At 61.2% G+C, this 56,464-nt stretch carries 55 protein-coding genes, 1 tRNA gene and 2 pseudogenes (1 of these 58 cut by a window edge); 20 read left to right on the top strand and 38 right to left on the bottom strand.

The annotated features are described in order from the left end of the window. Window positions 1–272, bottom strand: the 5' portion of a protein-coding gene (locus tag BLV25_RS09540; RefSeq protein WP_021075334.1) for a sulfurtransferase. Its footprint begins 595 nt before the window's first position; 272 of the gene's 867 nt are visible here — the first part of the coding sequence; its start codon is at window positions 270–272; its stop codon lies off the left edge, out of view. 241 nt (window positions 273–513) lie between these two features. On the opposite strand from BLV25_RS09540, the gene BLV25_RS09535 reads away from it, so the two are divergent. Together BLV25_RS09535 and BLV25_RS09530 are read left to right on the top strand one after the other, a co-directional pair. Further along, the gene (locus BLV25_RS09535; RefSeq protein ID WP_092732638.1) at window positions 514–1,404 is read left to right on the top strand and encodes a sulfurtransferase; all 891 of its coding nucleotides are present in this window, start codon (window positions 514–516) and stop codon (window positions 1,402–1,404) included. Window positions 1,405–1,569: 165 nt separating this feature from the next. Then, window positions 1,570–2,646, top strand: coding sequence for an NAD(P)/FAD-dependent oxidoreductase (locus BLV25_RS09530; RefSeq protein ID WP_021075336.1), 1,077 nt, complete (start codon window positions 1,570–1,572; stop codon window positions 2,644–2,646). A gap of 88 nt (window positions 2,647–2,734) precedes the next feature. On the opposite strand, the gene menD is transcribed toward BLV25_RS09530, so the two are convergent. Beyond that, window positions 2,735–4,594 (bottom strand): 2-succinyl-5-enolpyruvyl-6-hydroxy-3-cyclohexene-1-carboxylic-acid synthase, encoded by a 1,860-nt coding sequence (menD, locus tag BLV25_RS09525; protein WP_092732636.1) that lies wholly within the window; start codon window positions 4,592–4,594, stop codon window positions 2,735–2,737. Window positions 4,595–4,724: 130 nt separating this feature from the next. Between menD and BLV25_RS09520 the strand changes: the two genes are divergently transcribed. Next, on the top strand, window positions 4,725–5,414 hold the full coding sequence (locus tag BLV25_RS09520; protein WP_092733000.1) for a nucleotide exchange factor GrpE: 690 nt from the start codon (window positions 4,725–4,727) through the stop codon (window positions 5,412–5,414). Between the two features lie 84 nt (window positions 5,415–5,498). Here the strand turns inward: BLV25_RS09520 and surE are convergent, their stop codons facing one another. After that, window positions 5,499–6,356: a 5'/3'-nucleotidase SurE gene (gene surE, locus BLV25_RS09515; RefSeq protein WP_092732633.1), complete on the bottom strand. Its 858-nt coding sequence runs from the start codon at window positions 6,354–6,356 to the stop codon at window positions 5,499–5,501. 77 nt (window positions 6,357–6,433) lie between these two features. After that, window positions 6,434–6,898 (bottom strand): type IV pilin, encoded by a 465-nt coding sequence (locus BLV25_RS09510; RefSeq protein WP_092732630.1) that lies wholly within the window; start codon window positions 6,896–6,898, stop codon window positions 6,434–6,436. Window positions 6,899–7,208: 310 nt separating this feature from the next. On the opposite strand from BLV25_RS09510, the gene BLV25_RS09505 reads away from it, so the two are divergent. Then, entirely contained in the window at window positions 7,209–7,439 is a 231-nt protein-coding gene (locus BLV25_RS09505; RefSeq protein WP_092732627.1) for a hypothetical protein, read from the top strand. A gap of 114 nt (window positions 7,440–7,553) precedes the next feature. Here BLV25_RS09505 and BLV25_RS09500 read toward each other — a convergent pair whose 3' ends face one another. The 4 genes from BLV25_RS09500 to BLV25_RS09485 form a co-directional block, all read right to left on the bottom strand. After that, window positions 7,554–7,997 (bottom strand): type IV pilin, encoded by a 444-nt coding sequence (locus BLV25_RS09500; protein WP_092732624.1) that lies wholly within the window; start codon window positions 7,995–7,997, stop codon window positions 7,554–7,556. A 6-nt stretch (window positions 7,998–8,003) separates the two neighbouring features. After that, the gene (locus tag BLV25_RS09495) at window positions 8,004–8,456 is read right to left on the bottom strand and encodes a type IV pilin (protein WP_092732621.1); all 453 of its coding nucleotides are present in this window, start codon (window positions 8,454–8,456) and stop codon (window positions 8,004–8,006) included. A gap of 253 nt (window positions 8,457–8,709) precedes the next feature. Beyond that, on the bottom strand, window positions 8,710–9,291 hold the full coding sequence (locus BLV25_RS09490; protein ID WP_092732618.1) for an NAD(P)/FAD-dependent oxidoreductase: 582 nt from the start codon (window positions 9,289–9,291) through the stop codon (window positions 8,710–8,712). A gap of 125 nt (window positions 9,292–9,416) precedes the next feature. Continuing rightward, window positions 9,417–10,991 (bottom strand): MATE family efflux transporter, encoded by a 1,575-nt coding sequence (locus BLV25_RS09485; RefSeq protein WP_092732997.1) that lies wholly within the window; start codon window positions 10,989–10,991, stop codon window positions 9,417–9,419. 595 nt (window positions 10,992–11,586) lie between these two features. Here BLV25_RS09485 and BLV25_RS09480 point away from each other — a divergent pair. From BLV25_RS09480 to BLV25_RS09460, 4 genes are all read left to right on the top strand, one after another. Then, window positions 11,587–12,183 (top strand): TetR family transcriptional regulator C-terminal domain-containing protein, encoded by a 597-nt coding sequence (locus tag BLV25_RS09480; protein ID WP_092732615.1) that lies wholly within the window; start codon window positions 11,587–11,589, stop codon window positions 12,181–12,183. A gap of 250 nt (window positions 12,184–12,433) precedes the next feature. Next, window positions 12,434–13,894 carry a sulfatase gene (locus BLV25_RS09470; RefSeq protein ID WP_092732609.1) on the top strand — a complete coding sequence of 487 codons (1,461 nt, stop codon included), beginning with the start codon at window positions 12,434–12,436 and terminating at the stop codon, window positions 13,892–13,894. After that, a complete protein-coding gene (locus BLV25_RS09465; RefSeq protein WP_021074167.1) occupies window positions 13,895–14,320 on the top strand; it encodes a GtrA family protein in 426 nt (141 codons plus the stop codon). A 169-nt stretch (window positions 14,321–14,489) separates the two neighbouring features. Then, window positions 14,490–15,068, top strand: coding sequence for a YqaA family protein (locus BLV25_RS09460; RefSeq protein WP_092732606.1), 579 nt, complete (start codon window positions 14,490–14,492; stop codon window positions 15,066–15,068). 21 nt (window positions 15,069–15,089) lie between these two features. On the opposite strand, the gene BLV25_RS09455 is transcribed toward BLV25_RS09460, so the two are convergent. Further along, window positions 15,090–15,698: an RAD55 family ATPase gene (locus BLV25_RS09455; RefSeq protein WP_021074165.1), complete on the bottom strand. Its 609-nt coding sequence runs from the start codon at window positions 15,696–15,698 to the stop codon at window positions 15,090–15,092. 257 nt (window positions 15,699–15,955) lie between these two features. Next, on the bottom strand, window positions 15,956–16,804 hold the full coding sequence (locus tag BLV25_RS09450) for a geranylgeranylglycerol-phosphate geranylgeranyltransferase (RefSeq protein ID WP_092732603.1): 849 nt from the start codon (window positions 16,802–16,804) through the stop codon (window positions 15,956–15,958). A 108-nt stretch (window positions 16,805–16,912) separates the two neighbouring features. Between BLV25_RS09450 and BLV25_RS09445 the strand changes: the two genes are divergently transcribed. Further along, window positions 16,913–16,987 (top strand) — tRNA-Arg (locus tag BLV25_RS09445). Between the two features lie 506 nt (window positions 16,988–17,493). Here the strand turns inward: BLV25_RS09445 and BLV25_RS09440 are convergent. Next, the gene (locus BLV25_RS09440; protein ID WP_176819470.1) at window positions 17,494–18,165 is read right to left on the bottom strand and encodes a helix-turn-helix domain-containing protein; all 672 of its coding nucleotides are present in this window, start codon (window positions 18,163–18,165) and stop codon (window positions 17,494–17,496) included. 107 nt (window positions 18,166–18,272) lie between these two features. Between BLV25_RS09440 and BLV25_RS09435 the strand changes: the two genes are divergently transcribed. The 4 genes and pseudogenes from BLV25_RS09435 to BLV25_RS09425 form a co-directional block, all read left to right on the top strand. After that, window positions 18,273–19,652 (top strand): response regulator, encoded by a 1,380-nt coding sequence (locus tag BLV25_RS09435; RefSeq protein ID WP_092732597.1) that lies wholly within the window; start codon window positions 18,273–18,275, stop codon window positions 19,650–19,652. Next, window positions 19,649–19,879: a HalOD1 output domain-containing protein gene (locus tag BLV25_RS18145; protein ID WP_176819469.1), complete on the top strand. Its 231-nt coding sequence runs from the start codon at window positions 19,649–19,651 to the stop codon at window positions 19,877–19,879. The genes BLV25_RS09435 and BLV25_RS18145 overlap by 4 nt, the downstream gene beginning before the upstream one ends. Window positions 19,880–19,909: 30 nt before the next feature. Continuing rightward, window positions 19,910–20,917, top strand: coding sequence for an ATP-binding protein (locus tag BLV25_RS09430; protein WP_092732594.1), 1,008 nt, complete (start codon window positions 19,910–19,912; stop codon window positions 20,915–20,917). A 459-nt stretch (window positions 20,918–21,376) separates the two neighbouring features. Further along, window positions 21,377–21,613 (top strand): annotated as a pseudogene (locus tag BLV25_RS09425) (sensor histidine kinase); the annotation flags it as partial. A gap of 473 nt (window positions 21,614–22,086) precedes the next feature. On the opposite strand, the gene BLV25_RS09420 reads toward BLV25_RS09425, so the two are convergent. From BLV25_RS09420 to BLV25_RS09395, 5 genes are all read right to left on the bottom strand, one after another. Continuing rightward, a complete protein-coding gene (locus BLV25_RS09420; RefSeq protein ID WP_081758132.1) occupies window positions 22,087–22,896 on the bottom strand; it encodes a nucleoside phosphorylase in 810 nt (269 codons plus the stop codon). Window positions 22,897–23,284: 388 nt separating this feature from the next. Next, the gene (locus BLV25_RS09410; RefSeq protein WP_092732585.1) at window positions 23,285–23,833 is read right to left on the bottom strand and encodes a hypothetical protein; all 549 of its coding nucleotides are present in this window, start codon (window positions 23,831–23,833) and stop codon (window positions 23,285–23,287) included. A 47-nt stretch (window positions 23,834–23,880) separates the two neighbouring features. After that, window positions 23,881–24,090: a helix-turn-helix transcriptional regulator gene (locus BLV25_RS09405; RefSeq protein WP_021074160.1), complete on the bottom strand. Its 210-nt coding sequence runs from the start codon at window positions 24,088–24,090 to the stop codon at window positions 23,881–23,883. Window positions 24,091–24,095: 5 nt separating this feature from the next. Further along, window positions 24,096–24,524, bottom strand: a complete 429-nt coding sequence (locus BLV25_RS09400; protein WP_021074159.1) for a hypothetical protein — start codon at window positions 24,522–24,524, stop codon at window positions 24,096–24,098. Between the two features lie 57 nt (window positions 24,525–24,581). After that, window positions 24,582–25,445, bottom strand: a complete 864-nt coding sequence (locus tag BLV25_RS09395) for a hypothetical protein (RefSeq protein ID WP_039401583.1) — start codon at window positions 25,443–25,445, stop codon at window positions 24,582–24,584. A gap of 226 nt (window positions 25,446–25,671) precedes the next feature. Here BLV25_RS09395 and BLV25_RS09390 point away from each other — a divergent pair, with 226 nt between their 5' ends. Continuing rightward, a complete protein-coding gene (locus BLV25_RS09390; protein WP_092732582.1) occupies window positions 25,672–26,133 on the top strand; it encodes a cupredoxin domain-containing protein in 462 nt (153 codons plus the stop codon). A gap of 220 nt (window positions 26,134–26,353) precedes the next feature. On the opposite strand, the gene BLV25_RS09385 is transcribed toward BLV25_RS09390, so the two are convergent. The 3 genes from BLV25_RS09385 to BLV25_RS09380 form a co-directional block, all read right to left on the bottom strand. After that, window positions 26,354–27,982, bottom strand: a complete 1,629-nt coding sequence (locus BLV25_RS09385) for a sensor histidine kinase (RefSeq protein WP_092732579.1) — start codon at window positions 27,980–27,982, stop codon at window positions 26,354–26,356. 733 nt (window positions 27,983–28,715) lie between these two features. Continuing rightward, window positions 28,716–28,856, bottom strand: a complete 141-nt coding sequence (locus BLV25_RS17385) for a hypothetical protein (RefSeq protein ID WP_176819468.1) — start codon at window positions 28,854–28,856, stop codon at window positions 28,716–28,718. A 13-nt stretch (window positions 28,857–28,869) separates the two neighbouring features. Then, on the bottom strand, window positions 28,870–30,231 hold the full coding sequence (locus tag BLV25_RS09380) for an NAD-dependent succinate-semialdehyde dehydrogenase (protein WP_092732576.1): 1,362 nt from the start codon (window positions 30,229–30,231) through the stop codon (window positions 28,870–28,872). Between the two features lie 425 nt (window positions 30,232–30,656). Between BLV25_RS09380 and BLV25_RS09375 the strand changes: the two genes are divergently transcribed. After that, window positions 30,657–33,278 (top strand): PD-(D/E)XK nuclease family protein, encoded by a 2,622-nt coding sequence (locus tag BLV25_RS09375; protein WP_092732573.1) that lies wholly within the window; start codon window positions 30,657–30,659, stop codon window positions 33,276–33,278. A 34-nt stretch (window positions 33,279–33,312) separates the two neighbouring features. Then, window positions 33,313–36,219 (top strand): UvrD-helicase domain-containing protein, encoded by a 2,907-nt coding sequence (locus tag BLV25_RS09370; RefSeq protein WP_092732570.1) that lies wholly within the window; start codon window positions 33,313–33,315, stop codon window positions 36,217–36,219. A 127-nt stretch (window positions 36,220–36,346) separates the two neighbouring features. Here BLV25_RS09370 and BLV25_RS09365 read toward each other — a convergent pair whose 3' ends face one another. From BLV25_RS09365 to BLV25_RS09295, 15 genes are all read right to left on the bottom strand, one after another. Beyond that, on the bottom strand, window positions 36,347–37,738 hold the full coding sequence (locus BLV25_RS09365) for a hypothetical protein (protein WP_092732567.1): 1,392 nt from the start codon (window positions 37,736–37,738) through the stop codon (window positions 36,347–36,349). Between the two features lie 556 nt (window positions 37,739–38,294). Continuing rightward, window positions 38,295–39,470, bottom strand: coding sequence for a trans-sulfuration enzyme family protein (locus BLV25_RS09360; protein WP_092732564.1), 1,176 nt, complete (start codon window positions 39,468–39,470; stop codon window positions 38,295–38,297). Continuing rightward, window positions 39,454–40,620 (bottom strand): acyl-CoA dehydrogenase family protein, encoded by a 1,167-nt coding sequence (locus BLV25_RS09355; protein ID WP_092732561.1) that lies wholly within the window; start codon window positions 40,618–40,620, stop codon window positions 39,454–39,456. Before BLV25_RS09355 ends, BLV25_RS09360 begins: the two co-directional genes overlap by 17 nt. Before the next feature lie 15 nt (window positions 40,621–40,635). Next, window positions 40,636–41,019, bottom strand: a complete 384-nt coding sequence (locus BLV25_RS09350; protein WP_092732558.1) for a winged helix-turn-helix transcriptional regulator — start codon at window positions 41,017–41,019, stop codon at window positions 40,636–40,638. 2 nt (window positions 41,020–41,021) lie between these two features. After that, complete coding sequence (locus BLV25_RS09345) at window positions 41,022–41,606, bottom strand: NADPH-dependent FMN reductase (protein WP_092732555.1); 585 nt, start codon at window positions 41,604–41,606, stop codon at window positions 41,022–41,024. A 76-nt stretch (window positions 41,607–41,682) separates the two neighbouring features. Continuing rightward, a complete protein-coding gene (locus tag BLV25_RS09340) occupies window positions 41,683–42,609 on the bottom strand; it encodes a winged helix-turn-helix domain-containing protein (protein WP_092732552.1) in 927 nt (308 codons plus the stop codon). Window positions 42,610–42,911: 302 nt separating this feature from the next. Beyond that, window positions 42,912–43,328: a DoxX family protein gene (locus BLV25_RS09335; RefSeq protein WP_092732549.1), complete on the bottom strand. Its 417-nt coding sequence runs from the start codon at window positions 43,326–43,328 to the stop codon at window positions 42,912–42,914. Window positions 43,329–43,505: 177 nt separating this feature from the next. Continuing rightward, window positions 43,506–43,826 carry an AzlD family protein gene (locus BLV25_RS09330; RefSeq protein ID WP_092732546.1) on the bottom strand — a complete coding sequence of 107 codons (321 nt, stop codon included), beginning with the start codon at window positions 43,824–43,826 and terminating at the stop codon, window positions 43,506–43,508. Continuing rightward, window positions 43,816–44,574, bottom strand: a complete 759-nt coding sequence (locus BLV25_RS09325) for an AzlC family ABC transporter permease (RefSeq protein WP_256335694.1) — start codon at window positions 44,572–44,574, stop codon at window positions 43,816–43,818. The genes BLV25_RS09330 and BLV25_RS09325 overlap by 11 nt, the downstream gene beginning before the upstream one ends. Window positions 44,575–44,598: 24 nt before the next feature. Then, window positions 44,599–45,729, bottom strand: coding sequence for a citrate synthase/methylcitrate synthase (locus BLV25_RS09320; RefSeq protein ID WP_092732543.1), 1,131 nt, complete (start codon window positions 45,727–45,729; stop codon window positions 44,599–44,601). Between the two features lie 2 nt (window positions 45,730–45,731). Beyond that, window positions 45,732–46,700 carry a glutathione S-transferase family protein gene (locus BLV25_RS09315; protein ID WP_092732540.1) on the bottom strand — a complete coding sequence of 323 codons (969 nt, stop codon included), beginning with the start codon at window positions 46,698–46,700 and terminating at the stop codon, window positions 45,732–45,734. Beyond that, window positions 46,700–47,551, bottom strand: a complete 852-nt coding sequence (locus BLV25_RS09310; protein WP_092732537.1) for a DsbA family oxidoreductase — start codon at window positions 47,549–47,551, stop codon at window positions 46,700–46,702. The genes BLV25_RS09315 and BLV25_RS09310 overlap by 1 nt, the downstream gene beginning before the upstream one ends. A gap of 259 nt (window positions 47,552–47,810) precedes the next feature. Continuing rightward, window positions 47,811–48,050 (bottom strand): DUF7563 family protein, encoded by a 240-nt coding sequence (locus tag BLV25_RS18230; RefSeq protein ID WP_092732535.1) that lies wholly within the window; start codon window positions 48,048–48,050, stop codon window positions 47,811–47,813. Window positions 48,051–48,136: 86 nt separating this feature from the next. Continuing rightward, window positions 48,137–48,568: a DUF6653 family protein gene (locus tag BLV25_RS18100; protein WP_321166987.1), complete on the bottom strand. Its 432-nt coding sequence runs from the start codon at window positions 48,566–48,568 to the stop codon at window positions 48,137–48,139. Between the two features lie 74 nt (window positions 48,569–48,642). Further along, window positions 48,643–49,500 (bottom strand): CPBP family intramembrane glutamic endopeptidase, encoded by an 858-nt coding sequence (locus BLV25_RS09295; RefSeq protein ID WP_092732532.1) that lies wholly within the window; start codon window positions 49,498–49,500, stop codon window positions 48,643–48,645. Window positions 49,501–49,663: 163 nt separating this feature from the next. Between BLV25_RS09295 and BLV25_RS09290 the strand changes: the two genes are divergently transcribed. Both BLV25_RS09290 and BLV25_RS09280 read left to right on the top strand, forming a co-directional pair. After that, window positions 49,664–50,353, top strand: a complete 690-nt coding sequence (locus BLV25_RS09290; RefSeq protein WP_092732529.1) for a YqjF family protein — start codon at window positions 49,664–49,666, stop codon at window positions 50,351–50,353. A gap of 1,073 nt (window positions 50,354–51,426) precedes the next feature. Next, window positions 51,427–52,830: an LLM class flavin-dependent oxidoreductase gene (locus tag BLV25_RS09280; RefSeq protein WP_021074147.1), complete on the top strand. Its 1,404-nt coding sequence runs from the start codon at window positions 51,427–51,429 to the stop codon at window positions 52,828–52,830. Between the two features lie 430 nt (window positions 52,831–53,260). Here BLV25_RS09280 and BLV25_RS09275 read toward each other — a convergent pair whose 3' ends face one another. Next, window positions 53,261–53,578 carry a DUF7521 family protein gene (locus BLV25_RS09275; RefSeq protein ID WP_021074146.1) on the bottom strand — a complete coding sequence of 106 codons (318 nt, stop codon included), beginning with the start codon at window positions 53,576–53,578 and terminating at the stop codon, window positions 53,261–53,263. Continuing rightward, window positions 53,575–53,928, bottom strand: a complete 354-nt coding sequence (locus BLV25_RS09270; protein WP_021074145.1) for an ArsR/SmtB family transcription factor — start codon at window positions 53,926–53,928, stop codon at window positions 53,575–53,577. Before BLV25_RS09270 ends, BLV25_RS09275 begins: the two co-directional genes overlap by 4 nt. Window positions 53,929–54,026: 98 nt before the next feature. On the opposite strand from BLV25_RS09270, the gene BLV25_RS09265 reads away from it, so the two are divergent. Next, a complete protein-coding gene (locus BLV25_RS09265; RefSeq protein WP_021074144.1) occupies window positions 54,027–54,215 on the top strand; it encodes a hypothetical protein in 189 nt (62 codons plus the stop codon). Window positions 54,216–54,618: 403 nt separating this feature from the next. Here BLV25_RS09265 and BLV25_RS09260 read toward each other — a convergent pair whose 3' ends face one another. Next, entirely contained in the window at window positions 54,619–54,990 is a 372-nt protein-coding gene (locus tag BLV25_RS09260; protein ID WP_021074143.1) for a hypothetical protein, read from the bottom strand. A gap of 314 nt (window positions 54,991–55,304) precedes the next feature. Here BLV25_RS09260 and BLV25_RS09255 point away from each other — a divergent pair, with 314 nt between their 5' ends. Further along, window positions 55,305–56,123 carry a DUF6159 family protein gene (locus BLV25_RS09255; RefSeq protein WP_176819467.1) on the top strand — a complete coding sequence of 273 codons (819 nt, stop codon included), beginning with the start codon at window positions 55,305–55,307 and terminating at the stop codon, window positions 56,121–56,123. A 3-nt stretch (window positions 56,124–56,126) separates the two neighbouring features. On the opposite strand, the pseudogene BLV25_RS09250 reads toward BLV25_RS09255, so the two are convergent. Then, a pseudogene (locus BLV25_RS09250) lies at window positions 56,127–56,464 on the bottom strand (DDE-type integrase/transposase/recombinase); the annotation flags it as partial.

Here is a 56,464-nt window from a genome sequence, read left to right as displayed (position 1 = left end):
AGCACGACCGTGGAGTCGTCGCTGATCCCGTGGTCGCCAAGCAGCGCCTCGAAGTCCTCCTTCTCGAGGATGTCCCGCTGCGTCTGGTCCTGAAGCTGGCTCTCCCAGTTGAAGCCGATCGCCCCAGGCGCGTGCGCCTCGTCGTAGGCCTCGGTGTCGACGTCGACCTCGACGAGTCGCAGGTCGGAGTCGGCGCTTTCGAACTCGTCCAACCGGGCTTCCACCCAGTCGGCGGAGACGAGCACGTCGTTCGCGTAATCGGAATCTCCCATAGCAGTCCACCATTGGGCCTCATCCTATAAGGTACCCAACACCACGGACATACCCGCCTCTCGTTCGGATCGGTGGCAATACTTTCCGTCTCCGTCCTCGCTTCCGGCGTCGCTGACCGTCATAACCGCAGCCGATCGCGGCGTCACGACGTTTCCAGGCATTGGTTGCCGGCATCGAAAACCGGCGGCGGCATCGCGACCAGCCCGCGGAATCAACTACCCGGAGCGAGAAGGACCGCCGATGACCGAGACAAACGGTTCTGGCGGCGGCCCCGGCGCGGCCGATTCCGGCGCCGAATCGAGCGACGTCGCGGATTCGGCGGCCGGGATCGTCGTCCCGATCGCCCGGCTGGCCGACCGGCTCGACGACCCGACCGTTCGCGTCGTCGACGTCCGCGACGCCTGGGAGTACGACGCGATGGGCCACGTGCCCGGCGCGGTGAACGTTCCCTTCGACACGTTCCGCGATCGGGAGGGGCCGGACGCCGGCACGCTGCCGGGTGCTGCGGCGTTCGCGGACCTCCTCGGCGAGGTCGGGATCGACCGGTCCGACACGATCGTCGCCTACGACGACACGAACGGCGTCTTCGCGGCCCGGTTCCTGGTGACCGCGCTCGTCTACGGGTTCGAGGACGTCCACCTGCTCGACGGCGACTTCAGCGCCTGGAAACGAGCCGACTCGGCGCCCCCGGACCCGGTCGAGAACGAGCCGGTCGCGCCCGACCCGGTGGCGGTCGAACCGATGCGCGTCGAGGGGCCCGACTCGCCGATCATTGGCTACGACGACGTCGTTTCGCTCCTCGAGTCGCCCGGGGACGACGTCGTCTTCGTCGACACGCGGGACGCCGACGAGTACGCGGCGGGCCACCTTCCGGGCGCCGCCAGGTTCGACTGGACGGAGGCGGTCGACCCCGACACGCGCGGGTTCCGATCGAAGTCGGAGCTCCGCGACCGGTTCGCCGAGCGCGGGATCACGCCGGATCGGCCGGTCGTGCTCTACTGTAACACCGCACGGCGGCTCTCCCACACCTACGTCGCGCTCCGGTGGATCGGCTTCGAGGACGTCCACATCTACGAGGGGAGCCTGACCGACTGGCGGGAGCGGGGCGGCGACCTCGTCGCGGAGGACTGATCGCGACCTCGTCGAGGGGAACTGATCACGATCCCGTCGAGGAGAACTGATCGCGACCTCGTCGAGGAAGACGGAGCGAGGACTCGTGCGTCGGGAGTCGGCTTCCGAGGCCCCGAACGACCCCACAGCGCAACCTACATACGCCCCGATCGACTACGATCCGGTATGAGCGAGGACGCAGTCGATCACCGACGGCTCATCATCGCCGGGACCGGGATCGCCGGTCTCACCGCCGGAATCTACGCCGCGCGGGCGAACAACGACCCCCTCATTCTCGAGGGCGACGAGCCGGGCGGGCAGCTCACGCTGACGACCGACGTGGAGAACTATCCGGGCTTCCCGGAGGGGATCTCCGGGCCCGACCTGATCAACAACATGAAGGAACAGGCCCGGAAGTTCGGCGCCGAGACGAAGAACGGCGTCGTCGAGTCGGTCGATGACTCGGACCGGCCCTTCCGCGTGACGCTGACGAACGGCGACGTCTACACCTGCGACGCCTTCATCGCCGCGTCGGGGGCTTCCGCCCGGACGCTCGGGATCCCCGGCGAGGACGAGCTGATGGGCTACGGCCTCTCGACGTGTGCCACCTGCGACGGCGCCTTCTTCCGCGGGGAGGACATGCTCGTGGTCGGCGGCGGCGACGCCGCGATGGAGGAGGCGAACTTCCTGACGAAGTTCGCCGACACCGTCTACATCGCCCACCGACGCGAGGAGTTCCGCGCCGAGGACGTGTGGATCGACCGCGTGATGGAGAAGGTCGACGACGGCGAGATCGAGATCCTCCGGAACACCGAGGTCACCGAGCTCCACGGCACGCCCGAGGCGGGCATCGACCACGTCACCCTGGTCGAACACCCCGACGGCCACCCCACGGAGAAGCTGACGGACCCCGCGACCGCCGACGAGGTCGAGGAGTACGACTTCGACGTCGGCGCCGTGTTCTTCGCCATCGGCCACACCCCGAACACCGACTACCTCGAGGACACCGGCGTCGAGCTCGACGACGCGGGCTACCTGCAGACCGCGGACGGCGCGGGCGGCGGCCAGACCCAAACCGGCGTCGAGGGGCTGTTCGGCGCCGGCGACGTCGTCGACTTCCACTACCAGCAGGCGGTCACCGCGGCCGGGATGGGCAGCAAGGCGGCCATCGACGCCGACGAGTACCTCACGGAGCTGGAGCGCGCCGGCGAGCTCACCGACGTGGAGACGGCCGACGCCGAGGCTGCAACCGCCGACGACTGAGGCGGCATCCGCTGACGGTCGGAGTCGCCGCCGACTCGGCCGTCCTTTTATATACTCCGCCAGTGAGGCCCATCGGCCCGTTATATATTCACTCCTCGATCGCCGACAGCGCCGCGGCCGTCGCCTTCTCACCGAGTCGCTCACGAACCCGATGGCTCGACTCGGCGTCGACGCGCACCTCGATCAGGGTGCTCCCGTCCCCGGCCAACGACTCCCGGTAGGCCGCCGCGATGCTCTCGCTCGCGTTCTCCCCGTCGCGGGCGTCCACCGACACGTGCTCCAGGTCGTACTGCTCCGCGAGCGTTTCGAACTCGATCCCGTGGGGAGTTTTAAACCACTCCGTGAACTCGGGGTCGTACTCCTCGATCGGCAGCTCGTGGAAGATCCCGCCGCCGTCGTTGTTGACCGCGACGATCGTCGCGTCGACGTCACACCGGTCGAGCGCGAGCAGTCCGTTCGAGTCGTGATGGAGGGCGAGGTCGCCGACGAGGAGCGTGAGGTCGTCCGTCGTCGCCGACCCGGCCCCGAGCGCGCTCGAGACGATCCCGTCGATCCCGGAGACGCCGCGGTTTCCGCAGACGGTGAGGCTCGCGGCCCCCGGGCGGCCGAACCGGTCGAGATCCCGAACCGGCATCGAGTTGGAGACGAACAGCGTCGCGGGGTCGGGAAGCTCCGGAAGCAGCGTCTCGATCACCCGCCCCTCGTGGAACGCGTCCGCAGCCGACAGGGCCGAGAACGCCGCCGCATCGGCACGCTCCCACTGATCGGTGAAGGCGTCGCCGTCGGAGTCCTCGGCTCCACCGAAGTCACCGGACCCGCCGGACGGACTCGACCCACCGGCCAGTCCGCCACGGCCGGCCGCGCCGACGAGCCGCGAGAGGTCGCCGCAGAGGCGGTTCGGCTCGGCGACGACGAGGTCGGTCGCGGCGAACTCGGCCTCCCGCCAGCGGCCGACCGGGTCGACGACGTACTGGTCGGCGCCCGTCTCGGTGAGGTACTTGCGCAGCGACTTCGAGGTCGGCGCGGCGCCGAGCCGGAGGACGACCTCGGGATCGCGCCACTCGGGAGTCGAGTCCCCCGCGAGATCCGCCGACAGGTACGCGTCGTAGCCCCCGATCACGGGCGCGACCCGGGTGTGGCCGCCGAACCGGAGCCCCGAGAGGGGGTCCGCGAGGATCGGGTGGCCGGTGGCGTGCGACAGCGCCGTGACCGCCTCGGCGTCGAGCCCCGGCGGATCGGCCGGGCCGGCGACGATCAGGCCGCGGTCGGTCGCGAGCGCGTCGGCGAGCGCGCGCAGGTCGCGGTCGTCGAGTCGGGTCGCGCCGCCGGTCGTCGCGACGTAGGGGCCCTCGCGCCCGGCCTCGGCGGCCGGGTCGAGGTCCGCCGGCACGTCGCCCGGGACCGGGGTCGGCTCGAGGGGCTTCGCGAACGGGACGTTGAGGTGGACGGGCCCGGGGTCGGTTCCCTCCGCGGCCGCGATCGCCCGGGCGACGGTGGTCCGCACCGAGGCGAGCGCCCGGTCGGTCGCGGCGGGCTCCGGGAGGTCCTTATAATACCGGACGGCGTCGCCGTAGAGCTTCTCCTGGTCGGCGGTCTGATTGGCCCCGGAATCGCGCAGCTCCGGCGGTCGGTCGGCGGTGAGCGCCAACAGCGGGACGCGCCCCTGGTCGGCCTCCATCACCGTCGGGTGGTAGTTCGCGGCGGCAGTGCCGGAGGTACACACAAGCGGCGTCACCTCGCCGGTGCGACGCGCGCGGCCGAGCGCGAAGAAGGCCGCGGAGCGCTCGTCGAGCTGGGAGAAGACGTGGACGTCCTCGTGACGGGCGAAGGCCAACGTCAGCGGCGTCGAGCGACTGCCCGGGGAGGCGACGGCCGCCGAGACGCCGGCGCTCGCCAGCTCGTCGACGATCGCCGTCGCCCACAGCGTGTTCCGGTTCGGCGCGGTCATACCGCCCGGTTCGGTCCCGGCCGATTATAAACCGGCGAAAGCGACCGGCGCGACGCGGCGCCGGTTCGTCGCCGAGCCGCGTTCGACCGTTTCTGCAAGCCTTATGCCCGCCGACGGCCTCGGATCGGGTATGAGCGAGGACGACGCCGAAGCGATCGAGTTCGAGGACGGACGTTCCGGTTCCGAGACCGACGCCGACGCGTCCGGGGGCGAGACGGCCGATGCCGCGGATCGGTCCGCGGACGCCGGAACCCGGGACGAAGTCGACGCTGACGCCGAGCCGACGCTTGCCGACCGGGTCGCCGACCTCGACGCCGAGGGCGCGGCGGAGCTCGCCGAGGCGGTCGCGGAGCTCGAGGAGCGTGTTGCCGAGCTCGAGGCCAAGACCGACGAGCAGGCCGCGGAGATCGAGGATCTCACCGACCGGCTCAAGCGCAAGCAGGCCGACTTCCAGAACTACAAACAGCGCGCGAAGCGGAAACAGGAGTCCATCAAGGAGCGCGCCGCCGAGGACCTGATCGAGCGGATCCTCCCCGTTCGGGACAACCTCCAGCGCGCGCTCGAGCAGGAGGAGGGCGCCGACATCCGGCCGGGCGTCGAGTCCACCCTCGAGGAGTTCGACCGGGTGCTCGAGGACGAGAACGTCGAGCCCATCGAGCCGGACCCGGGCACCGAGGTCGACCCAACCCGCCATCAGGTGATGCTCCGGGTCGACAGCGACCAGCCCGCGGGCACGATCGCCGAGGTGTTCCAGCCCGGTTACGAGCTCGGCGAGTCGGTGATCCGCGAGGCGCAGGTCACCGTCAGCGACGAGGAGTAGGTTCGCGACGCGGGGGGATCCGCGACGGGAAAGAACGTCGTAGGTTCGTCCCGTTGTCGTCGATCGATCGCCCTTTTCTCGGACTCAGTCGCCGCCGGCGCCGGATCCGGCGTCGGCGATCGGTTCGGGGTCGTTTTCGGAGCCGTAGGCGGTCGCGAGCCCGTCGAGCGCCTCGTGGTGCTCGGAGGCGTGCGGGACCGACAGCGGTGAGACCGACACGCGGCCCTCGACGATCGCCCGGCGGTCGGTTCCCTCGGGGTCGGGAACGTCGCCGGTCCGCATCCGGTCCCAGATCCGGTCGTGGAGCGTGATATCGCCGGTTTCGGCGTCCCACTCGGCGTCCATCTCGTAGAGCGTCGAGGGTTCGGTGACGGCGATCGTGGCGTGCTCGGTCGGCGGCGGGCCGGACTCGCCGTCCGCCATCGGGGCGTTCACGTTGAGGTAGTCGGCGTGGTCGAAGACGCCGGCGTCGACCGCGTTGTCCACGAGGTAGCGCGTCACGCGGGCGGCGTGTGCGAAGTGCTCCGGGTCGGGCTCGAGCTCCCACCAGTCGTCGCCGCCCGGCACGTACATCGAGGTCGCGATCGCGGGGACATCGAAGAAGGCGGCCTCGACGGCGGCCGAGACGGTCCCGGACCGGCCGAGGACGTACTCGCCGAGGTTCGCGCCCTTGTTGCAGCCCGAGACGACGGCGTCGGCGTCGTGGACGAGCTCGCCGAGGCCGGCGACGACGCAGTCGGCCGGCGTGCCCTCGACGGCGTAGCCGAGCTCGTGGTCGTGGACGACCACGTCCTGGGAGATCGAGCGGCCGACGGCGCTCTGGTCGGCGGCGGGGGCCACGGCGACGACGTCGTAGGCCGGCTCGAGGGCGTCGTACAGCGCGCGAAACCCGACGGTGTCGATCCCGTCGTCGTTCGTGAGAAGGATGCGGTCGACGCTCATACCGAGTGCAGGGTCGGGTACTTAAAAAGCGCTCCGGCACCGTGCCGGATCGAAGCCGGGAGGGCCGCAGAGGGGACCTAGTTGTTCGGCGCGGTTCGCGAGGCCAGCTGTGCCGAGGAGTCGCCGTTTGCGGACTCCCAGTTCACGGAGACGGTTTCGCCGGCCCAATTACTGTCTGCATTGACGATGTCAATGCTGCTTCCGGCAGAGATTGACTCGCCCCAGTCGACAGTATTGCCTGCAGTAGCACCTCCAGCAGGATCAAGGTCGTCGCCTCCAGTCGCGGCAATGGTCACCGTATCGCTGGTCCCGTCAATTGTGTCACCGCCGGCGTGGCTGATCGTCACACCGTTCGAAGCGTCGAAGTCCATATTGAAGCTCGCGGTGGGCTGGTTGTTCTGCAGGTCGTCGCCCATTCCCAGGACGAACGTGCCGATGACCGCCGCGAGGATGACGGTGATCGCCACCATCAGAATCACGCCGATCACGGGGCTGACAGCTCGGTCCTCGGTAAACAGGGTCTTAAGATCGTTCAGGTTCATAGTTTGATTGCAGTCCTGGGATGGTCGGACCATACCGTTCGGCCCCCTCCTCCCAGCGGCTGACAACTGAATATCGGCGTCGTAAGTATATAAATGAATGCTTCAAAATATCGAATTTGATACTTTCGCCCGTTTTTCCTCCGAAATTCGAGGGTTATGATAGCACGATGCTCAAAGTCGATCTTCGATCGAGACCGTCCCACATCCGGGCGGCCTGAATGGACTGGGCTCGACGGTCATTCAATATCCGAACAATACCGTGGGAACGGATCTCACAACGTTGAAGTCGCTCGCCCGGAATCGGCGAACGATGTCCGATAGGTCCCCTCCCCCGAACTCACGACGATGGCTTCCCGTCATCGCCCTCCTCTCGGTACTGATCATCGGCTACGCGCTGATCATCGCCGGCCAGATCCTCCTGGGGTTGATCCCGGTGCTCGGACTCGTCCTCCTGTACCTCGTGTGGCGGTTCGTCGTCGCCGTCGAGGAGATCGCGGACGCACATCAACGACTCGCCGCGCATCAAGAACGACAGGAGTGAGGAGAGCGACGCCGACGAATCGACGTGTGTAGCAATAGACGCCGTCTCGTCGCTCATTCAAAAGAGATTACGAGACGGACGACGATTGCCTAAAAAGAACCGTCGGGGTAGTGCTTATGGCGTCGGCGCAGTTTGTGAACCGAGCGTCGCGGAGGAGCTGCCATCGGCGGACTCCCAGTTCACCGCGACCGTTTCGCCGTTCCAAGTCCCGCCGCTGATCGAGACGGTTTTCGACGATCCGGCAGATATCTCTGCGTTCCAGTCGACCGGTTCGTTATTGAGATCGTTGTCACCGCCGCTCGTCGTGATCGTGACGGAGTCGCTCGTGCCGTCGACCGGGTCACCACCGGCGTGACTGATCGTCACCGATCCGGAATTGCCGGCGTTGAAGTTGAAGTCGAAGCTCGCGGTCGGCTGGTTGTTCTGCAGGTCATCGCCCATTCCGAGAACGAACGTACCGATGACTGCCGCCAGGATCACCGTGATCGCTACCATCAGGATCACGCCGATGACCGGCGAGACGGCGCGGTCGTCCTCGAGGAATTTTTTCAGATTCATTATTGATTAGGAGTTGTCAGGCGCCTGCTGTGCTCCCAGCTGAGCGGACGAGGTTCCATCGGCCGACTCCCAGTTCACGCTGACCGTTTGGCCGGTCCATGCTTGACTACCATCAACACTCGCAGCTGAGTTGAATTGTTTAGAATCCCCAGCAGTGATGGGTGTACTCCAGGATCCGCCATCACTTAGCCCATCACCGGTCGCGGTTACCGTCACGGAATCGTCACCCGAGATCGTATCGCCGCCGGCGTGACTGATCGTCACTGTTCCGCCTGCCTCGAAGTCCATATTGAAGCTCGCGGTCGGTTGGTTGTTCTGCAGGTCGTCGCCCATACCCAGCACGAACGTGCCGATCACCGCGGCGAGGATGACGGTGATCGCCACCATCAGAATCACGCCGATAACGGGTGAGACCGCTCGATCCTCCGTAAACAGGGCCTTGAGATCGTTCAAGTTCATAATTGTGTGCCCAGGCCGGATCGCGACGTGATCGGTCCCCACCCGGCAACTGACGCTTGAACGGAAGCAGCACTACTATATAAAATATGGCTTCAAATTATCTAAATTGATACTCAGATGACGAGAACGCGAGATCGAGATCGGTCGATCGGGTTCGAGCTGGGGACAAGCGACTCCGCGTAGTTCTGGACGATGCGTCAAGCGGTGGACGGGGCGTTGTGGACGAGGGGTCCGCCGTCGGCAGGTCGCCGCGTTACTCCTCGACGAGCGAGCCGAAGAGCTCGTCCGCGTCGGCCGGCACGTCGAAGTCGTGGTAGTGCTCGCCCTTCTCCTCGCTGAGGATGTTGAGGGCGGCGGCCGCGCCGTCGCCGGCGGAGATGACCGCCTGCCACTCCTCGGCGCGGACCATCGCGCCGGTCGCGTAGGCGTTCTCGACCGAGGTCTCCATCGTCACGTCGACGTCGACGACGTCCCCGTCGAAGTCACAGCCGAGCGACTCGGCCAGATCGCGGTTCGCGCCGGTCGCCAGCACCACGTAGTCGGCCTCGTGGCTCTCGCCGCCGGCGTCGACGACGAAGCCGTCGCCGTCCGCCGAGACGTCCGTCACCTCGGTCCCCTGGTGGCGCTCGACGCCGAAGTCGGCGACCTGATCGCGGAGCGTCTCGATGTAGACCGACCCGTCGATCGAGCCGATGCCGGGGTAGTTGAACAGGTGTGCCTTGTGCATCCAGGTCCCGTCGGTGTCGAAGACGGCGGCCTCGAGTCCGTTCTTCGCGGCGAACAGCGCCGCGGTCAGTCCGGCCGGTCCGCCGCCGATAACGAGTACGTCTGCCATCGCCGATCGTTGGGCTCGACGGGCCATAAAGCCACGCGAACCGGAACGATCGGCTGGGAGAAACCGGAACGACCGGCTGGGAGAACCGACCGGCCAAAGCGTCGTCGTCGCAGCCGGCTGGCGTCTCAGTCGGTCGTCGGCTCCACGTCGGTCGCGGAGTCGATGTCGGTTGCCGGGCTCGTGTCGGTTGCCGAGCTCGTGTCAGCTGCCGAGCCCGTATCGCTCGCCGACCCCACGTCGTCGGTGACGCCCCGGTCGGTGATCGCGCCGTCCCGCCAGGTGCCGCGGCCGAACCAGAGGTACGCGATGATCCCGCCGGCGACGTTCGAGACGGCGAAGGAGACCCACAGTCCGACGGAGCCGATCGCCGCCGCCCCGATCCAGGCGACGGGCAGCCGGATGGCGCCGAGGGTGATCACGGAGACCACCGCCGCGATGAGCGTCTTCCCGGCGCCGCGGAACCCGCCCGTGTAGGCCCGCATCACGCCGATGAACCCGAAGGTGACCGCGGAGTACCGCAGGAACGTCGCGCTCTCCGCGATGACGGCGGGATCGGTCGTGAAGACCGCGGCGATCGGCCGGGCCGCGACCAGCGTGATCGCCCCGACGCCGGTCAACACGTAGAACATCGCCCGCGCGCCGAAGTGGTTCGTCGCCGCCGCCCGGTCGGGCTTGCCGGCGCCGATGTTCTGGCCGGTCATCGTCTCGATCCCCTGCGAGACCGCCAGCGCCGGCAGGAAGACGACCGAGAAGATCCGCGTCCCGATGCCGTACGCCGCCACGACCGTCTCGGGGAACGCCGCGATGACGAACAGCAGCAGGTTGATCGACAGCGACCGCGCGGTTCCCTCGACCGAGGCCGGCACGCCGATGTCGAACACCTTGCGGGCGAACGCGCGGTCGGGAGCCATCTGTCCGAGCCGGATCCGGACGCCGCGAGTGCCGCCGAACATGATCACCAGTCCGACGACCAGCGCGAGCGCACGCGAGAAGACGGTGGCGATCGCCGCCCCCTCGATCCCGGATCCGGCGTATCCGGTCGCCGCGAACAGCCACGCCTGGATCCCCTCGGCGCCGAGCGCCTCGAACAGCGGGTTCCCGGTGAACCCGAAGATGAGGATCGGGTCGAGCAGCACGTTGAGGACGACGGAGCCGGCCATCACGTACATCGGCGTCACGGTGTCGCCGTAGCCGCGCATCAGCGCGACGAAGACCGCGAAGCCGAAGACGAAGACGAGCCCGGCCGAGAAGACGCGCATATACGACTCCACGAGCGGGGCGATCGCGTCGCTCGCGCCCAACAACACGAGGAACTCGTCGACGAACAGGACCCCGACGGCGCCGAGCATCACCGACGCGATCACGGCGTAGCTCATCGTCTGTGAGGCCGCGTACTCGGCCCGGTCGGTCCGGCCGGCGCCGACGTGTTGGGCGACCAGCACGCTCCCGGCCACCGACAGCCCGAGCGCCAGCGAGATGAGCAGGAAGACCATCGGGAACGCGAAGCTGATCGCCGCGAGCGCGGTCGTGTCGAACTGCCCGAGCCAGAAGGTGTCCGCCAGGTTGTAGGCGGTCTGGAAGAGGTTCATCACCACGATCGGCAGCGAGAGGTAAAACAGCGGCCACCCGATCCCGCCCTCGGTGAGGTCCAGGTCGTCGGGGCCCTTGAACAGGGAATCGATGGTCGAACCGATGCCCATCAGCGCCACCCCGCCGGCCGCGTCCCGGTTCGTCGGGACGGCTGCCGATCCGGTCGGCTCCTCGTCGTGCGCTCCGTCGATCGTTCGGTATCGGTATGTCGTATCGTCCCTGTGAACATCGTCACCTCGGTCCCTCCGACTTCGCGATCCGGGCTCGGCCCGCGTCTTGCGGTGCCGGGTCATCCCGAGTTATGCCGAGTATGTCGGGTCTGCCGGTGTATACCGGATAACCGGGTTATGCCGGGCCGATCCGTTTCCGGGTCGTGCCGGTTCGAGCGCTCCCGAGCCGACCCGGCCCGGCCCGGCCCGACCCCGGTCCCGATCCGGCGACGGACGCCGATCGCGCGGGAGGGCTCTCGCGGGTACTATCGTATTTACTGACTAGTCAGTCAAAAGGGTTGTGGAACGACCACTTCGCGGATCGATCCCGGCCGCCGATCGGACGGCGCTCGACCGGAAGGGCGTGTGACCGGCCCCACGCGCCGAGAAGCGGAGTCGAGGCGGTCGCCGACGTCACCTCGACCGGACTGACGAGTCGGTTACGTTTTCGGGAGTGGTCACAACAGTTATACACCCGGAACGAGCGAACGAAGGTATGGCGGAGCCGCCGGATCGACGGACCTCGGAGATCGACGAGGCGATCATGCGCGCCACCTATCGCGCCCTCCACGAGCACGGCTACGCGGGGCTCACGATGCAGCGGATCGCCGACGAGTACGGCAAATCGACGGCCGCGATCCACTACCACTACGATACGAAGGAGGAGTTGCTCGCGGCGTTTCTCGATTTCCTGCTCGAGCGCTTCCGCGAGGCGGTTCACGAGGTCGAGACGACCGATCCGGAACGGCGGCTTCGGCTCCTCCTCGACCAGCTGATCGTCGAACCGGGGGACCACCACGGACTCCTGGTCGCGATGCTCGAGATGCGGAGCCAGGCGCCGTACAACGAGACGTTCCGCGAGCGGTTCCAGCAGAACGACGAGTACATCCGCTACCTGCTTGAGACGGTGATCGGCCACGGGATCGAGGAGGGCGTCTTCGCGGACGTCGACCCGGAACACACCGCACGCACCCTGTTGACCGTGGTCGACGGCGCCCGAACGCGCGCGGTCGTGCTCGACGAGCAGACCGCCCTCGAGACCGCACGAGCGGCCGTCGAGGAGTACGTCGACACGGTCGTTCTCGCTGACTAATCGGTTACTCAGCATCGGCCGCCCCGACGGTCCGGACACGCGCCGATCCGGTGCTCCAGTCGTGATCGACCGCCGTCGTCGGTATCGAAAGTATAAAGGCCGCAATTGACCGTTTAGTTACCAGCGTGGGGGCGCCGGGTCGGGTCCCGTGCGGATCGACGTGCTCCGTGCGGAGCGATTCGGACCCGGTCTCGAACCCCCGCCGCCCCTCGACGGCGCGGATCGAGGACCACACCACCGCCAGCCGAGTATGGGATCGAACACATCGCCATCCAACGTCGTGCTCATCACGGTCGACTCGCTGCGTGCCGACGCGATCGGCCCCTACGACGCGAGTCGCCACACGCCGGTGATGGACTCGCTTGCCGACGACGGGACGGTCTTCGAGCGGGCGTTCGCGACCGGCAACTGGACGCCCTTCTCGTTCCCCTCGATCCTCGCCTCCAGGCCGGTGTTCGCCGACACCGGCCGGATCGGCGTCTCGGGAGTCCCGACCCTCGCGGAGATCCTCTCGGACGCCGACGTCGCGACCGGCGGCTTCAACGCCGCGAACGGCTTTCTCACCTCCCACTGGGACTACGACGACGGGTTCGACGAGTTCGAGCCCTTCGTCGCCAGCGTCGGCTCGAGCATCTACAGCCGGTACCTGGCGACCCATCCCACCGTCGAGGCCTGGATCCAGCTCGCGACCGCGCCGGTCCGCCGGCTCGGGTCGTGGGTCCGCGGCGAGACGGACGACCGGCCGTTCCTCGACACCTCCCGGATGTTCGACGTCGAACACGCCGCCACCGCGTTCATCGAGGACACGGACGCGCCGTTCTTCCTGTGGATCCACTACATGGACACGCACACGCCGTACGTTCCGGCGCCCCGGTACATCCGCGAGGTCTCCGACGGGCTCGTCGGCACCCATCGGATGATCCACGCACACACCCGGACCGGGCTCGGCTGGGAAGTCGGCGACCGGACCCTGCGGGAGCTGCGAACCCTCTATCAGGCCGCGGTGCGGCAGGTCGACGCGAGCATCGGCCGCCTGCTCGAGACGCTCTCCGGGGCCGGGGTCGCCGACGAGACGGCGATCGTCCTCGCGGGCGACCACGGCGAGGAGTTCCAGGAACACGGCCACCTCGCCCACTACCCGAAGCTCTACGACGAGCTCATTCACGTCCCCCTCATCGTCAACGCGCCCGGCACCGCGGGCCGGCGGATCGAGGGGCAGGTCGGCCTCGACGCGATCCCGCCGACCGTGGCCGACCTCTTCGGCGTCGACGCGCCGCCGGCGTGGACCGGCGAGTCGCTGGTCGGTCCGGTCCGGGACGGCGAGGACCCGGCCGACGAGCCGATCGTCTCGGTGACCGTCCGGGGCGAGGAGGTGACGGCCCAGCCCATCCCGCGGTCGCTGGCGGACGGCGACCTGCTCGTCAGCGTGCGCGACCGCGACCGGACCTACATCGAGAACGTCGACACCGGCGCCGTCGAACTGTACGCCCGCCCGACGGACCCGACCCAGCAGACGGACCTGTCCGCGGATCCGAGCGCGGCGGACCGCGAGACGATGGACCGGTTCGCGGCGATCGTCGAGAACCACGCCGCGGTGCTCCGGAAACGCGATGCGGCGCGTGAAGCCGCCGACGGGACGGACGGGGACGGAGACGAGGGCGACGTCGACGAGGACCTCGAGGCACGCCTCTCGGCGCTCGGCTACCGGTAGATGATCCGGTCGTTCATCCGCAACCTCCACAGCGGCCCGGTCGCGCTCCAGCTGCGCCGGTTCGTCATCGTCGGCGCCGTGGCCGCGGGGATCCAGATGGTGCTGCTGTGGGGGTTCGTCGACCTCGCGGGCCTGTATTACCTGCTCGGGGCCACGATCGCCATCGAGATCACGATCATCCTCCAGTACGGCGTCAACAACGCCTGGACCTTCGAGGCGGTGAGCAACACCGGGACCGCCGAGTTCCTGTCGGGGTTGGTGAAGACGAACGTCGTCCGCGGATCGGCGATCCCGATCCAGCTGGGCGTCCTCTTCGGGTTCGTCGAGTGGGCCGGCATCCCGTACCTGATCGCCAACGCGATCGCGATCGGCATCAGCGGGATCTACCGGTTCGTCCTCGACGCCAAGTGGACGTGGGGACAGTGACGCCGTTCCGACACGGATCCTGATCCCAACACGGATCCAGCCATCCGACACGGATCCTGGCCATCCCGACACGGATCCTGACCATCCCGACACGGGCCCTGCCGCTCCGCGTCGAACGCCGGCCGTTCCAACACGGAAGGTTCAATTCGGTGACGAGCGATCCTCGGGTATGGTGGATCTCGCTCCGCTCCTCGCCATCTCGCCGCCCCCGTCGTTCTCGCTGTCCTCGCTGCCGCTCGCGGAGGGTGCCGAGGCGCTCGTCGAATCGGCGACCGGATGGCCGGGACTGGGGATCGTCTTCGTCTACTCGTTTCTGATCGCGTTCGTGCTGCCCGGTCCGAGCGAGGTGGTGCTCGTCGCGCCGATCGACCTCGGCGGGCCGGCCTGGGGGAACCTCGCGGGCATTATGCTCGTCAGCGCGGTCGGCAAGGCCGCCGGCAGCGTCTTCGCGTTCCACCTCGGCCAGGAGGTCAAGCAGTCGGGGCCGATCGTGCGCTGGCTGCGGCGGTCCCGGTGGAACGTCCTCGCGTGGTCGGAGAAACGGTCGGTCCAGCTCGCGAAGCGCTACGGCTACGGCGGCCTGGCGATCGCGCTGTCGGTGCCCTTCTTCCCGGACACGATCTCGATTTACGCCTTCGCGGTGCTGGAGGAGGATTACGTCAAGTTCGCGATCGCGACGTTCCTCGGCAGCCTCGGCCGGCTGCTGGTCACGATCGGGCTCTTCAGCGGCGCCGCGGCGGTTCTTTGAGGGAGCGTGTGACTGCCCCGGTCACTTCCCGAGGCGGATCGTCGGTTCCGCGTCCTCGCTGGTGGTGATGATCCCGTCGAAGAGCTGTTTGAGGGTGTTCATCGTCTGGTCGTCGTGGGCGGTCGAGTCGATACAGAAGAGCCCGAACCCGCCGACGCTCTGGACGCGGCCGGTGAAGACGTGGAGGAACCGGAAGACCGTCTGCAACTCGGCGTACATCAACAGCGTCGACAGCGAGTGGACCATGATCCGGTTGCGCTCGATCCCGCGGTTCCCGTAGAACTCCTCGAGGAACTCCGAGAGCTTGATCCCGATCCCGGTCATGTCGACCGGCGAGGAGGTGTATTTGATCCGGTCGTCGTCGCGGGCGTCGCCGACGCCCTGCTGGCGGGTGACGCAGTCGACGACCGCCACCGGCCGGTCCGCGTAGTCGACGCGCTCGCCGAGCGACTCGAGGACGCGGTCGCCGTTGTCCTTGGTGGTGACGATGATCGCCGAGTCCCCGTCCTCGACGCCGTCGGCGAGGACGTCGAGCGCGAGGCTCCGCTTGCCGGTCAACGCCGGTCCGCTGAGCAGAAGGTTCGTTCCCGGCTCGACCGCCGTCTCGAAGTGGGGGCGGAGGTCATACATCTGTGGTCCTCATCGGTCCCGCACCAACCAGCGACGGTCGATCGAACGACCGGCCGTCCTGCCGGGTATCATCGGGTGTCACAACGATGTGCGGTGCGGATATTATTCTTTTTGATTATCGTGCCCGAGCGGCGATCCGCCGGATCGGCGCCCGGACGTCCGGCCGAGGCATCGGCCCGTGCGCACGACCGGAGGTCATCCGACCGCGGCCACTCGACGTGATCGCTCGACCGGGACCGCACGTCCGATGACCACGATCATCCGACCGGGACCGCACGCCCGGCGATGAACGCGACGACGGCGAGCAGCATCCCGACCTTTATCCGGCGCTGGGCGGCCCCGGGGTCACGGAACGCCTGCACGGCGCTGGCGAGCATCAGCGCGTCCGCGGGAACGATGAGGAGGAGATACGCCGAGCCGAAGGTGCCCCACACGTACGGCCCGGCGCTGGCAAGGACCGCGGCGACCAGGATGACCACCCCGATCCACAGCGCACGCCGTTCCCCGATCGCGATCGGGAGCGTGTTGAGCCCCTCCTCGCGGTCGCCGGCGACGTCCTCGACGTCCTTGACGATCTCCCGGGTGACCGTCGCCACGGCCGCGAGCGCGAACAGGACGCCCGCACCGAGGGGGCGGCCGACCGCGGCGCCGCCGAAGAGGAACGTCGAGCCGGTCAGGAACCCGACGACGACGTTGCCGACCCCGGGAAGCCCCTTGAACAGCTCGGTGTAGGCCACCAGGAGGACCAGGTTGAACACGGCCAACCCGATCGCCGCGGGCGGGAGCGCCAGCGCCGCGACGATGGCTCCCGCGAACAAAAGCAGGCTGAACGCCAGCGCCCCCCGCGCAGCGATCGCACCGCGCGGGATCGGCCGGTCGGGGCGGTTCACGCGGTCGATCTCCCGGTCGAAATAGTCGTTCACCGCGTTTCCGGCGCCCGTCGCCAGCACGGTCGCCACGACCGCCGCCAGAACCACGTCCGCGTCGGCACCCAACACTGCCCCGCCGGCGACGTAGGCGCCGGTCCCCGTCAACACTCCCGCCGAGATCGCGTTCAGCGGTCGCGTGAGTTCGATCGCCCCCCGGACCCGCCGGCGCATCGACATACCCGCACCTCCCGCGAGCGGTCAAAAAGCGTGGCGGTTCGATCGGGCGGCCCGTCCGGCGGTCCGGATCGCGAGACTTAAAGGAGGGAATCGACAAGCGGTGAGCGAGGGCGCTTAGCTCAGTTTGGACAGAGTGCTTGGCTTCGGACCAAGTTGCCGCGGGTTCAAATCCTGCAGCGCCCATACATTTGGAACGGAGTAATCGCCGTACAGCGTGGCAATTATCAGTCGAGCGGGTCTGGGTTTGCTTTCGTTCGATGGGCGATTGGGCGAGTGGATGTCACCGGGATTCGCGTACAGCCAAACTCGTCGAAAATCGGAAAATCAATCGCCAATTGACGGGATTCCCTTTCCGAGTAGGGTGTTTCTGATTCTGTTGAAACCCTAGCTATGACCCAGTGTGCCTCGTTAAGTACAATCAATGTACTTGGGTATTCAAGAAGCAATCTTGTTCGCGGCAAAGGATCGTAACAGACCCGTCTTTGACAACCTCGCTTGATTCGTTACCTCGAATCCAGCCTTCGTGTTACTGTAAGTCGTTCATCGCTTCTGTGGCGATGTCCTGCAGCGCAGCGCGGAGATCCAGATACCCTCTATTGGGTTCAGAATCAATGACCGGGGAGGTATCTTCGTTGTTCTTGTGAATCCTGTCGGGACTCTCCAGTCACATTCCCGAAAAACCCTGAAGATTACGTGTCGAAATGAGCCGCGACGGATTCTGCAAAGTCCGGTACGGACACATTTTGATCCCTATCGAACGCAATCCACACTGTATACTCATCATTAATCCGGACTCTGATAACCGAGAAATCAGCAAAATTCAGGACTTCTGACCAGCAGTCGTCACTTGGTATACTGACATCGTCCATCGAATGATCGAAAATGAGCGTACGTAATGCCTCCTCTAGTTCCTCATCGGAATAACTCGATCGGACTTCCGGGTCAATATAAAAAATAGTCACCTCATCACCGTCGTACAGCCCCACACTCCGCAACCACTCACCGAACTCGTCCTTTGCTAATCCAACAACCGAACGTGTAGCCGGAGAAGACGGCTCTTCAATAGTCCATTCGATACTTCGAATCTGGCGCTTAATTTCGGGCCACGCATCTTCTCCCTTCTCCGTGAGCCCATAATAACGTCCGACAGTCCGCCCTTCAGGAACCCGCAACTCAACCACGCCTTTCTCTTGGAGTTCCGACAACGCTCGGGAGATGTGAGACTGAGAAACGCCGATACTGTCGGCGATGTCCGTCGGTGTAGCGCGGACAGTCCCAGCGAGGTGTTCGAGCGTACGCAACCGATACTTAGAGCTTAAAATATAGGATTCGACGTCCTCAATTCCATCCGTATCGCTCATTTTTGATGATACGGTCAGAAACGGGTTGAAAGTGGTGGGGCATACCAATCTCATACCAAAGTATTATTTTGGAGGCGCAAGGAGACACATAGGCGAGGAACCAAGGTATGAGTGGCACCGCAGATCACGACACAATTCGTGTCCTCCACGCGGACGACGATGAGATGATCTGCGATCTCGTCCAGGACTTCTTGGAACAACTCGACAACCAGATTTCTGTCGTTACAGTAACGAGCCCTGACGCTGGCCTAGAACGGTACGAAGACGAGTCGATTGATTGCGTGGTGAGCGATTATGAAATGCCGGGTACGAATGGGCTTGAATTTCTGAAAGCCATTCGAGAGGAGTATCCGAACCTCCCGTTCATTCTATTCACCGGGAAAGGAAGCGAAGAAATTGCATCCGAGGCCCTCAACGCGGGAGCGGATTCCTACCTGCAAAAGGACGGGACAGAGAGTTATGAGTTACTCGCCAACCGGATTCGCACAGTAGTTGGACGGCGACGCTCCGAACGGAAAGCGAAAATCGCGCAAGACCGACTGCTTGCACTCTACGAGCAGACTGACGGGTTTTACATCGTGGACAATGACTGGACTGTCACGTACTGGAACGAAGTTATGGAACAGCGATCCGGGGTTCCCGCAGATGAGATAATCGGAGAAGTGGTTTGGGATGTCTTCCCCGAAGCGGTCGGGACAGAATTATACACCGCGTATCAAGACGCGATGGAGACGCACGAACAAGCACAGTTTGAGAGGTACTATGAACCCGCTGATTGCTGGATCGAAGTCCACGTCCATCCCGTCGATGAAGGACTCTTTATCCAGTCACGTGATATCACTGACGAGAAAGAACAGGAGCAGGAACTACAGTACCGGAATGAAGTTCTGGAATCCTTTGCCAACACCGTCTCACACGACCTGCGGAACCCGTTGAACGTGGCTGAAGGGCAACTCCAGTTGGCGCAGGAAACCGGGGATTTCGAGCATCTCGAAGAGGTTACGCAGGCCCACAATCGCATGAGAGATCTTATTGATGAATTACTTCACTTTGCCCGCGGGGATGACTTTGAATTGGTGGAGGTCTCTCTCGAAGAGATAGCACAAAAGGCGTGGGCGACTGTTACCTCGGAGGATGTAGATCTCATCGTGGAGGATGATCTGGCGTTCGAAGTGTACGGCAATACGGCAGATCGAGTGTTCGAGAATCTATTCTGGAATGCGATCGACCACGGGGATGCGGAGACAATAAGGGTTGGAGCACTCGAAAATGGGTTCTACGTAGAAGACGACGGAAGTGGGATACCGGAGTCACATCGGGAAAGAGTGTTTGAATCCGGGTTTTCGACTGACGAGGAGAGCCCAGGATATGGGTTATCGATAGTCCAAAAAATCGCAGATCTTCACAACTGGAACATTCGCGTTACGAAGGGAGACAGTGGCGGGGCGCAGTTTGAAATTACAAATCTCGAAATCGAAGAAGGATGACTGGGGGAAACCTACTTCATAAGATCGTGTCGAAGATAGATGATTTTGATGAGCGTGATATCAACGAGTTACCACCGCTGTATGACTCAGTTGATGTAGATGCGTTACAGGCAGTAGTTGAGTCCGGAGTCGAACGGGTCGAGTTCCGGCACGCAGGTTACCATATCGTGATCACCCATAATGAGGTTTCAGTTCGCAATATAATCGAAGATAGGAACGAACAGTAACGAATATTTACAGAAATGGTGCATTGAATAATGACACATATATTACCAACGGCGTTCGAGCGGCTTGAACATATCGTGGTTCTGTTTGCAGAGGATGGAACCCCGAAAGAGTGCAATCCGGCGACCGAACGGTTACTGGGCTACAGCCAAGAACAGTTTCTTCGCAGCTCGTTGGCTGACCTGATCGCACCACGAGCCGAAATCGACGAGGCGCAGGTTTCCGATTACATCAACAGTGCCGCTGGTGGCGAGAACCAGACGTTCGAGTGGCAGATTAAGCGTGCCAATGGGGAACCTCGATGGGTGCAGGTAACTCTCTCCCCCATCTCACTGAACGACGGCCAGTACGTGCTCGGGGAGTTTCAAGATCTGACGGCGTACAAAGCCCGAGGACGGCGCCTGCAGTTGCTCTACCGAGTCCTACGTCACAACCTCCGTAACGATATGAACGTTATCCAAGGACGAGCCGACCAACTCCAGAGGGCAGTCGAAGATGAAGACATCGAACGCCAAGCTGAGATCATCAAAGAAACCGCCATAGAAATCGGGGAGTTAAGCGATTCAGTGGCGGATTTGGAGCGGCTCGTCGAGAAGGATGCCTCGGAACGCCACCGGACGAATGCCGTCAAGATCATCCGGACGGTTGCCGCCAAAGTAGAAGATGAGTATCCAGAGGTAACCATCGAGTTGAGCATCAAGGAGGAGACGTATATCAGCGTTGACGAGGGGTTCCGGCTAGCGCTTGAACACGCTATCGCTAACGCTATCGAACACAACGACGCTGATGATCCCCATATAACCATCAGTCAAGACATCGCTGGGCACGACGTTGTCATCAGGATCGCTGATAACGGCCCTGGCATCCCCGAGATGGAGATTGATGCGCTAGAGAATGGAGCCACGCCCCTCCAGCATGGCAGCGGGCTGGGGCTGTCGATCATCCAGTGGTGTACTCGCTCGCTTGGTGGTAACATCGATATTGCCACTCACGAAGATACCGGGAGTACCGTGTCAATCCAACTCCCAAAAATCGACTGATAGATACGACACCCGCCCCCCTCTATTTCGAATAGAGATTGCGAGAGATTCACGGTTATGGTGTCTCGTCCTTTTCACGACATTCGTTGGACAAGAACAGGATACCAGAACCGATTGATCGTGTGCGGGTAGTCGGGGAACTGAATACGTGGCTGCGGAAGTCCCTCAAATCGTGTGAGGTGTATCGACACTCTCCCTACTGGTATACCTTCCCGGAATTGGATGAGAGCGTTTAAGCGGTGGAAAGCGGCGTATCCACTGTGCTTCGTATACGGAAGTATCCCACATAGGGGTGAAAAGTGGGGGAAGACAGACATCGGTTCGTATGCTCCCCAGTGTCTGATAACCCTATGTGGCGTATGGAAAGAGGCAGTACTGGTGGACTCAGTTCAAAACGATTTCCCGTCTGGAACTAATTATTTTTTAGATGACATTCCAAAATAGGTCGATCTCTATCCGACCGTGACAGTAGGGGCGTTAGCAGATGGCTTCTCTGTAGCGGATGATGGGCCAGGGATTCCCGAGGATGAACAGGAAACAGTGTTTGAAAGTGGGTTTTCGACGTTGGATTCCGGAACCGGGTTTGGTCTTGCGATTGTAAAGGAGATCGTTGAAGCGTATGGGTGAGAAATTCGCGTGACTGAGGCGGAGACTGGAGGGGTACAGTTCGAAATCACTGGCATCGAAGATGAATGATGAGCGCCCTACGCAGCAAGATGATTGGACCTTTGCGGCAGCCTAGTAAAGGTAATAGTTGTTCGTTGGCAGCCCTACTTAGCGGCTGATACGCATATTTCCGTGCGAAACAAACACAGATATCCTGCTGAATTCACTCTTCGTGATCACTAATGAGTGGATATTCATCAATAAATTATCGAATAGACCTCAATTCAAACATCTGAATTCGGCCGCCTCACGCCTGAAAGGTTGATTCGTTCGACAGTCGAACCGAAGCCTGCAGCGCCCATACATTTAGAACGGGATAATCGCCGTACAGCGTGGCAATTATCAGTCGAACGGGTCTGTGTTTGCTTTCGTTTGATGGGCGATTGGGCGAGTGGATGTCACCGGAATTCGCGTACAGCCAAACTCGTCGGAAATCGAAAAATCAATCACCGAATGATGCTATGCCCACCATTACATCGTTCCTGAACTTATCGCTGGATACGTCAATTCAAAGATCTCCAAGCCGTAGCAGACGCGCCGATTACCTCCAGTGCATCCTGACTCCCATCTGCTTCCCCTTTCTCGAAATCCTCCTCTGTCTGCCCCATTTGGTTGGTCACGTGGGCAAAGCAAACGACTGGCTGCTCTCGAACGTTGGCGAACGTGTAGAGTGCTGCTGCCTCCATTTCGACAGCAAGAATCTCGTCTGATCGGGCACGATCGATTGCAGTCTCCGTTTCCCGAAACGGTGCGTCCGTCGTCCACGTTGCTCCCGTGTATACAGGTCGAGACACGGTTTCGCACTCCTCCTCCACCGAAGCACGAAGCTCGTCATCGAGAGTCGCGTAGCGACTCGTCGAATGGTAATGGTGACTCGTTCCTTCGTCGCGGAGCGCACGCTCGATGAGAACGAAGTAGGGCGGATCGTCCTTGGGTACGATCTGTCCCGAGGAGGTGACGCTTATGAGAAACCGGCAGCCTGCGGCGAACAATTGCTCTGCAAGCAGCACGGCGAACGGTGCCCCGACAGCACACCCGACAATTCCGAACTCCTCGCCGTTTCGTTCGAACCGATGGAGGTCAGTGTGATACCCGGGCCACGCTTCATCTGTGTGTGCTTCGCCGGTGGCCGACAACTGACGGACGATATCTCCATCCGGATCGAGGATACAGATTTCCGGGACTGAGCGTTCTGGGAGATCCTTCTGGCGTCGGGCGTTCTCCAGCAGTGATTCCGGCGAAAATACAGAGGACTCGTCGAATTCTTTCGCCTCGAAAAGCGGAGACGAGTCCGGATCAGTCGAATCAGTCATTTATCTCGTGTTCACGGAACCCGGCCAAGGATATTGTGGTCACTCACGCAGAGTCCCGACTACCGCTGAGATCGCAGCTGCCGATGGGTCTGTACTCTCGAAGACTTGCTCGTCGGAGATACTCAAGAAGAACTCCTGAACGAGATCAGCCCCCGACAACTCAGGGAATCCCATCATCGCGTAGCCCGGAAGTCGCCGGTCGGGATGACCGACGAGGAGAGAGCTTGCAATCGTGGATCGCGCTGGTGGTAATCGGTTGAATAACGAACGGGTTCGACTGCTGAGTAGGATCGGGCTCCACAGTACTGCAGCGACGAGTCCGGGTCCGAACACGAGCGAAAGCGTGTCGAACATCGATACCTATTGGATATTCCTACGGGAGAAAGGGCTACCAATACACGGTATACACGCAGGAATCCCCGTGTTCACGCCGGCATTCTGCACCCGTTTCTTCGATGAATACGAGTCGCTCGACCGGCGCGAATCGTTGCATAACGGCACGGATAAGCCCGCGGTCGAATGGGCAGGGATATGGGTTTTTACACTGGATCGTGGCCACTTTATCGTCGAGTTCCGTGACTCGATAGTAGCCGATCTCACCCCCTCGATGATTCCGTTGGTACGCGATGTTGATCGACTGGAGCGCGTCTTCTACTGTTGAGAGTCCCGTTGGCCACTCGGCTGTCTCGGGAATCTGTTCTCCGATCCGGTCCAGTAGGTGTGGTTCCAACTCTGTAGCGAGTACGTCGAATGCGTCCAACCACGCCTGCTGGGAGTACCATTCGCCTGGTTTTGGATCGTCAATGCCGTTGTCCGCGAGTGCATCCCGAACCTGCTGTTTGTAGGTCTCGGAGAAGCGACTCACCCCCTCAAGCGTTGCAAGGATTGTCTGACCGTTTATCTCCACGTCACGGTCTAGGACGTTGTACTGACTCATTTCCGAGAGCTTGTTATATGTTGTCTGTCCCCACTGTTGCCTGAAACTTACGTCTCGTCGTCGTTCTCTTCGGGCTGGAAGATGTCCTCGATGTGGCACTCGAAGTGCGCTGCAAGCTTGAAGGCGAGGTCGAGTGATGGGTCGTATCGGTCGCGCTCGATGGCGTTAATGGTCTGTCGGGTGACGCCGACTGCCTCGGCCAATTCACCTTGACTGAGCCCTGCCGCCTCGCGCCGTCGTGGAAGGTCATTCTCCATGATGATTACCGTCGCTTGACGATTCCGTATGCGACACCCCACAGTAGAAAGAGTCCCGAAGCAAGCAGTATCGCACCGGTCACTTCCGGTGGCGGCTCGATACGTCCCGCAGCTTCAAGCACGTAGATGGCTGGGATGACGGAGAGCCCGAGCACAAACAAGACGCCGAGGGTCAAGCCGCTTGCACGGTTGTACAGTTCGGTGTCACGCTCGTCTTGGAGCGGTACGTCGGTCAGTTTCGGGGCGAGGAACGTGATTCCGCTCCCGATCCACGCGCCCCCACAGTAGATGATCGTACCGAGGACTTCTCGTCCCGTGACTAGTCCGGCGAGCAATCCGACGATCGCTATAGCGAGGATGGCGTACACGACGCGGTAGTACACGCGGCGCGCTTGCCCCGGTTCATCCGGTTCGAGAGCTAGTCCGTCAAACATCCTTTACAGTAAAGGGTCCTTTACATCATAATGAATGTTGTCCTATCGGATCAGTCCTCATATCGATCCGGCGAGGACGAGAAGCCCGAGCGCAACCGCTAATCCCAGCGCCGCGACGACCAAATCAATCGCCCATCGAAGCAACCAGTCTCGTACCCGCGCTCCCTCGGGGCGAATGCCGAACCGGACCGAGAAGTGCCGAACGATCACGACCCAGGTGACGAGGACGAACCCGAACAGAAACGGCCACACCTCGATCCCGAGGCGAACCTGCACGACGTAGACCGGGAGTACGCCGATCAAAATCGGCGTTGTTGCGATCCGGGCCGCAGCACGGAGCGGTCGGCGCTCCGGCGTCGGACGGTCGCCAGGCGTCAGTTCAGGGACTGACACGCCACACGACCGAAAGCCGCCTGCAATTTCGCGTACCTGTCCCCGCGGTATGAGGATCCCTTCCGGCTTCGTGACAGTAGCGGACCGATAGCGGAGTCGAGCGGCAACGATCGGGCCGAGTGGAATCAATTGAAGCGCGTCTACCGTGTCGAGGCCGATCGTCCGTTCGTCAGTACCGGTAGCGGCTGCGAACTGTGTCGTCTCTGGATCGTCGAATTCTGGCCTGATCGTTACTGTGTGCTTCTCGGAATTGAGCCGGTAACGGTTCGTCTTGAATCCCGCACTCGAAAACCACACCATCAACCACAGGCACGCACAGACGATCACGTACGCGATAGCTGCTCGAGAGCCGAAGACGGTCATTGAACCGAGAACCGCAAGCGGAAGCACGATGAAAAAGCCACCCCAGATCACAGGGTGCATCGTGACGATGAATGCCGCCATCCGGTGTGGGAGCCGACGAATGCCGTGTAGGTCCGTCTCCCAACTGAGACCGGAATCTGCTCGCTCGATGTGAGTGGAGGGCATATCGGACCACTATCGGGACGTCGAGTTAGAAGTAGTGGTGCAGTTATTATCTCGCCGTTCTCATAGTGGCCGCCAGATTCCCCTCGTTGATCGACGCTATCTTCCAATTCTCGCTCTGTACTTCACGTCATCGTCGCTATCACAAACCACGAACCCGGAGCCAATCCGGGAAGTACGAGCTCACGGTATGCGAAGGATTCTATGATACCCTCGCTATACGGCTCATATGACGCGGCGACGGCGTTTCCTGACAGCAGTCGCAAGCGGGACCATACCGGGGCTGGCGGGCTGTAACTCGGGAACCTTCGGACCGAGCGAGCGCCAGCTTGACGCTCGACGGACGGAACTACAGGATCGAAACGACGCGGTAGTCGGAATGGTGACTCCCGACAACGCGTTTGAGCCCGCGACAGTGACCATCGGCGTCGGCGAACGGGTTGGCTGGATAAACGACTCCGAGTGGGGCCATACCGTCACGGCCTACGAGGACGGTATCCCTGACGAAGCTGCATTTTTCACGACCGGGGAGTACGACACGGAGCGGGCGGCGCGAGATGCGTGGCCGGACGGTGACCTTGAAGTCGGTGAAACGTACGAACATACCTTCGAGGTTGCCGGCGAGTACGACTACTTTTGTGTCCCGCACGAGGACGAGATGGTCGGCACAGTGATCGTCAAGGACGAGTGATTGTTTGGGGGGTCGTGAACCGGGCCGCACGACGCGAAGACTCCGTAGAAACCCTCAGCGTATGACACAAACGGCGTGCTGAAGAGAGGGCGCGTATCTCGCACAGAATCATGCTCCAATTTGATCAGGGTAGATCGCACAGTACGGGGGACTCACATATCGAGGTGAAGTCCCGACCCACCAAACTCGTGTTAGAAACCGCGTGGAAAATACGGAGGACTTACTCAACAGATTCCACGCCAGAAATCTCAAACCGTGCACCGCCGTCAGTGCCATCGGTGACGCGAATCTCCCACCCATGGGCTTCCACGATCTCCTTCACGATTGCCAGACCAAACCCGGTTCCATCTTCCGCCGTGGAATATCCCGGTTCTAATACTTTTTCGTGGTCCGCTTCCGGAATTCCTGGGCCAGTGTCTTCCACATAGAATCCCCTCTTCCCCGGTAACGTGCCGACTGTGATCGCAACGTCGGAACCCCCGTGCTCGATGGCATTTCGAAAGAGGTTCTCAAATAATTCTCCGAGACGATCACGATCGGCCTCCATGCTCATACCCAAATCTTCCTGAACCGTTAACGTAGCCTCCGCTGAAGCGATCATCTGCCAACAATCGTGGACCACATTGGCAAGTTCCACCGTCTCGGTTTCTCCGATATTCATCCCGGATTTCGCTAACTCCAGCAAGTCTTCGATGAGTTCAAACATCCGATCATGAGCCCTCGCCACTTTGTCTAAGGACTCGTTCTCACCAGTCTCCCGGGCTAGTTCCAGATAGCCTTCAGCAACGCTCAGCGGGTTGCGGAGGTCGTGCGAGACGATGCTGGCAAACCGTTCGAGGCGCTCATTTTGTCGCTCCAACCGGCGGCGGTACTGCTCCTGTTCGCTCACGTCAGTTAACGTGAGCACCCGACCCGTGACGACTTCACCGGTCGAAATAGACGTCGTGGAGACGTGATAATATCGGGGCGAACCTTCGTGATTGATGCGTATCGGATTCGGATCCCCATCAGTGGCCGCCTCCGCGGCCATCGGGAGGACGGCGTCTAAGGACTGTCCGATTCCCTCGTCAAGTTCTGGAAACATGGTTGTTGCCGCCAGGTTGGTGTCTCGAATCGTCCAATCTCGATCGAGGAAGATCGTCGGGGTGTCAGTATCACCGGCGAATTGAATGGCTTCAAACCGCTCGAAATACACAAACAGCGTCCCAACGGAGAAGATCGCCACCCCGAAGGGTTCATACCAGATCGGGAGCAGGGACGATCCCAGTACACCATAAATATTGAAGGCTATCGGAAGGGCGGTGATGCCAACGAGTGCAACCAACGGGCGTGCGCTTGTTCCGGCGTGGTAGAATCGTTCCAACAATATGAAGAAGGAGATACCGATGACGACGTAGGAAATGGCAAGGATGATCCAGTGAAGGATCCCTTGGTGAAGAGCAAGATGGGGGAAGGGCTCAGTGACCCACGTAGTCGTGAAATACAACTGATGTATGGGGTTCGTGACTTTCACTAAAACGATACCCAGGAAGCCACCGACGATGAGGCGAGGATACGGCGCTTGGCGAGGCGATCGCCCGGTATAGGCCGCACTGAAGTACAACCATGCACCGACACACGCGAGGGCGGCGATCAACCCGAAGATGTAGGACGCGACCTTAACCTCGGGAGTCGGTAGCAGAAAGTATCCCAAATATCCGATGGCCCAGAGGCTGCAGGTGAGCAATATCGCAACGAATCCTTCGCGCGTCTCGTCGTGCTTTATCGACCGCGCTCGGGGAATGCTACCGAGACAGAGCAGGGCCGCGACTGTGAACACCGACAGATGTGCGAGATAGAGATAACTCACAAATCGGTCCCGTTATGAGAGCGACAATAGCATATTACATAAACTAACCGACTAATATTCTCTCCAAGTACGTATCTGATTCGGGTTCGCTGTATGCGCTTTGTATCTTGCAGCGCATAAGAAACCTTCCGTTGCAATGGGAGAACAGTCCGTGATTGATGGGCAGACTAACTGAGCAGGTGATGCACAGCGTCATCGTCGAAATAGATAGGCTGGTTCCGCGTCCAAACAAGGCCCGATCCCCTGTAGAGCTGACGAGGAGGACTGTTCTGTTCTAGCACGTAGCGGTGACTCAAGGCAACCTCTATGTCGTTGGAAGCTCGACCGTTGCCCGTAGTGTCCCCAAGTCGGTCCACTATCTTCGGTTCTGGAGTGCTCATTATATTTATCGCAGCTGGGGCTTTGATCATCACTCAATTCCCTGTACTGTCGGTAGCAGGAATAGCCGTTCGAACACCCGTCATAGCCGGTCTCATCGGTGGCATCCTGCTTATGCCATCAATCGTGATTCACTACCGATCCGGAAATGTCCGAGCGTCAATACGATGGGCACTATTCGCGGTTGGTATCCCACTCTCGCTCACACAGCATTCACCTCTCACCTTACTCGGCGTCCTGGCCGTACTCCTCAGCCTTATCCTCGCGTGGGACATCGACCACCCTCTCTTCAAAGCCACTTCCCGGTCAGATTAGCCGACCAACGACCGATACCTCGTGGTCTATGGGTGCCGCATCAGCCGTCGTCCCGTGCGTTCAGCTCCTCGAGGAACCAGCTGGCAGCCGTCCCGATCCGACCGCGGTCGACGGTACGCAATTCGCGGCCGTTCGTGGCGGCCCGGAACGGTTCGTTGTCGACGAGGATGCGGTGGAGCAAAGACGTGAGGGAGCTACTGTACCCAGATCGTCTTCCGGTTCACGAACTCCTTGATGCCCGCCTCCGAGAGCTCGCGGCCGAACCCTGAGACGCCGACGCCGCCGAAGGGAACCCGCGGGTCGGAACCGACGACTCGGTTGACGTAGACACAGCCCGCCTCGATCTCGTGGGCGAGCCGCTCGCCCCGTTCTCGGTCGGTCGTCCAGACGCTTCCGCCGAGTCCGAACCGCGTGTCGTTGGCCCGCGCCATCGCCTCGGACTCGTCGTCAACGCGGAAGACGGCCGCGACGGGGCCGAACAGTTCGTCCCGAGCCGCCGGCGAGTCGTCCGGGACGTCCGTGAGCACCGTCGGCGGGTAGAACGCCCCATCCCGGTCGAGCGGTTCCCCGCCCGTCTCGACGGTCGCGCCCGCCGCCACGCTCCGTTCCACCTGGTCGTGCAGCTCCGCCAGCAACTCGGCGCTGGCTTGCGGTCCGACGTCCGTCTCCGGGTCGGTCGGATCTCCCACCGTCAACGACGCGGCTCCCTCGACGAGCCCCGAGACGAACTCGTCGTAGACGTCGTCGTGGACGATGAAGCGCTTCGCGGCGATGCACGACTGTCCGGAGTTCTGGTTGCGCGCCCGGACGCCCTTCTCGATGGTCGTCTCGAGGTCAGCATCATCGAGGACGACGAACGGATCGCTGCCGCCGAGTTCGAGGACGGACTTCTTGATGCGCTCGCCGGACGCGGCCGCGACCGCGCTCCCTGCGGGGCCGCTGCCCGTGAGCGTGGTGGCCTTCACCCGGTCGTCGTCGATGACGTCCTCGACGAGGTCGGACGAAACGAGAAGCGTCTGGAAGGCGTTCTCGGGGAAGCCGGCGTCCCGGAACACCTCCTCGATGGCCAGCGCACAGCCGGGGACGCTCGAGGCGTGCTTCAGAAGGCCGACGTTGCCCGCGACGAGGTTCGGCGCGGCGAAGCGGAACACCTGCCAGAACGGGAAGTTCCACGGCATCACGGCGAATATCGGCCCGAGCGGCTCGTAGGACGTCTTCACCTCCGTGCCGGCGGGGCTCGGATGGTACTCGTCCTCGAGATACGTGCTCGCGTATTCCGCGTAGTGTTCACACACCCACGCACACTTCTCGATCTCGCTTTCCGCCTGTGTGATCGGCTTTCCCATCTCCCGAGTGATCAACTCGGCGTACTCCGACTGTCGCTCACGGAGGATCTCCGCCGCCGAGACGAGGAGCTCCTCGCGGTCGCGTTGGGGCCGTTTGCGCCACGACTCGAACGTGCTCTCCGCGTGGTCCAGCGCGGTCACGACGTCCGCCTCATCGTCCGTCTCGTACGTCTCAACCGTCTCGCCGGTCGCGGGATTGACGACGTTCATGGACGACGATTTTCCGCAACTCAAGTATGTCTTTCCATCGATACCCGGGAACGTAATTGATTATGGCCCAATGACTCGATATAAATACTACTTCGTAACCTTTTGAAGTTACTCCGATCCGGGTGCCCGCGTCGGCTTCTTCTCGAGTGCGTGTCCACGTTGCGGCATCACGCGTTCCTCGAACGGCGGCATCAGTACGCGCCGTGGGCACAGCCGACCTCCCGCCATTCCCGAGTCGGCAGTTCGTCGAAACGCGTGACGGCGACGCTCAAGCTCTTCGGCGTCGAGATCGTCGGACTGGTGACCGCGACCGACGCGCTGGAGGCCGTGATGGGACAACTCGAGGACCCGCTCGACACGGAGTCGATATCCTGCGGCCGGCCGCTCTCTGAACCTTTAATAGTTCCCGGCCGACTCGTTCCGTCGTGTCATTTCCTCGGGCCAAGCCGGTCGACGACCTCCACGAGGAAGTCGCCGGATACGACCTCGTCGTGGTGCCGGACGCGCCGCTAGCCGGCGCGTTGAACCGTCGCATCGACCGGCCACGTCTCGGGTCGTTCGCGATCACGCCCCGCCGCATCGCGGCGGGTCGACGCGAGGAGGCCGAGGACCGCATCGCCTTCCTCGAACTGGTCAGACGAACCGATCTCGACTGGAAGCGCGGCGCCCACGCCGTCGGGAACATCCTCCAGTGCTGGGAACACCAGGGCCGTCCCGAAGCGATCCTCGAGTACGATGCCTACGTCGACGCCGCCACACGCCAAGCTGTCGAGTACGTCACGGACCTCGACACGACGTCGCGGCGCCTCACTGAGTATCGTATCGACGATGATCAGGACGTCGCAGTCGTCGGCGTCGACCAGCTGACCCGGCTGGAGCGATCGATTCTCCCGGACGACTACGACGCCGTCGACGTGTTCGACGACCGGGAGTTCGACCATCCGCCGTTCCACGTCTTCGACTCCTCGACGGCGATCGTTGACACGGTCGTCGATGCCGTCACCGAGGAGAACGCCGACGACGTCGCCGTCGTGCTCGATCAGGGGAGTGAATTCTCCGCACTCATCGAGTCCGCCCTCGAGGCTGACGGCGTCCCGTTCTACGGTGGTCCCGGGTTCGTCGACCATCCCGACCACCGCACGTTCGTTCAATTGCTTCGTGCTGCGCACGGCGGGACCGACACTCGCGTCGGCGAGATCCGGCCACTCCTCGCACGACTCGACGTCTCGCTCGACGTCGAACACGACGAGAAACGACTGTCCGAGTTCGACGACCGCGAACTCGACTGGGTCGTCGACTTCTGCGACCGCATCGAGGACCGGACCTTCGCCGAGGCACTCGACGGATTCGAGAACAGGACAGACCGCCGGCTCGAGGCGTTCCGGGATGAGCTGGAGACGCTCGGCATCGCCGACACGCGCGCGACCGAGCGTGCCGTGGACCAGTTCGTGTTCTACCTCCGGAGCTACGAGGTTCCCGTCGACCGTGACAACGAGGGCGTGTTACTTGCCGATGCGAAGTCGGCCGCCTACGTCGACCGCCCGGTCGTCTTCCATCTGGGACTCGACGAGGAGTGGACGCACTCGGCGCCGCGACGTCCCTGGGTCGACCAGGACGCCCAGTACACGCGCAACATCCGGCAGTTCCAGCTCCTCCTTCAGAGCGGGGCGACACAATACTACCTCGTGCAGGACGCGACGGGCGGGTCGACGGTGACGCCGTGTCTCTACTTCGAGGAACTGCTCGACGAGGAGTTCGAACGATTCAGCGACCTGGATTCGGAAACGCACACGCGACGGGTCGACCGCCCGGGCGACGATAGCGGGTTCGCGACGGAGCCGGTCGACGCCGCCACCAGCGACGTCTCGACGATCAGCCAGTCGAGCCTCGGCACGTACGTCAATTCCCCCCGCGACCACTTCTTCGGCAGGCTCGTCGACGGTCCCGATACGGACTACTTCACGGAGGGGAACCTCTTCCACGACTTCGCCGAGTTCTACATTCATCACCCGGACTTCGTCGACCAGGACGTCATCGACGACGTCGTGGACTACGTTCTCGAAGAGACGCGACCGTTCGTCCGGTCGGTCGACGAAACGACACGCCGAACGAAGTACCGAGTCGGCCTCGAGACCATCGTCGCCTTCTTCGAGGAGAACACGCCGGTCGACGGCGAGTTCCTCACTACCACGAGTGACTGGGGAAGCAACGTCTTCGCCGAACGCTTCGACAGGCCCGTCGACTCCCCCATCACCGAACGCTGGTTCGAGAACGACGACCTGGGCCTGAAGGGGAAGATCGACCTGATTCACTCCCGATCTCAGCTGGTCGACCACAAGAGCGGCCGGCGCAAGAGCGCCTCCCAGGTCGTCACGAATTCGGCGCTCGACCCGCCCGGCGATTCGCCGAACTTCCAGGCGCTGCTGTACCTCACCCACTGGCGCTCGCAGTATCCCGACCGGCAACTGGAGTTCACGTTCTTCCACTTCCTCGAGACGCTCGACGACGTCGTCACGGGTACGGTCGATCTCGCCGGCGACGACGTCGGCGAGATCGACCTCGACGACACGCTGACGACCGTCTCGTACCACCCGATGCCGTTCGACGAGTACGCCCGCTCGAAGGCGTTCTTCGACGAGCTCGTGGAGGAGGGATCGAACAAGTGCCGGAAGACGCTCTCCCAGGTGGCCTACGAGGACTACGCTACGGTCTTCGACGGGACGGCCCTCCCGGACACGACCGACAGCGACGAGCTCATCGACTCGCCGTTCGGCGAGACGCTGACTGCACGGATGAAGGACTGCGTTGGCGACTACAAGTACGTCGAGACGGGCTGCAAGCAGGCGATGCGCCAGTTGACGCGCGTTCGCGGACGGGCGTTCTTCGAGGACGACCTCGACGCGTTCGAGACGTTCGTCGACGAACGCCTCGAGGAGTTGAACCGCCGGCGCGCCGGCGAGGAGCGCTTCCCCGTTGCGGGACTCGGCGGCGAGCCGAACTACCGCTACGTGGACAACCGCGATCTGCTCCTGGAGGGCGACCGATGAACGGAAACCGGCTGGCGCGTCCGGAGGCCGAGCGATGACCGACCCCGAACCGAACGCCCGACAACGGGAACTCATCGAGAGCACGGACGGGATCCATCTCGTCGACGCCGGCGCCGGAACGGGCAAGACGTTCGCCGTGACGCGCCGCTACGCGAACATCGTCTCGCAGGACGACGTCGAGCCCGAGGACGTCCTGTTGGTGACGTTCACGACCAACGCGGCCGCCGAGATGAAGGAGCGCATCGTCGGCCACTGTCCTTACGGGATGCGCGAACTCGCGGACGCGCCGATCCGGACGTTCCACTCGCTGTGCCACGACCTCCTCGAGGAGCACGGTCACGCCGCGCCGACCCATCTCGGCATCGACGACCGCATCACCGGATCGACGCGCATCGTCGAGGACGAACTCGTCGAGGACGCGCTGTTCGGGGAGTTCATCGACCGATTCAGCGACGACCATCCCGAGTACGACGATCTCTTCCGCGCGCTCTCGAACCCGAGCGAGCTGCTCGGCCTCATCAATCAGCTCGCAGCGAAGGGCGTGTTTCCCGACGCTGATGGCTGGTACCGCGACGGCGAGCGCCACCTCGACGGCGACTTCGAGGCGTTCAAACGACAGTTCGACGAGCTGAACGAGCCGCGGAACGGCGGGCGCAAACAGTCGGTGCTCCGGTCGAAGCTCGGCCGGTACGGGCGGAACAAGACCTACCTGCCCGACGCGCCCGAAAAGTCGGAGATTCGCGGCAACGGCAAGCAGGTGCCCGACGAGCTCGCGCGACGGGTCTTCGAGGCGGACCGGGAGGAGCTGAAGCGGTTCGTCCACGACGTCTATCACGGGTATCTCCGGTTCGCGCTGCGGCGCAACTACCTGAACTTCGGGATGCTCCAGCTGTTCGCGTTCGTCCTGCTCCGTGAGAACCACGAGCTACGCGACGACGTCGCCTTCGAGTACGTGATGATCGACGAGTTCCAGGACTCAAGCGAGATCCAGTTCAAACTCGCACTTCTGCTCGCGGGCACGAACAACGTCTGCGTCGTCGGGGACTGGAAGCAGAGCATCTACGGCTTCCAGTACGCCGACGTCGACAACATCGTCGAGTTCGAGGACCGGCTCGATCGGTTCGTCGAGCAGCTGAACGACGACCACGAACGCGTCTCGTTCCCGACCAGTCCCGTCACCACCATCGAACTCGTCGAGAACTATCGCTCCACCCAGGCGATCCTCGACTTCTCGGAACACGGCCTGCGAGTCCCTGCGGCCAATCGCGACGACGTCGACGTCGAGACGGTCGACGACCGAATCGTCTCGCTGGAGTCGAACGCGGACCACGAGAACACCACCATCGAAGCCATCCGGAGCGACGAGGAGCAGGAGGCGGTGCTGGCGAAGATACGGGAGATCGTCGGTAACGAGGACTACCGTGTCGAGAACGAGGACGGCGACCTCCGGGCGCCGCAGTACGGCGACGTCGCGGTGCTGACGCGCACTCGTGACTTCGGGCGCGAGTTGCTCGGAACCGCCGAGGAGTACGGTCTGCCGATGGCCTACGAGGGCGGCATTGAACTCTTCCGAACCGACCAGGCGAAGCTCCTGCTCGCCTGGCTGCGCATCCTCGAGGACGACGTCGACCGCGGCTGGGCGGTCGTGCTCGAGCGAGCGGGCTATCCGATCGACGAGGTCGATGCGATCCTCGAACGTGAGTCGTACCCCGAGAACATGGCGGCGTTCCGCGAGGAACTGCGGTCGCTGGAGACGCTGGGCGGGGTCGCACGGCGCGTGTTCGCCCGCTACGGCTACGACGGGCCGACCGCCGACGTCGTCCTCCACACGCTCCAGTCGGTCCACGACGCGACGACACGGACGCGTGGCGACCTGGTCCGGTTCATCGAACGCGGCATCGAGGCCGGGAGTACCCACGAGGTGCACGCCGGTGCCGGCACGAACTCGGTGACGGTCCGGACGATCCACGCCACGAAGGGCCTCGAGCACCCCATCGTCATCCTCGCGAACATGAATCGCGGCCGATTCCCGCCGAGCGGCGGCGGTGGCGGGGTCATCACCTACGACGATCCCGTCGGCTTGCGGCAGCGGAAGAGATTCTCCGCGGACGCGCACGGAATGCCACACGTCTACGACGACTGGCGGACCGACGTCCTCCGGAAATGTCTCCCCCGGAATTACGACGAGGAACGTCGGCTCCTCTACGTCGCCATCACGCGGGCCGAGAGCCACGTCGTCTTCACCGCGGGCGACGAGCCGAACACGTTCCTCGAGGAACTCCCGGTCGAGATCGAGTCGGTCACGCCCGACGTCACGAGGCGCGCGCCGGGCCCGTCCGAACGAACCGCGCTCCAGGTCGAGATGCCCGTCCCGGAGGGTCCTCGGGGACACACGCCGCACACGCTGATGCGCGACGACGTGTTTGAAGCGGCCGAGGACGTCTCGGCGGACGCGAACCGCGGGACGGAAGCGGATCGTCGTGGCACCGCGTTCGGGTCGCGGGTCCACGAGTTCGCCGAGGCGTACGCGCTCGGCGAGACCGTCGAGGGGCCACGGAACGGCGACGAGGAGACCGTCGCGCGGTTCATCGACGGCCTCGACGGCGAGCTGCTGGTCGAGGAGGACGCACACCTCCCGCTGACGGTCGACGGCGAGCGCGTGACCGTCTCGGGCGTGATCGACCTCGTCCACGTGACGCCGGACCGCGTCGAGGTCGTCGACTACAAGACCGACGACGGCCGGCGCGCCGAGCCGGAATACCGCAAGCAGCTCAGCGTCTACCACCACGTCGTCAGCGCGGCGTATCCGGACCGCGAGGTCGACGCCAGCATCCTGTATACTGGGGTAGGCGTTCGGCGGTCGATCGACCCGCTTTCGCTCGACCGCATTCGAGGGATCGTGCGGGAGGCGGAAACGGGGTCGCGGCGGAGCGACGACTGACGATCGCTTCACCTCGCCGCCTCGCTTCCGACCATTCACGTCCGACTGCGCAGCCGATCACGGGTTCACAACGGTCCCCTCACGCTGCCGGACTCGGCGCGGCCCGACGTTCTTCCGCGGGACTCGGTCACGCGTCGTCGGCGATGTAGACGAGCGTCTGGACGTCGATCAGCGACGCGTCCCCGGCCCGGTCCTCGATCCTCGATGCGAGATCCCGACACGCGATCGCGACCTCGCGGTACTGGCGGGCGTTGAACCCGTCATCGAGGCCGTCCAGCGTCGAGTAGTCGGCGAAGAAGGCATCCATCCGTTGATACTGGAACGTGATGTGTCGCTCCGGATACGCGTACATCAACAGTGCCGTCGCGGCACGGAGCAGTGATCCGGGGGACCGATCGTTTTCGTCCCGCGTCGTGAGGTGACGGAAGCACTCGTGAAACTCGTTGAGGCGATCGACGATCGGGAGCGTCTCGTCGTAGAGGTCGCTGAGCACCGCGGCGGCCTCGGCCGGGTTCTCGCGACAGTGTGCGACGATGTCCTGCCAGGTCAACCGGTGGAACTGCCCGCCCATCATCTTCGCCGGGACGTTCGACACCGCGTCGAACTCCGCATCGGGCTCCTCGATCGCCGCGAGGAACCGCGGCACGTCCGCCGCGGTCAGGGCCGTCGGATCGAAGTCCGCGCGGATGACGGTCTCGAAGTAGTCCGCGAACTGCCATTTCCACGATTCGATGTGCGTGCCGCCCCAGTGAGCGGTCTCGAGGTCGTCGTACGCGCCCGAATCGCGGGCGTCGACGTGTGCCTCGATGAGCGCGTCCACGCCCTGCCACTCGATCGGATCAGCCCCGCCAGTATGGACGCGGTGGCCGATGAGCGGGCGGAACAGCGCCGCGTACGGCCCCGTCACGTGAGCGGCGATCGTCTCGCGGTCGGTCGTTTGCACGAGCCGGAAGAACTCGTCGATCTCCGCGTATCGGGGGAGTTCATACGCGGTTCCCGCGGACGCGTGACCGACCGCCGACTCGTAGTCCTGCGCGAAGTCAGCGATCGCGGCCGCGACCGCAGCGGGCGTCTCGACGCTCGCGTCCCGCAGCGACCGCAACGCCGCTTGCGCCTCGAGCGTCGGGATCGGCTCGGTCCCGCCCTGGAGCCGTGCATATAGTTCGGTCACTCCCCACGCGGCGCCGGATCCGGCGAGTCGATCCGTCCACGTCGGGTCGAACTCCTCGGCGGCGATCATCTCGGAACAGACGTCGCGTAACGCGTCGATCGCGTCGTCGGGTCCGAGCAGGACGGCGGCGTTCGGGGCCCAGTAGCTGGCCATCGTGTCCGCCGACCACAGCTCCCGGAACGTTTCCGGTGATGGGTCGGCGAGAAACGCATCGCACCGACGCCGGCAGCGCCGCGTGCGGTTCGTCTCGGAGAAATCGATTCCCGGACCGGTGGGTCCCTCGGCCACCAACTCCCGCCACGCAGCGAGTGCCGGGGTGAGCGACTGGCCGAGTGTGGAACGCGCCATACGAGGCACTGCGGCCGAACGCGTTTATAATGCACCGCCACGATGACGCGTCGGGAACGCGAATCGGGGCCCGAATCCGTTTCTTCCCCTCCCGGAATGCGGGCCATCGGATCCGGGTTCTCCACGTCGATGACGGACCTGACTTCGCGGGCTCGCTTCGGCGTTCCTCGAGCGGGACGGTTTCTTCCCCCGCAGTACAGCGGTTCACCGGAGTCACGAAGGCGAGATAGGGGCGATCAGTCACGAAACCCCCTCCATTTGCGGAGCTAACCGCGTGACGGGGCCGCGTTCGCAACCCGAATGAGAACTAATCGACGGAGATCACTGGAACGCGTGAAACGGCCGAAAAAAGTATTTGAACGGCTCTACCGCTGGTGGGTGTTGGAACGGACCCGAGTGAATTTCGATCGGCGCTGCAGGCTTGAGGTCCGGTAGTCGAACGAATCAACCTTTCAGGCGTGAGATGAATGATATCGAGGGGTTCAGAACAGGTGGCAGAGTCTACAGCCGCGTAAATGGCTCGTTTGTCCCGTCGACGAGTGGATAATCCTGAATGCTACATTCGGGAAAGCGATTGTTCGACGTCTTGGATCAAATCGGTTTTATCCTCAATACCCACAGGCATTCGGACTAACGAGTCGGAGACCCCAGCAGCACGTCGTTCTTCCGGCGAAATAAATGATGCAGACATCGTCCATGGATGGTCAACGAGGGATTCTACCCCGCCGAGACTCACAGCTACAGTGAATACCTCCAATTCCTCAATGAAAGCCCGAGTTTCGGCTTCCGAAGCTTCTAATTCGAACGAGACGATTCCCCCGAATCCGTCCATTTGTTGTCCGGCGAGGTCGTGTTGGGGATGTGATTCGAGTCCCGGATAGTGCACCTCCTCTACCTTGGAGTGGTCAGCAAGGAACCCCGCGATCGCCTGGGCGTTCGCTTCGTGTTGCTCCATCCTGAGTGGGAGCGTCTTCATCCCTCGTAGCACCAGGTAGGCGTCGAATGGTGATAATGCGTTCCCGAAGACGTATTCTTGCAGCGTTGAGACCCTCTCTGCTATCGCTGGATCATTCGTGGCGACAGCACCACCTGTCGAGTCACTGTGACCGTTCAGGTATTTTGTCGTACTATGAACGACGACGTCGGCACCCAATTCCAGTGGTTGTTGCAAATACGGCGTTGCAAACGTGTTGTCCACGCAGAGTGGGACTTCGTGTGCATCAGCCACGCCGGCCAGTTCAGCTATATCACACAGCTTCAACAGAGGATTCGTCGGTGATTCCATCCAGAAGAGGGCCGTGTCTTCTCTGACGTGTTCTTCGACGGTTTCAGGGCTTCTTGCATCCACGTACTCCACTTCCACGTCCAACACGTCTCTGAAGAGGTCTTCAAGAAGCAGCCTCGTGCCGCCATATACACCATCAAATGCTATGAAGTGATCGCCAGGGTCACAGAGCGCGAGAGCGGCCGTCGTTATCGCTGCCGTCCCGGAATTGAATGCAATAGCTTCTGATCCACCTGTGAGGTGAGCGAGCCGGGATTCCAGTGCGTCTCGGGTCGGGTTTCCGAACCGGGAATACTTGTATCCGTTTTTCAACTCTCCAGGTGCCTCCATTTCGTGGTGTGTCGCCAAGTGAATCGGTGAAACCACGTCCGCCGAGAGATACTGCTGTTCACTAGTCGTTTCACCTCGATGAACCGCTTCAGTTGCGAATTCAAATGTCTCGGTCATGGTCCGAGGCTCCTCTTGGATGTTCGGCGTAAACCTCGTCACCGACTGTATCCTTATGGCCTTCGTTAGGTCCGCCAGCAATCGTCAGCAGTCGAGCGTCTCGGAGATACCGCTCCACGTGCGTTTCCGTCGTGTAGCCGATGCCGCCGTGAAGTTGCATCGCTTCGTTGGCGTTGTCCACGGCTGCCTGTGTCGCAAGGACCTTGGCCATACTGAACTCTCGGGCCGTGTCGTGCCCCCGGTCAGCACGATCCGCTGCACGCAGCGTCAGCAGTCGTGCGGTATCTACCCGCTGAGCCATCTCACCAACCGTCCACTTGACGCCCTGAAAATCACCGATTGAGTGGTCGAACTGCTCCCGTTGGCTGGTGTACGCGACGGTATCATCGAGCGCGGCACGTGCGATTCCGACGCCACGAGCTGGCACGTTCACCCCCGTCTGAAGGTTTTTGCGCTGAACGTAGGCTTCTCCAACCGCTCCGATTCGCTGCTGGTCCGGGACTCGGACGTCTGAGAGTGTTGCTCTGGGAGACTTCACGGTGCGAGCACCGAACGTATCCCAGGTCTCCTGGACATCGAACTCGTCGGTGGGAACGAGGAAGGCGGTAATGTTGTGGGGGCCCTCTCGTTCGGGGCCAGTTTTCGCGTACGTAAGGACGTAATCAGCGTGGAGGAAGTTAGTGATCCACTGTTTGTGTCCATTCAAAACCCACTCGTCACCCTCTCTTTCGGCGGTCGTCTCGATCCCTGACTTGTCACTTCCAGCATTTTCTTCACTCAATCCGAGAGCCCCGACGGTGTCATACGTCGCCATCGACGGAAGGTAGGTATCCCGCTGTTCCGTAGTGCCGAACCGTTGAATGGCTTCGGCGACGCCGAGGTGAAGGGCGAGCGCACTTGCGACGGGCATCAGTACAGCGGACAATTCCTCGGTGATGATCGCGAGTTCGAGCATCCCCTCACCCATTCCCCCGTATTCTTCTGGTAATGTGAGGCCCGTGTATCCGCGGTCACTGAGGTCGCTGAGGATTTCGGTCGGATGTTCCTCTGCGTGGTCTAACTCGATCGCTTGCGGCTTGATGACGTCCTGTGCGTACCGTCGGACCTCGTCACGGAGACGTCGTTGCTCTTCGGTGAGTTGGAACTTCATTGGATTGGGGCTCTTTCAGCTCTCGTGGAGGTGAGGATTCAGTCCGTCTGGGACCTCTTCGCCCCAATCTTGAGCCCATTCATCAAGTTCCGCTAATACGTCAAGGAGGTCCTCTCCCTTTACCGTGAGACCGTAGTAGACCGCGACCGGTGCATCCTCCTCCATTCGTCGAGCGACGATGTCGTTATCCACCAGTTCGTCGAGCGCGTCGGAGAGAGTCTTCGAGCGTGCTCCGGTCGCTCGTTTGAGTTCGTTGAACCGTTTCTCGCCCTCTCTGAGAGCATAGATGATGTTCATTCGCCAGGGAGTTCCGATCTGGTCGATGGCTTGGATGACTGGACATGCCGATGCGTTCTGTTTCTCGATCTCGTTCCGTCGGGATTCGGTTTCAGCAGACATAGTTAATCGGCCGTGGGGACAGCACAGGCAGTAGTGCTCTCGGGGTACGATTCGACGCCTGCGTAATCGACGATCTCAATTCCAAGCGTCTCAACTCGCTCAGCCAGCACTTCGTCGGTTAACTCTCCGGCTTCGAAGGTGCTGTGGGCATTAGGGATCGCGACCTGATGGGGGAGTACCCAGGCCTTGAGCGTGCGGGCAACCGACCGAAGGTGCTCCAGTGCGGGCGTCGGGAACCCTCCGCCGGCGACGACCAGGAGTCCGACCGTCGTGTTCTCGAACTCGTCGAACTCACAGTAATCGAGTGCGGTCTTCAGAACTGACGAGTACGATCCGTGGTACACTGGAGATCCCAGCAAGACGCCATCAGCACTTCTCACGAGTTGTCGGAGTTTTTCCGCATCCCCAGCATCACTATGGTCTGGATCGAAGACTGGCAGATCTACCGTGGTGAGGTCCACGAGGTTGGTCGTGGCCCCCTTTGTCTCAGCTGCTCCCAGAGATTGTTCGAGGGCATAGCGGGTACGACTTCCGCCACGCTGGCTTCCACATAGTGCGATTATGTGTTTGGTATCGTTCACGTCCATACCTTGCCGAATTACACACACTAAACCCAGTTAAGATCTCGGTGAAATTCGTTTCAGTAATTAAAATTATATATCTTTAATCCTCGGTGGTGACGGTGAATGACTCGTCGATAGTAACCGCCAACGATTCCGTCGCATCCGGAACCGAAACCTCGACGCACAGAGGGTCCGTTTGCAGGACAGTGACTGAACCGGAGTCAACGACGAACCCGAGATCCCACAGCGGCGTCTCTCGGGAGTCGATATCGGCTTCATAAAGTCGGCCCGTGACTGCCGGACGCGTCAGTAGGACGACGCCGACCGGAATGAAGCTGTAGAAACTACATCGTTCGCAATCAACCGCCACGACTGCAGGATGGTCGCGCGCGAAGTACTCGTCGTATCGATCGAGTTGTTCGATAACGCCGATGCAGGCTCCCTGCTCGTGGACGCGGCTAGTCAACTCGCGGTCGATGTGGCCGGCGCAAAACGGACAGATGCCGTCAAGGGCGCACGACCAGATGAGCTTCGTCCGCCGATCGAAGGCCGCAACGATGGCGTCGCTGTCGCGGTCAGCGATTCCACCGGGATCGAACGGCCACTCCAGCGCCCGATTTCCACAAGCGGGACAACGAATCCGGGCGATGTAATCGGTGTCGTATTCGAAGGTCAGTTGCTCCTCGCACTCTCGACAGTGATCGTCCAACTCGACTGGCCCGACCGTGACCTGATCGTGAAAGACGCCACTCTGAATTGCATCGAGAACGCGGTGCCCGGGGTACTGCAGTTCGTAGCCCTCATCAGTTTTAGCGACGAATTGATCCTGTAACTCCGAGAGATGGTAAGTGAAGCTACCTGAATCGCGTTCCCCTACTGCCTTCCGAAGTTCGGAGAAAGATAATGAAAACCCTGGGGCATCCCAGAGTGCGAGCAGAATTTCCAATCGGAGATCGTGGCTCAAGGTCATAAACGCGGATTCAGCGTCAGTCGCGACCTTGGTTCTATCGGACCGTTCACTAGCCATAGGCGTTGCATCCTCACAGTCCAGTATAAATATTGAGTCCAGTGAGGAATTGACTGTGAGGATACCCAGTACCGCAGCCCCCAGAGCGGCACCAATGCTTTCGGAAAGGAGCGTACCCTGATATCCGATTGGCCTCCGAGAAGTATGAACAGTGCCGGATCAATGACGTGCCTTATTCCGATAGTCGTTGTCTGGAGACTCATCAGTGTCGCCGCGAGGATGGCGACCAAGACTGGCGAACGCCAGAGAGCTCCTACTGATCGCTCAGTATCCGGCAACGTCTCGGTTGTTCCCGTAGAGTATCAGAGCCCGATTCCGACTGCTAGCGGCCAGGTGACGGAGGAAAGCGCCAGGAAGCCCAGTGCAGCCCCGATCAGACCGATGTTCTTCAGGAAATGAATCCGTTCGTTCTGTCGCTCCTGACCTTCCATAGTCCAGAAGTCGTGCATAATGACCGTAATCGGGACAAGGAAGATGATCACTGCCAGTGCACCGAGCACGGGGTAGACACCGATGAGCACTGCGAGCGCGCCGGTGATCAGCCCCAGACTTCCCAGTGGAACGCTGACCGAAGCTAGCGGCGCTCCCTTACTCTTGGCGTACCCCACCGACGACTCGAGGTCAAGCAGATTACCCAGCGCGAGGTAGCCGATAACGAGTGCAAAAAGCACTCGACTGAGTAGGAACGCCGTCCCAGACAGCGTCGAGGCGAACGCCATTAGGCGTCACCTCTTGATGAATCGCGGCTGAGCAGCTTTCTGTTCGTCCGTGCGCTTCCCCTCGTCCGATAATAGCGGATGTCGTTTGGTGACATCGTTGCACGAGAAAATATGGCCCTCTGACCATTATATTTAAGGTAAGTTACACTATACCAGGTTTCCCGTGCTATACTACCATTAAACGATCCCCAAGCCTCCCCCGCGAATGACTAACAGCGTGATAATGCCAGCCGCCATCGCCAGCAGGACATTTTCAGTTCGATGAGCGACGAGGACGACAACGATTCCAGCCGCCCACTCGATGGGCCCACCATTCAGCAAACGAACGATAAGGATGGCGATGATGATACCTCCTGGGAGGGCATCAAGCGCCTCTCGAACCGAGTCGGACGGCTTGATTCGGCTCAGTGCCCAGAACCCGCCGGCCTTGGTTGAGTACGTGACGATACTCATTCCGAACACGACCGCCAACGCGGTCAGTGACACCTCATTGAGCACTACGCACCACCTCTGCTAGGCTTGCGGCAAGTCCCCCAGCCAAGATATACCAGCGGCCGGGGAGGACGGCTTCAACGATGACGGCAACGACGGCGGCCGTAATCCACGGAGCTAGGGAAGATCGTCCTTCCCAGAAACCGACGAGGAGGGAGAGAAAGATGGCCGTCAGGACGAAATCCAATCCGTAGGTTTCTGGATCTCCGATGCGACCGCCAGCGACCGCACCGATAGCGGTGGCGGCAACCCAGAAGACCCAGATTGCCAGCCCACTGCCTAGAAGAAAGGCTCCGCGTCCGTTGCCAGCACGGAGGTCTTTGATCGTGAGGGCCCAGTTCTCGTCGGCCAAAAAAAAGAGACTCGTATACGCCCGTCGAGACGAAAGCCGGGTGAACCACGGACGCAACGAGGCACCCATCAGGAGATACCGGAGGTTCACCACCAGTGTCGTACCGACGACGGCGACGACAGGAACCGGCCAGTCCCACAGCCCAACAGCGATGAGCTGTGCTGCTCCTGCCAACACGGTAGCACTCATCGTGACAGCCGTTATGACGCTCAGGCCGGCTTCGCGCGCGAGAACGCCAAACACGAGACCATAGGCCCCAACCCCGAGGGCAACGGGGACGCAAGTGACGAAACCAGACCAGATCCCGTTACGGGAGAATTCAACGACTTCGCTTTCCGTCTCAGTTGATGCATCCTTGTCAGTAGACGATGTCTCAACCGTGTTTTTGTCCATCTGAGTCATATTTCAGTTATTATATCTCTTCCACTATCGATGTTCAACCGGGGTCCACGACCGTCGTGTATCACCGACGTAGTGTGAACTGGGACGGATCAATCGATTGTCGTCTAATTGTTCTAGCGCGTGAGCCATCCAGCCGCTAACCCGGGAGATAGCGAACGTAGTCGTAAAGATATCTTTGGGAATCCCGACACCGTCGAGTAGAATTGCGGTGTAGAATTCGACGTTCGTTTCCAGCCGGCGATCCGGCACGTATTCTGCCAACAGGTCGGTAGCGACATCCTCGAACTCCTGGGCAGTCTCGAAGAACTCGATGTCTTCTTTTTCGGTGTACAAGCTAGTAGCGGCCGATTCTAGAACAGCAGCCCGAGGGTCACGCGCGCGGTACACGCGGTGACCGAATCCCATCAGTCGCTCGCCGGCGTCCAACGTTTCGCGAACATACCCCTCTGCATCCCCTGTTTCATACACTTCTCGAAGCATCTCCAACACGGGACCGGGTGCCCCTCCGTGGAGGGGCCCTTTCAGCGTCCCGACAGCAGCCGTCGCTGCGGAGATGAGATCCGACTCCGTCGAGACGACGACGCGAGCGGTAAATGTGGACGCATTCAGCCCGTGATCAACGACGGTATTCAGGTAGGTTTCGAGACCAGCGACTCGAGCTTCGGACGGGTCCTCGCCCGTCAACATATAGAGAAAGTTCGCTGCGTGTCGCAGATCGTCACGCGGTGTGACCCGTTCTTTTCCCTGTCGGTATCGCCAGTAGGCTGCCACAATAGTGGGAAAGACCGCAATCACCCGATGGACGTCCTCTCTCAGGTCTTGATCTGCAACTCCGAGGTTTGCAGCTGCAACACCCATACGAAGGGCGTCCATTGCGGGCTTTTCCTCTCGGGCTGCTCGCTGGAGAACAGCCTGAACCTCATCGCAGATATGGCGGTGGGATGCGAGTGTATCCCGTAACTCGTCAGTTTCCTCGGCTGCCGGAAGTCGTCCGTTCAGCAGGAGGAAGACCGTCTCCTCGTAGCTTGCATTACCCCCGAGTTCGTCGATTGGGGAGCCCCGAATGAGGAGTTCGCCCTTCTCACCGTTGATTTGACTCAGTCGGGTTTCTGCGGCCGTGATACCTTCGAGACCTGAATTGAGTGTGTTGGCCATAGTTATTTTCTGACACTATTGTCGTCACCGGACAGTTCGTTACGGTTATGGGAGTCCGTCCAATCGCGTTTGGGTCCAACAGGCACGAAGCCGGTCGGATTGATCTCATCGTGGCTACGGTAGTAGTGGGCCTTGACGTGATCCATATTGCAGGTTTCGGGGACACCTTTCGTCTGGTAGATGTCTCGGGCGTAGTCCCAGAGGTGGTCGAAGTCGATCAGGCGACGGACGTTACACTTGAAATGCGTGTAGTAGACGGCATCGAACCGATACAGCGTTGGAAAGAGAAACACGTCTGCGAGGGTAAGTCGATCACCGATGACGTAGCGACGGGTGGATAAGATCTCGTCCAAGCGTTCCATACCGTTGAAGAGTTCCTGCACGGCCGTCTCGTACGATTCCTGTGAGTCAGCGAATCCAGCACGGTAGACGCCCGTGTTGATCGAGGAATGGACGTCTTCGATGGCGTCGTCGACATCGTCCTGCATTGACGACGGGTAGAGATCCAGCGATTCCGATGTATGGTGGTTGAACTCGGTGGCGAGCATCCGAGCAATCTTCGCCGATTCCTCGTGGACGATGGTCTCGGTTTTCCGATCATAGAGGATGGGAACCGTCACGCGGCCTGTATAGCCCGGATCAGCCTCCTGAAAGACCTCGTAGAGGGTGTCGTGGCCGTGCACCGAATCCGGCGTACAATGTGCCTTCTCGGGGGAAAACTCCCATCCCTGGTCGTGGCGGACGGGATCAACGACATCAACCGAAATGGTGTCTTCAAGGCCGAGGAGTCTTCGCGTGAGTGCTGCCCGGTGAGCCCACGGACAGGCACGCGAAATGTAGAGGTGGTAACGGTCTGCCTCTGCCGGGAAATTGGCGTCTTCGAAATTCTCGACTCGGTCGTCGAAAGCATCGTGGTCGTACTGGTCGCGGGTGGCATCAGGTTCCCACTCACCGTTGTGGAGCAGCCCCATCAGCGATCCCCTCCGTTCTTCGAGTACCAGAAGAAACCGTTTCCGCGGGCTTCACGGCGGATAGATCCGTCATCGGCGAATGATTCCAACACCTGTCGCGCTTTTCCATCGTCGAATTCATACACTTCGGCGACTTCCCGCGTCGCAACGGGCTCGTATTCGGCGATAAATTGCGGTACCGGTGGGGTGGATGACTGTTCTAAGGTAGGAGCAACAGTCTTCAGTGCGGCCACCAGCTCCTCAAACGACTGGAACCCCGACACCTGATTTTCGCCGGCTGGTCCCTTGATGTGATACGTCGGGAATGCCCGAACGCCCGCTTGACGGGTTCGGGAAAGATCCTTCTCGAACGCTGCTTGGGCAGTTCCGTTATCCAGTGCCGTAGTGAAATCATCCACGTCGAGACCGACTGACTCCGCAATTTTCACCTGCTCTTCTCGGTGGTTGACGTTCCGGACTTGTGTGGTGTAGCCCTCACGAAGGCGGCGTAGATACCGATGCGCCAATTCGGTATCCTGTTGACGTGCGGCGACGAATGCCTTGCTTGCGGGGTACGTTGACTGTGCTGGATCGGCTTCGAAAATCTGTGTATCGACGGGCATTCCGTGATGTTGAGAGGCTTCCTCCCAATGTGGAGCCACGTCACTGGGCTCTACGATATCATTGGCTGCGTCGTAGAACTCGTCGAAGTCTTGCACTAAGCCGCCCATAACGTATCTGATCTCTACCTGGTTACCAAGGACGGTTCGGAGACGCCGTATGATGGGTTCTGAGCCCCAGCACCACGTGCACATTGGATCGGTGAATTGGGTTATCGTTGATCGCTTGCTCTCGGTGTCCGTCAAAGACATATGACCGGCTACGATTGGTTAGCGGATATATTTCAGGCAGGATACAATAAACCAGGTGTAGTACGGTAAACCAGCGCTATCCGTGCAGTAGTTCGAGCTTGAATCGTTCCAAACGAGATCCATACGGACAAGTAGTCAAGAAGGCTACCCTCAAATTGAAGATGATAGGAGGATCGTTTCTAACGAAGCACTATAATCGAAAATAATATAATATGTTGGCCGTGGACGAGGTCGTAGAGCTTCGAGGCACGCACGAACGTCATTCCCGCCACCCCGCGGGGCGGTCGCCGTGGCGACCGGGAGCAACCTTCGGGTCCGGCGTGGGGACTTCCTGTCCCGCCGCGGACCCTTTGAAGATCCGTCGGTGGCTGTCACACGATGGGCAGCGATGAATCCGCCCGTTCGTGTCACCGTGAATACGTCGGAACTCGCGGGAAACATGTGATCCACAGTTGAGATACCGACGGCGGTCTGCCGGTTCGGTATCGAGCCGGGTCACCGTCGATCACCCGGCTTGGACTCAGCGAGCGTACGACGTGACGGGGGCGCAACTCGTGACGAACTGGGGTCCGATTTGAAAGCCCTTTATCGAACACGCGATTCTCCCGAAAACGGCGAGTAAGAAGCCTCTACGTGGTTTTGAGTGGAGTCCCGAAACGGGTTGTGACAGGATGGGCGCCGCCGATATGCAGCGATGAATGCGTATCCAGCCACAGGGATATTGAGTACGTTGAGGACGTTTGGATAGGACAGCTCAAAAACCGGTTGTCCGTGTTCCATCGTCCACCACCGTTCAGCTAGTACCACGCGAGTCATCCACGCCTGGTCATCCGCTGGCGGGCCGAACAAAACCGGATTGACCACGGTGAAGACGACAACAGCACCGGCAAGTCGCCATCGCCGCTGATACACGGCGTACAGCAGCACGGGTGAGACGAGCATTCGGCTCCACCCGCTTTTCGGGTTCGAATGCCGATTCCAGAACGTCTCGCTGACTCGCCAACCGATTCCATACACAGGTACGGTTCTCGGATCGCAAATACCTGAGTACGCGTCCCGGGTACCCGTCTTCGACCTCACTCGTCGTGAATCTATGCAGACGTGGCCGTGTCGTGGGCGAACTCGCGCGTTAACGGCGGTGCCCCGGACAGCGCGATGCCGACAGCAGCGAGTCCGAACGCGATAACACCGGCAACTCCGACCGGGCTGGCGACTAATTCACTGAGCACAGCATCGTCCGCGACGGCATACGCAATAACGAGACCGGCGGATCCGTTGAACACTCCGTGGAGTAACGCCGCTGCAAGCACGGATCCCGAGCGGATGACAAGGTACGTATAGACTGACGAAAACGAGAGACAGGCAATCGTCATAGCGACGACGCCGATTACGGGGAACGAAGGATAGTTGTAGCCGGCACCGATGACCGGCGCGTGCCAGACGCCCCACAGCGCACCGATAGCAGCTGAGGCTTTCCAGAACCCCCACGGAGCCAACTCCCACAGCAGATACCCCCGCCAGCCGAACTCCTCGCCAAAGGCAAACACCGCGTTCACGGTCGCCCCGAGCCCAAGCACGAGTCCGAATGTCGCCACCACACCAAGCACTCCCGACGGCAGTTCGAGCCCCGGCGTCGGATTGGTAGTCGGATCAAACCCGACACCAGGGACGGCCACCGCGATGAGAAGCGTCAATCCCACGAGTGGAAGGGCAACCACGGCAGCTACAGCAAGCCATCGAACACGGCCGATTCGCAGACCAACTGCCGACAGCGGAATGTCCCTGCGGACACAAACAACGAGTCCGGCGATCATCGGGGAGAACATGTATGCTGGCGCAAGCGCGATCGGGCTCATTGCGGTGATCCCGGAGACGACATAGAGCGCGACGGCAAAGACGACGAGAACACTGACAAACAGTGCGAGACGGGTTCTATCAGGACTTGGCATTCGACATCACTATCCTGAACAACACGGCCCCAGCACAAAAAAGAACAACTGGCTCGCTTGAACCCGTCTCAAGTGACGAGGCTCCACGCTAACTCTGTATTCTGTGTAGGTGATTGGTTCGTCCGCAACAACGGTATTTGCGTCAGCGCTACGGGATTTCTGTATGGTCGTTCCCCTGGAGATGGGTTGGCGCCATCTCTTGTTCGAGAACTGGCCAATCGATCCGGCTGTGATGACTGCCCATCTCCCGGATCAACTGGAACCCGATGAGCACGATGGGTCAGCGTGGCTGTCGATCGTCCTATTCACCAACGTCGCCGTTCGGCCAAAAGGCGTACCCGAACCGCTTGGCATCCAACTTCCGGAACTCAACGTCAGGACGTACGTCACTCACGACGACGTTCCGGCAGTCTACTTCTTCAGCCTCGATGCACAAGGGATTGCGAGCGTCCTTGGGGCACGTGGCTTCCATCACCTTCCATACTACTACGCACGTATCTCGCTGACTTGGACTGAGGGACGAGTCAGGTTCGGGAGCCATCGTCGTCATCCAGGAGCCCGTCCCGCCCGGTACGAGGGAACGTACTGGCCAGTCGACGAGCCGTTTTCGGCCCCGACCGATCCGTTCGGGGAGTTTCTGGTTGAACGGTATCGGTTCTACACCGAAGCCCGAGACGGGAGCCTCCGATACACCGATGTGGAACACGAGCCGTGGACATTGTACCCTGCTGCTGCCGAGATTCAAACGAACACGCTACTTTCGGCACACGGATTCCAGATGCCAGCTGAGGAGCCGGTATACTATTACAGCCCGGGCTTGGACGTGGTTGCCTCACGAAGCAAGCGCCTGTAAGCGGCGACGCGTTTAACCGCGTTCACATCTCTGTGGAATCGAGAAAAAGGGGTTTAGAGAACCATAGTGCCATAACACGTAGAGGCAGATACGGGGTGGTTCGGTACGTGACTCGTGATCCCTCGTTGTCCCCCGAAACGAAGATCACGCTCGTGTTCATGTTTCTCGGGCTCACGGCATAGTACCTCGTTCACACATTCGCGGAAAACGAGTTACTGGAGCCTGGAGCACTTTTCGGGATCGGGATCATTTCCCAACACTCATCAATGAATTGCGGCGTCATTCAGGCTCGGAGTGAACGAGTCACGATCCATCCTGACTACACCGTACTCGGACTAACTCACCAGTTGAGGAATCTGCCCGCAGACTCCATTATCCATCTGTTCTCTCTCTGATTCACCGATAGCAAGAGAGTAGATGATGGACTTTGCTCCGGTTGCGGTCGATACAGAAGAGGCAGCTCACATCAGCTCTCGCTATTCGGGTCAAAGGCGTAGTAGACGACGGCCATTGTGAGTCCCATTACTACCGGTCCAAAACTTCCATCACCCGGCAGTAGTAGTCTCACGGCGAATACGCCCACAGCGGAGACAAAACCAACGAGAACAGCGTAAGAGACACGAGAGAGGCCACGCACTCGATCATCTAACCATCGGTACAGACCTCGTAGAGTGTCCATACGCATACGTATCATCGACGGAGGGATGTCTCTTTTCGTTAGATCTGGCTCTGCTGAAATCCTCTTCTTCAGATATATCACCGTCTGAAACACCCGGTCGCTGAAGACTGCTTACTGATACACCCGTCCGAGAGCAGATTGTGTAAGCAACGTCCGCAAGTATCACGGTTAACTACATTCCTGTTTCAGCGATTCTGAGAGAGCAAATTGCTAACAAGAAGTTTGAGAGAGGGTGTTAAAGCCTGCTCTCGGCTTGTGAGGGCTAAGTGGCGTTTGGATAACCGCTAGGACGGTGTTCAAAGAGTTCGGAGATGCGTTTTCTCGCCTCGCAGACCACGGTGATTGTATCCCGTGTCACTCGAACTACGTTCATTCCGGTTGATTAGTGTATGTGATGGCAAACGACCACATCCACCTGAACGGATTCACGATGAACTGCGTCGGTCACCAGTCACCGGGTCTGTGGAAGCATCCAGACGATAACTCGGATGCGTACACGGATCTGGAATACTGGACGGACCTCGCACAAACCCTTGAAGAGGGCAAGTTCGACGCCGTCTTTATCGCCGACGTACTCGGGACGTACAGCGTTTTTGACGGGTCTCGGGACACTGCCGTCCGCGAGGCCGTCCAAACGCCGGTGAACGATCCGTTGTTACCGATCCCGGCGATGGCTCAGGTCACCGACCACCTCGGATTCGCCGCGACGCATTCCGTGACCTATACCAAGCCGTATATGACTGCGAAACGGCTTTCGACGCTCGATCACCTGACTGACGGTCGGATCGCGTGGAACATCGTCACTTCGTACCTCGAGGATGCAGCAGTTAACCTCGGTCTCGAGGGGCGGATCGAACACGACGAACGATACGACCTTGCCGAGGAGTACATCGAGGTGTGCTACAAGCTCTGGGAACAGAGCTGGGAGTCGGACGCCGTCGTCAAGGATCCCGAAACTGAGACGTTCACGGACCCGGAGAAGGTCAACGAAATAAATCACGACGGGGAGTATTTCACGGTTCCAGGTCCCCATCTCACGGAGCCGTCACCCCAACGGACGCCCGTTCTGTATCAGGCTGGACAGTCGGATCGGGGTCGAGAATACGCCGCAAAGCACGCGGAAGCAGTGTTCACGTTCCAGCCGACGGTGGACACCGCCCGATCGTACGTCGAAGACGTGCGCGAGCGCGCTGCCGCGTACGGACGCTCACCCGACCATCTCCACGTGTTCGCGGCCATCGCGCCGATCGTGGCTCCCACCGAGGAAGAGGCCCAACGGAAGTACGCGGAACTCGAGGAGTACGTCAGTCACGAGGGGGCATTGGCCTTAGTCGGCGGCTGGACGGACATCGATTTCGCCGAGTACGACCCCGACGAACGAGTGGAACACATCGAGTCCGACGCCATTCAGGGGATCGTCGACTCGTTCACGAAAGCGGATCCCGACCGGGAGTGGACGGTCGGCGAGGTGGCCACGTTTATCGGCGTCGGCGGTATCGGCGTCCCCGTCGTTGGAACGCCCGCCCAGATAGCCGATGAGATGGAACGCTGGGTCGACGAGGCCGGCATCGACGGCTTCAATCTGACGGAAGTTCTTCGCTCCGGAACGCTCTCCGACTTCGTCGAACACGTCGTCCCCGAGCTACAGGACCGCGGTCTACATCGGGAGGAGTACACCGGAGAGACGTTGAGAGAGACGATGTTCGAAACTGGCGACGGCTTTCTCCACGAGGACCATACGGGCTCGGCATACGCAGACGACTCAAAGCGCCGCGCGGAAGTTCCAAAAAATGACTGACTAGGCTTCGCTCACGTCCAATCACGGCTGGCTATCATAAGCGAATCTGGCGGAACTGGGATCGTGGAGAGCGCGGACGCTCCGCATCCTCCGACGGACCCCAAGTGACGCGTCTGACGACGTCGCACAAACGGATGAGTTTCATCGCGCCATGGACACTGCACCAAAAGCGGCGAATACTGCGGTCGGGCCGACGGCACGGCCCGTACGGTTCTAGTGGGACGATCACCGGTGGTACCCCGTTGAGGGGGCCGCGGTAGCTCCCGGCGAATAGCGTACAGACCCGCAAGGTACCGCCGTGACACCGGCGAGCGGCCGTTCTGGTCCTCCAGAGTGGATGTCGATCCGCCGGTCGCTCGCATTCTTCCGTCTACACTCGGTTCGCTGGTACGGAGTATTACCGGGATACACCCAGATCTTGACGGAACTACTACGAATTACGTTGGAGATAGGGCATCCGCAACCCGTACAGAATAGCGAGCAACCCGATGATGCGACTGATCTCCCCCACCATTCCGTACACGAATGGCCCAACAAGCGGGGTAAGATACGGTCCGATGACGAGCAACACCGGTGTCCAAAACACCAGAAAGAACCCGACAGCGATGAACAGCATCGGTCGGGCCCGGCTCTGCCAGTAGCCACGCAACGCGAGATAGCCGACTGCAAGGCCCAGAATTGTCGATGTGACCGTGAGGACGAAGGCGATCTGTGATTGGATCGTCGGACTCAACTGGAGCAGACTCATCGGTCACGCACCTCACTAACGAAGTCCGTGAAGCGAGCAGCCATCCGCTCACGGAGGCCGAGGTCAACGTTGAACCCATCTGAGGTCAACTCGATGGTGACTCGGTCAAGTGTTGCAGTGTACACTTTGTAATGATGGCCGTCATCGTCTAGCTCGACGGCTTCCGTTACCAGATCATACTCCTGGAGCCGTTCGAGTCGCCGATACACCGTCTGTGGTGATACACCACACACGTCGCTCAGTTCCTCTGCGGACATTGGTTCATTATGTGTTTCGATGAGAATCCGCTGGGTGGTCTCGTCGGCCAGCAGCCCGCTAATGTCACGTACGTCTTCATTCACTCGTTCCATGCCGTCTTCACCACCCACGGTGATAAGGGCGAACCCGCAGTTCCAACGCTTGGAGTCGTGCAGGGGCTGTTTATCCTCCGGGATGGTAGGTATTTGGTATGCTCCCCACTCGTGATTCGCGTCTCGGGACGCTCGTTGGCGTCATTATGGTGGTTATCGCTCTTGGTGGCTCCGTCCTCTTTGACTGGGAATGGGGATGGAACCCGAATCAACCAGTTCCGCTGGTAATCGGCGTCATCGCGGCGATCGCCGCACTCGGTATTACAATCGCCCTGATCCGGGACTAAAGGCACCGACAGGAAACCTCACGTCCAAATCCGGAATGGCACACGTATGCCAGGGAAGCGAGGTGAGACCCCAGTCAGTTAGGTGATTGGACGCGTCATCGTCAGTCAACTGTGGTGGTTTGGACTGGATGACCGGTCTGTGGCCTCCACCGGGTACGGTGGAAGCGGCGTCAGTTACCTGAGTGAGAGTCCTAGGAGCCCTTCTAACCGGAATTGCCGCCGAGTGGTAATTCCGGAATCTCCGTTTCCGATGATTCGCCCGGCTCCGGCTCGTTCATCCGCTCACAAACCAAACGAACGGCTAGCTCACGACTCAATTCGCGCACGAGTTGACCGCGGCGGCTCTCGGCGATCGTCCCTCACACTCGCTGACTCGGAAGGTGTCATAGTTGCCGGGTGGCGATCAGGAGTACAGGCCCGCAGTGAGGCTGAGAGCTCCGTTGCCGATCTCGATAACGGCCGTGTGATCGGGGGATGAATCGATCCGGTAACGTCTGGATGCTTCCTGCGTATTGTCGAGAGTAACGGCGATCTCATAGTCGTCACTTGGAAGGAGGTCACATTCGCTGACGGTCTCTCCCGGCTGGAGGTAGTATCGGTTTTGAAACGCCGTCTCACCGGCCTGCGTGAGGACGACCAGTGTAAGGTCATATCCTCGCTGGTGATCGTAGTTCCGAATCAGGACGTCTTCGGTTCTCCCCGGATCAAAGACTTGCGTCGTCTCTTGTAATCGACCGTGAGATCGTGGATGATGTAGATCTTGCTGGGAGGGCATACCGGATCCATTCGTTGTAGACGAGAAAAACATACTCTAGGCTTAAAACCCGATTTCAGCGATGTGCGGTGTGTGCCTGAACAAACGCTTCGTAGTCGATGAGCGACGATCTCAACGAGTCGACGGATACCTGCAAGCGACCGAGCGGGGCTACCTTCGAGCGACTCTCCGAAGGTCTCGGCCCGCTTCGCTTGGATATCGGTGGTGCAATCGTACGTTCGTTCTCCCAAGTTTTTATATGTATATTGGTTGAGGAATGGACTGTATGCCCTCCATCATACGACGAAAAGCCGTAACTACGGTGGTGAGTTAGTATGACCTCGAAATACAGACGCGGCTTCGACATTACTCGCGACAGCCTGCGCGTGTTCACCCAAGAACCGAGCCTCGTGATCCTGCCCGTGTTAAGTCTCCTCGCCGTCGGGAGCGCCTTCGCCGTTCTCGCCGCGATCGCCCTCCAGCAGGGTCTCGTCGCGTCGCTCGTCACAAACGATCTCTACCAGTACGGGGCGATGTTCTGTGCGATTGCGATTTCCTCGAGCGTAGCGACGTTTTTCAACGCCGCAGTGGTTCACTGCGCGGCCCAGCTGTTCGATGGTAATCCGACGTCCGTCCGGGACGGGCTCGCCGCAGCGTGGCGTGCTCGCCGGCAGATCGCCGTGTGGGCCGTCGTCGCCGCGACGCTTGGGACGGTTCTGTACATTCTCGACGAGAAGTTCGGCGTCGTCGGGAGCCTGACGCGAGCCGTCTTCAACCTCGCCTGGGCGCTCCTGACGTTCTTCATCGTGCCGGTCATCGTTCTCGATCAACGACGGAGCCTGCGCCGCCAGCTCCGACGCAGCGGATCGCTGTTCCGAGAGACGTGGGGTGAAAGCGTCTCCGCCACGCTCGGCGTGAGTTTCACCTTTCTGATCGTTGCGCTGCCGGGCGTCGTACTGGCCGCGCTCGGATACTTCAGCCTCGATGGCGTTCTCGCCACGGGGGCGCTCGTCGGTGGCGGCGGGATCGTCGTCGCCGCCATCGTCGGCTCGCAGACGGCATCCGCGATCGTTCGGACGGCACTGTATCGGTACGCGACGACGGGAGAACAGGTCGGTCCGTTCGAAGAACGGGAACCGGACGCTCTCTGGTAGTGTTTAGTTAGTAGCATTGAGCCATCGAGCGAAGCTCTGCAACCAGTTTTCGGCGGTTTCCGGTTCAACGTGGCTGAAGCAGTTTGAAAACGACGAGGTTCGACGCTTCAGTTCTCGAAAGATCCGTTCGACAGCATTTCGATTTCCGTGGTGATGTATCTGAAATCGGAGCCCAGCTCGGGAAAGCGCGGTTTGGAGGTGTTTCGCGCCGTCAACAAGAAACACGGCGGATTCGACATCGTGTTTTTGACACAGTTCGCGCAGGAAAATTTCTGTGAGGGCGGTTGTAGCCGTCGCAAATAGCCGGACGTGAAGCAGTTCATTCGACTGCGGATCGGCGG

The sequence above is a fragment of the Halopenitus persicus genome (genome assembly GCF_900107205.1).
GTDB lineage: Archaea > Halobacteriota > Halobacteria > Halobacteriales > Haloferacaceae > Halopenitus > Halopenitus persicus.
The sequence above is the reverse complement of the archived record's forward strand: the minus strand, read 5'-3'. Positions and strand labels throughout refer to the sequence as shown.

What these genes read in the sequence shown, in the direction of transcription:
- BLV25_RS09485 (WP_092732997.1), bottom strand. Translation starts at nt 10,991, where the DNA reads ATGGGCATCGGTTCGACCATCGATTCCCTGTTCAAGGGCCCCGACGAC.
- BLV25_RS09510 (WP_092732630.1), bottom strand. Translation starts at nt 6,898, where the DNA reads ATGAACCTGAACGATCTTAAGACCCTGTTTACCGAGGACCGAGCTGTC.
- BLV25_RS09320 (WP_092732543.1), bottom strand. Translation starts at nt 45,729, where the DNA reads ATGGCCAACACACTCAATTCAGGTCTCGAAGGTATCACGGCCGCAGAA.
- BLV25_RS09505 (WP_092732627.1), top strand. Translation starts at nt 7,209, where the DNA reads ATGTCCGATAGGTCCCCTCCCCCGAACTCACGACGATGGCTTCCCGTC.
- BLV25_RS09470 (WP_092732609.1), top strand. Translation starts at nt 12,434, where the DNA reads ATGGGATCGAACACATCGCCATCCAACGTCGTGCTCATCACGGTCGAC.
- BLV25_RS09355 (WP_092732561.1), bottom strand. Translation starts at nt 40,620, where the DNA reads ATGAAGTTCCAACTCACCGAAGAGCAACGACGTCTCCGTGACGAGGTC.
- BLV25_RS09535 (WP_092732638.1), top strand. Translation starts at nt 514, where the DNA reads ATGACCGAGACAAACGGTTCTGGCGGCGGCCCCGGCGCGGCCGATTCC.
- BLV25_RS09480 (WP_092732615.1), top strand. Translation starts at nt 11,587, where the DNA reads ATGGCGGAGCCGCCGGATCGACGGACCTCGGAGATCGACGAGGCGATC.
- surE (WP_092732633.1), bottom strand. Translation starts at nt 6,356, where the DNA reads ATGAGCGTCGACCGCATCCTTCTCACGAACGACGACGGGATCGACACC.
- BLV25_RS09530 (WP_021075336.1), top strand. Translation starts at nt 1,570, where the DNA reads ATGAGCGAGGACGCAGTCGATCACCGACGGCTCATCATCGCCGGGACC.
- BLV25_RS09290 (WP_092732529.1), top strand. Translation starts at nt 49,664, where the DNA reads ATGGTCGTTCCCCTGGAGATGGGTTGGCGCCATCTCTTGTTCGAGAAC.
- BLV25_RS09490 (WP_092732618.1), bottom strand. Translation starts at nt 9,291, where the DNA reads ATGGCAGACGTACTCGTTATCGGCGGCGGACCGGCCGGACTGACCGCG.
- BLV25_RS09500 (WP_092732624.1), bottom strand. Translation starts at nt 7,997, where the DNA reads ATGAATCTGAAAAAATTCCTCGAGGACGACCGCGCCGTCTCGCCGGTC.
- BLV25_RS18145 (WP_176819469.1), top strand. Translation starts at nt 19,649, where the DNA reads ATGACTGGGGGAAACCTACTTCATAAGATCGTGTCGAAGATAGATGAT.
- BLV25_RS09460 (WP_092732606.1), top strand. Translation starts at nt 14,490, where the DNA reads ATGGTGGATCTCGCTCCGCTCCTCGCCATCTCGCCGCCCCCGTCGTTC.
- BLV25_RS09390 (WP_092732582.1), top strand. Translation starts at nt 25,672, where the DNA reads ATGACGCGGCGACGGCGTTTCCTGACAGCAGTCGCAAGCGGGACCATA.
- menD (WP_092732636.1), bottom strand. Translation starts at nt 4,594, where the DNA reads ATGACCGCGCCGAACCGGAACACGCTGTGGGCGACGGCGATCGTCGAC.
- BLV25_RS09455 (WP_021074165.1), bottom strand. Translation starts at nt 15,698, where the DNA reads ATGTATGACCTCCGCCCCCACTTCGAGACGGCGGTCGAGCCGGGAACG.
- BLV25_RS09345 (WP_092732555.1), bottom strand. Translation starts at nt 41,606, where the DNA reads ATGGACGTGAACGATACCAAACACATAATCGCACTATGTGGAAGCCAG.
- BLV25_RS09255 (WP_176819467.1), top strand. Translation starts at nt 55,305, where the DNA reads ATGACCTCGAAATACAGACGCGGCTTCGACATTACTCGCGACAGCCTG.
- BLV25_RS09270 (WP_021074145.1), bottom strand. Translation starts at nt 53,928, where the DNA reads ATGGAACGAGTGAATGAAGACGTACGTGACATTAGCGGGCTGCTGGCC.
- BLV25_RS09360 (WP_092732564.1), bottom strand. Translation starts at nt 39,470, where the DNA reads ATGACCGAGACATTTGAATTCGCAACTGAAGCGGTTCATCGAGGTGAA.
- BLV25_RS09260 (WP_021074143.1), bottom strand. Translation starts at nt 54,990, where the DNA reads ATGCCCTCCCAGCAAGATCTACATCATCCACGATCTCACGGTCGATTA.
- BLV25_RS09280 (WP_021074147.1), top strand. Translation starts at nt 51,427, where the DNA reads ATGGCAAACGACCACATCCACCTGAACGGATTCACGATGAACTGCGTC.
- BLV25_RS09430 (WP_092732594.1), top strand. Translation starts at nt 19,910, where the DNA reads ATGACACATATATTACCAACGGCGTTCGAGCGGCTTGAACATATCGTG.
- BLV25_RS09495 (WP_092732621.1), bottom strand. Translation starts at nt 8,456, where the DNA reads ATGAACTTGAACGATCTCAAGGCCCTGTTTACGGAGGATCGAGCGGTC.
- BLV25_RS09440 (WP_176819470.1), bottom strand. Translation starts at nt 18,165, where the DNA reads ATGAGCGATACGGATGGAATTGAGGACGTCGAATCCTATATTTTAAGC.
- BLV25_RS09405 (WP_021074160.1), bottom strand. Translation starts at nt 24,090, where the DNA reads ATGGAGAATGACCTTCCACGACGGCGCGAGGCGGCAGGGCTCAGTCAA.
- BLV25_RS09275 (WP_021074146.1), bottom strand. Translation starts at nt 53,578, where the DNA reads ATGAGTCTGCTCCAGTTGAGTCCGACGATCCAATCACAGATCGCCTTC.
- BLV25_RS09420 (WP_081758132.1), bottom strand. Translation starts at nt 22,896, where the DNA reads ATGACTGATTCGACTGATCCGGACTCGTCTCCGCTTTTCGAGGCGAAA.
- BLV25_RS09435 (WP_092732597.1), top strand. Translation starts at nt 18,273, where the DNA reads ATGAGTGGCACCGCAGATCACGACACAATTCGTGTCCTCCACGCGGAC.
- BLV25_RS09520 (WP_092733000.1), top strand. Translation starts at nt 4,725, where the DNA reads ATGAGCGAGGACGACGCCGAAGCGATCGAGTTCGAGGACGGACGTTCC.
- BLV25_RS09295 (WP_092732532.1), bottom strand. Translation starts at nt 49,500, where the DNA reads ATGCCAAGTCCTGATAGAACCCGTCTCGCACTGTTTGTCAGTGTTCTC.
- BLV25_RS09380 (WP_092732576.1), bottom strand. Translation starts at nt 30,231, where the DNA reads ATGAACGTCGTCAATCCCGCGACCGGCGAGACGGTTGAGACGTACGAG.
- BLV25_RS09340 (WP_092732552.1), bottom strand. Translation starts at nt 42,609, where the DNA reads ATGGCTAGTGAACGGTCCGATAGAACCAAGGTCGCGACTGACGCTGAA.
- BLV25_RS09465 (WP_021074167.1), top strand. Translation starts at nt 13,895, where the DNA reads ATGATCCGGTCGTTCATCCGCAACCTCCACAGCGGCCCGGTCGCGCTC.
- BLV25_RS09410 (WP_092732585.1), bottom strand. Translation starts at nt 23,833, where the DNA reads ATGAGTCAGTACAACGTCCTAGACCGTGACGTGGAGATAAACGGTCAG.
- BLV25_RS09325 (WP_256335694.1), bottom strand. Translation starts at nt 44,574, where the DNA reads ATGACTCAGATGGACAAAAACACGGTTGAGACATCGTCTACTGACAAG.
- BLV25_RS09450 (WP_092732603.1), bottom strand. Translation starts at nt 16,804, where the DNA reads ATGTCGATGCGCCGGCGGGTCCGGGGGGCGATCGAACTCACGCGACCG.
- BLV25_RS09310 (WP_092732537.1), bottom strand. Translation starts at nt 47,551, where the DNA reads ATGTCTTTGACGGACACCGAGAGCAAGCGATCAACGATAACCCAATTC.
- BLV25_RS09395 (WP_039401583.1), bottom strand. Translation starts at nt 25,445, where the DNA reads ATGCCCTCCACTCACATCGAGCGAGCAGATTCCGGTCTCAGTTGGGAG.
- BLV25_RS09335 (WP_092732549.1), bottom strand. Translation starts at nt 43,328, where the DNA reads ATGGCGTTCGCCTCGACGCTGTCTGGGACGGCGTTCCTACTCAGTCGA.
- BLV25_RS09265 (WP_021074144.1), top strand. Translation starts at nt 54,027, where the DNA reads ATGCTCCCCACTCGTGATTCGCGTCTCGGGACGCTCGTTGGCGTCATT.
- BLV25_RS09370 (WP_092732570.1), top strand. Translation starts at nt 33,313, where the DNA reads ATGACCGACCCCGAACCGAACGCCCGACAACGGGAACTCATCGAGAGC.
- BLV25_RS09365 (WP_092732567.1), bottom strand. Translation starts at nt 37,738, where the DNA reads ATGGCGCGTTCCACACTCGGCCAGTCGCTCACCCCGGCACTCGCTGCG.
- BLV25_RS09315 (WP_092732540.1), bottom strand. Translation starts at nt 46,700, where the DNA reads ATGGGGCTGCTCCACAACGGTGAGTGGGAACCTGATGCCACCCGCGAC.
- BLV25_RS09400 (WP_021074159.1), bottom strand. Translation starts at nt 24,524, where the DNA reads ATGTTTGACGGACTAGCTCTCGAACCGGATGAACCGGGGCAAGCGCGC.
- BLV25_RS09350 (WP_092732558.1), bottom strand. Translation starts at nt 41,019, where the DNA reads ATGTCTGCTGAAACCGAATCCCGACGGAACGAGATCGAGAAACAGAAC.